Below are 57,671 nucleotides of genomic sequence, written 5' to 3' on the forward strand. Positions count from 1 at the left end.
TAGTTTTTCCGAATGAGGAGTCAAACTTATGATTTATGCTATTCCTAATGATGGTGAGCGGGTGGCAAACCACTTTGTAAAAGCACCATACATCGCTATTTATTCTGATACTGACGGTATGCTAAAAAACTTAGCGAACATTGCTTCTATGCCACAAGCGGGTTGTAATGCGAAGTCTCAGTTGATTCAGTCTCTACAAGGGTACAATGTGGATGCTGTTCTTGTGCGAAATATTGGTGAACGTGTATTGGCAAAGCTACTTAGCAGTGGCACGCCAGTATTTAGGCTGTCTACTCGTAGTTCATTGGAAGATGTGCTTGCGGTTCCAAGAGAGCCTTTGATTGAGCCCTCTCAAGGACGCCCATCAAACAATCATAAGAAAAGTGTTCACAAACAAAAAGGCGGCTGCGGCTCCTGTGGTTGTGGTGGCCAAAAATCAAAAACCTCCTTGTTGGCAAGACCTAAAGCGCTACTCAAAGCAACATCTAGCCCTGCTATACTTAAGCTAGAGTCGATGGCTAATAAGGCAGGTTAATATGGTTTGGTTATTTACCTTTCTTGGTTTTCTCGCAATCATTTTGTTGATGTCACTTGGCGTCATTTTTCATAACAAGCGTATTCAAGGAAGTTGCGGCGGTTTAAACAACGTCGGTGTTGATAAAGTATGCAACTGCGAAACCTCATGCGCAGAACCTGAAAGGCGTTTACATCAAATCTCAGAGCCTAACTCATCACCTGAGCACTAAGGCTTTTGGCCCATTGCGGCAAGGTTTGCCGAAACCAGTCCAAATATTTGCTGGTCTGCGGATTCTCTCTGGAGACCAGTATGTTGACTAACTCGACAACGATCCACGCTTTTGCTAGTCCGATATCGCGCGCCAATTCTGTTGTTTCACCTTTCTCTGCGCACGTTATATACTTGCCTGCTACGTTCAAGTAATCATCAAATGTGCCCATGCCCTCGATGAGCGGCGCTAAATCTATCGCGACATGCCCTGTAGAAAAGCGCTCCCAGTCGAACAGCACCAGCTCGCCATTTCTACGCTGTCCCCAGTTTCCTGCATTCGTGTCTCCGGAGATCAAGTTCTGCCCATCGAAAAGGTGCGCCGATCGTTGTTGTAGCTGGTGGAAGAACTGTTCTGTCTCTGAGCCCAGTTTAAGTGTAGTGAGTGCTTGTTGAGTCGCTTGTGGTGTCCACTGGTGGCGGTGATAAATACCATCTGATATTGGTGGAAGTTGGTGCAGTTTGACGAGTTGTTCAATGACTCGATCATCTTCAAGTAAGAATGCTTGCTCGACTGCGTGGGGAACGTATTCAATGTACAGAACGTTTTTCTGGTCGTCGAGTTGAATCAAGCGCGGTACGTGTATTCCAAGCGCGTTAAACTGCTCGGCATAGCGTTGATAAAACGCCACTTCTATTTGAGTAGGGTTACGTTTTTCTATTACTTGGACGCCATCTTTTTCGATGAGAAAAACTTTGGCACTGCCCATTTGGTTGAGTTCTTGTTGCGACACCGGACTTCCTGTCTTCATGTAGAGAGAGCTCACCTTAATCGCTGCACTCACGTTTGCCAATAGCCACGACAAAGTGCCTCAAAAATATTAAATGCAACTGTTTAAATATGATTTTGCTGTGAGTGTCTAAATTTTACACAGTCTCGCCTGTACTCCGATAAATTCGTTCTACGCTTACTATTCGTCTTAATAAAGGAGAACCAAAATGGCTGTAATGAAGCAGGATATTCCAAATCGTGTAACGGTTTACCATGACAATATCGATCAAGAACAAGAGCTGAAAAATGCGATGCTGCCAGAGAAACCGCGCTACTTTAACGGTGCTCCGACTTACAAAGCGAACAGCATCGAAGAGTTTGAAAGCAAAATCAGTCAGATAGGTTTGTCTCTCGATAAATAATTTTTCTTTTACATAAAAGCGCCCTCAAAATGAGGGCGCTTTTTTGTTTATGTGATTGATTTGAATCTTAGGGAATTAACCTTGTTGTGTACAGCCTTGGCAGACCTGTTTTTGCACTGCTGGTGGCGCAGGCTCGTAATGGCTTAAGGTCATACTAAAGCTGCCTTCACCACCAGTGATAGAGCGTAATCGACGAGCGTAATCTTGCAGCTCGTTTACAGGTGACTTGGCTCTGAGTAAGGTGAAGCTGCTGTCGATTGGCTCGGAGCCTTCGATTAAGCCTCGGTTGCCAGATAAATCACCAGAAACATCGCCAACATTCGCGGTTGGGATGTGCAGTTCCATCTGGACAATGGGTTCTAGCACAATAGGATCGGCGTTGTTAATCGCATCTAAAAAGGCTTTCTTACCTGCGATGACAAACGCAATTTCTTTCGAATCGACGGAGTGATATTTACCGTCATAAACGGTGACTTCCACATCCTTAATTGGGTTGCCAGAAATCGCGCCTTCCTCTAACGCTTGCAAAATACCTTTTTCAACAGCAGGAATGAGCGCGGTTGGGATGGCGCCACCCACCACTTTGTTGATGAACTTAAATCCGGCGCCACGTTCGAGTGGACGAACCTTCAATTGCACTTCACCAAACTGACCTGCACCGCCACTTTGTTTTTTGTGTCGATAATGCCCTTCGGCAGGTTTGGTGATGGTTTCAAAGTATTCGACGCTTGGTTGGCAGGTTTCGACGTCCAGTTTGTACACGTTCGCCATCTTTTCTAATGCGACTTTGAGGTGAAACTCCCCTTGGCCGCTGATGATGGTTTCGTTGGTGCGAGCGCGATGTTCGACGCGCAGCGAAGGATCTTCACTGGCAATTTTATTCAGCACATCTCCTAATTTTTGCTCATCTCCACGCTTAAGAGGCTTCAAGCACAAAGAATACATGGAGTCAGGAAGGTCCAACGTTTTGAGTTGAACTCCATCTTCTTCGTGAGAGTCATGAACGATTGAATCGAATTCGAGATCATCCACTTTGGCTAAAACGCAGAAGTCGCCCGCAAGCGCGCGAGGGATCTCGGTTCTATCTTTGCCCTGCAGTTGATATAAGTGCCCAACTTTAAATGCCTTGTTGCTTTCGCCAATATAAAGCTGGCTGCCCGCATTGATTTCCCCCTGATACACACGTAAGTAGGCAAGTTTTCCCATATATGGGTCGACGCTGACTTTGTACACGTGTGCGACGGTGTGCTCTAAGGTTTCGCAATTTACTTTGATTTTTTTGCCGTTCTTTTCCAGTTGAGGAGGGTTACCCTCGTTTGGCATGGGCATGATCTCCGCCAAGGTGCGCAGCAGCAACTCGACGCCCGTGCCGGTTTGTGCTGAGACAAAACAGACCGGAATCACATGTCCAGTTCTTAGTGCTTCTTCAAACGGATCATGCAGTTGCTCTGCGGTGAGTTCGGAGCCTTGTTCCAGATACAGTTCCATCAGTTCTTCATCGACTTCGATAACTTGGTCAATTAGGGTCTCATGAGCTTCATCTACCGTTGCAAGTAAGGTTTCTCGTCCCAATTCTGGTTCGAAATAGCAGTCAACTACAGATTCCCCATCAGCCGAAGGTAAGTTGATCGGCAAGCAGTGGTCCCCAAAATGCTCAACGATGTTCTCCATCAATCTCTCTAACTGATTACCGTGGTTATCGAGCTTATTGATGATGATCATCTGACATTTTTGCTGCTCTTTTGCAAAGGTGAATAAGCGATCGGAAGTTTGGTTAAGCGGTGTTTGAGGGTCGATGACAAGGGCGGATGTTTCAACGGCAGGAAAAACGCTGATAGTACGGCCAAGTAACTCGTTTTGTCCCGGAGTGTCGATGACATTGAGCCGGTGTTTATTCCAGCGCAGTGCGACTGGCGTTGCTTCAATACTGTGTTGATATTGGATGGATTGAGGATCGAAGTCGGTAACGGTATCGCCTTTTTCTACGCTGCCTAAATGGTGCGTGGCATCACAGGTAAAGAGCAGTTTTTCTATCAGCGTGGTTTTACCGGTCCCGGTTTGGCCGACAAAAGCGATATTGCGTATTTTATTGATAGGCATAGAGCCTCCTTGCAAGATGGCGTGAAAAACCTACGAATTGCTAGGAAGTGGGTTGCTATAGAAACCCACGCACTGCATTGGAGTAGGGCGGGATTACCGCCTATTCGTCTTCCATGTCATTTTTCGGATGACTCGATGCATAAGACCACCTTCTTGGACCACTGTAATCTTAGCATGCCGTAATAACCGTATAATTTATGTGACTTATTTCATGATGGGGCTGATTGTTTTTTAATCGAGATCATAAACTCAGAGGTTCTGACTTTTGGAGCAAAACCTCTGGATTGTTTAGGCTATTTGGAAAGAACGATTTCGCCGTCGCGATAAACCAAGCTTGGCGTTACATCTTGTCCGAGCAGCACCGGGCCATCAAGATCGACAACGCTTGCCTGAGCAGCAATGGGTAAGGCAGCACGCATCGCAAGCGACGTCCCCAACATACAACCGGACATGAGGCTAAAACCGAGTTTTTGGGCGTCGTCGGCTAATAATAGTGCTTCAGTGAGCCCGCCAGTTTTATCTAGCTTAATATTCACCATTTCATATTTGCCAACCAACTGATGCAATTGCTCTCTGGTGTGACAACTTTCATCGGCGCAAAGTGGAATGGGGTGCGGAATGCTGGCGAGTACGTCATCGCAGTCTTGTGGCAACGGTTGTTCGATCATGGTGATGTCTAGCGGTTCGAGTTGAGCAAATACCGTCGCGAGGTCGAGGTTTTGCCACGCTTCATTCGCATCTAAGACAATTTGTGCGTGCGGCGCGGCATCGCGTACTGCTGCAACGCGCTCAATCACGTTTTCACCATCCAGTTTTACCTTAAGCAGTTTTGCGCCTTGGCTAAGGTAAGTTTGTGCCTGTTTTGCCATCGCTTGCGGCTTGTCGATAGAAACCGTCATCGCCGTCACAATCGCCTCGGGTAACGTAAAGAGGTCGTGAACCTGCTGCTTTTGGCTCAAAAGCGCGTGAAGATGCCAAAGGGCGCAATCCAATGCATTTCTTGCCGCCCCCGCGGGCAATAACGATTGAAGCTGGCTTTTGAGAACCATGACATCAGCTTCGCCTTTGGCATACAAACTTTGCAGTTCATGTGCGGCGTGAGAAATCGCCTTAATCACCGATTCAACCGATTCACCATAACGAGGGTATGGCGTGCATTCACCTTGGGCTGTCATGCCTCGATGTTCAATTGTCACTCGGACTACGTGGCACTCTGTCCGACTGCCGCGAGAGATGCGAAATGGTGTCGCCATGGCAAGCGTGACAGGTTCTACATGAATTTTCATCTCACTAGTTTTCCCTAAACCGCAGTTATTTTCTAAACCGTAAATGTTTCTTAAATCGTAAGGAGCCTATCTGCAACCGCATCAACGCCAAAACGTACAGGGTCGGTGACGGGCACTTGGTATTTGTCGCTCCAATCCTGGCATAACTGGGCTGCATCTTCTTCGCTGACCGCCGAAGTGTTCAAGCAAATACCCACTAATTGAGCGTTTGGATTTGTTAGGCGAGCAGCGGCCAGATTCGCTTCTATCGTTTGTTCAATGGTTGGCAAGCTCGCATGTGGTAAGTTGCGGATGTGCGGGCGACCAATCTCATGGCACAGTATCAGAGCGTCAGCTTGTGCGCCGTGAAGTAAGCCCAAACTTACGCCAGCAAACGAAGGGTTAAACAATGAACCTTGCCCTTCGATGATGTCCCAATCGTGATCGGTGAACTCAGGGCTGATCGCTTCTACTGCGCCGGAGATAAAATCGGCAACTACGGCATCAATCGAAATGCCACTGCCTGCGATGAGAATTCCGGTTTGACCCGTTGCTTTGAACTCTGCACGACAGTTTTTACGCTTCAATGCATGCTCAATGGCAAGGGCAGAGTACATTTTGCCAACGGAGCAATCTGTCCCTACAGTAAGTACTCGCTTGCCTGCGCGAGCTTTGCCATTGCCGACCTTGAGCGGGGCATCATAATGACGAACATCATACAGTTTGGTTAATCCGCGTTGTTCTAGATCGGCAAGAGGAGCAAATTCCGCCAAACGTTGGTGCATGCCCGATGCAATTTCAAATCCCATCTCTGCCGCTTCAAGTAAGGTTGCTTGCCAAGCTTCGGGAATGACGCCTCCTGGATTTGCCGTGCCGAGCACCAGCGTTTTTGCTCCTTGCTGCTGCGCTTGTTGTATTGTCATGTCGGTTAAACCAAGCGATACGGTTTCTGGCGTCAGGCGGATTTGGCCAAGGCAAATCTCAGGTCGCCATTGGTAAATGCCACGCGCGGTTTTTGCTGCAAGTGGATCGGTTACATCGCCAAGAAAAAGTAGGTAAGGTTGAGCAATTTGCATGATGGTTCCCTTCGTCATCGTTATTGCTCATTAATTTAGCCAGACTGATTTAGGAAACCGAATGCTTATTTGTTAGGCAGGTATAACTTCAGGTTATACCTTTAAACCATCTGTTGTTTTAGGGCGGTGATAAATTGCTTTGTCGCAATGGATTGAGGTGTGTGCTCTGCGAATAAAATAGAAACAGAGAAGGACATATTTGGCTCCAAAGCATGCACGGAAACGGCATTATCTTGGCGATATTGTTTTGCAGTCCAAGGGTCTACAATCGCGAATCCTGCTTCGTTTTTCACCAGTTCAGCCGCCGCGGAGTAGCTGCGGACGGTAATGGCATGTTGATAATGCTCGTCACGCGCCGATAAGGTTTGATGCAGCAATAAGCCCAGAGGATCTCGGCTATCTAAACCGATAATGGGTAAATCGTGACTGATGAGTTCTTCTAAAGTGACGGTTTTTTCTGTGGGTATCGCTGCGCTTTTAGGGGCAATTAGCGCCAAGTTTTCTTTTAATAACATGTGTCCCATGATCGCTGGTGGCGTTTCTTCACCGAACGCAATGGCGACATCCAACTCATGTTTCAGTAAACCTGAGCACAGCTCATCGCGATTGGCCGTTAAGAGCTCAAAGGAGATGCTGTGCTCTTTCGACAACAACGCGACAGTCGGCGTTAACAAGTGTGCGGCCAAAACAGGCGGAGCACCAACTCGTAAATGTTGAGTTCCCTGTTTGACTTTGTTGGTCAGAGAGCGAAATTGTCCGAGTTGTTGATAGACTTTTTCAGCCTCTGGCAATAAGGCTTTGGCTTCTTGAGTTGGAACGAGACGGCCCTTTACACGCTCAAATAAAGCGAAGCTCAGTTGTTGTTCTGTATGGGCGAGAACTCGAGTGACATTAGGTTGGGAAACGTGCAGTAAGCGAGCCGCGCCTGACACCGTTCCTGCTTGCATAATGGCGTAAAAGACTTCTAATTGCCTTAAGTTCACTGCGATTTCTCTCTGCTTATGTTGGTCACCTCAGAATACCCAACCTTGCTGATAAGCGATAGAGGCAAAAGTGCTGGCGTAAAAAATAGGAAGACGATGTTGGTTGCCTTCCTATCTCGCTTTTTCAATTTCTCAACTTCTCAATTTCTATGCTTCACTTTGCTGCTGCATGAAGGGGCAGGTCGTTAAACGGCTCGACGTCTCGGCTGAGTAATCCCATCAAAATCACTGCTAATACCATGACAGCGGCTGCGATTGCAAAACCGTATTGTGTTAGTTCGTAATGACTCAATATTGCAATCAGGACGTAACTGAGAGATTGAATGGTGGTGGCAAACATGCTGATGCCGCCATCGACGCGACCTCGTTGATGAACCGCTACGGTGTGATGCATCCAGTTGACTCTCGCAATGCGATTTAGCGCGTTAAATACGCCAAACAGCGCCGTAAACAATAAGATGGTCAGCGGGCTCATCGCAAAACTCATCCCGATAAGCGCAAAAGAGACCATAACCATCGAAGCGAACATAATGTGGCTATGGGAGGCACGGCTTAGCACTTTGGTGACAATAAAGCCGGTTAGCAACGAGCCGAGGCCAAAACTGATGTTGAACCCTGCAAACCAATCGCCAGAGATGCCTTGTTCAGAAAACCAAATCGGCACCAGTTTGCTCAAATACGTCAATGCAGGATAAGAGAGGCAAGAGAGCAGAATAAAGCCATAAAATCGGGGTTCGAGACGGAATATTTGTTTGCTCTCTTTGAGTTGCGCGATGAAAGCAACGGATTTTGACGCCCTTAATTGTCGGGTATAAGGCGTCAGAATATAGAACATCGCTGCTAACGCAGAGGCGCTGGCCGCAAACAAAGCAAACTCTTTCATACCCCACATTTCAAGCAAAACAATACCCAACGCGCCAGCTCCGAGGGTTGTGGATTGCATTACAATTTCTTGCTGACCCGAAATTTTCGCATACTCATGGTGCTGATAATTTTCTTGGGTGAAGGCGTTGTTGGTCGTCCATGCAAAATTACTCGAAACCCAATACACCAATTGCGCAAAAGCCAGTAACCAGTGTGACTCAAACCCTAACCAATAAGCAATGAACACCACCAAAGCCATACCCGATTGAATCCATTGATTGAGCACGAGTAGTACTTTGCGTGAATGTCGGTCAATTAAAGTGGAAAAGAAAGGAGTTGCTAGAAAAGAAATCGCGGTGCAGCTCAGAGAAACTAAAGCGACGAATGTACCCATGTTAGGTTCGGAAAGCATGACCCATGGCAGTGCCATCATGAATAAGCCAGAGGAAATGCTGTCGAAGAAGCGGCCAGCTAAGTACGGCTGAGTTTTATTTTTCATTATGTTTGCCTCTAACTCCCGATGGATTTCAAAAGGTTGATGTCCAACTGTCTTGTGTTTAACAACCAAGTCGTTCGCGCTGAACACATTATCTTGAGATCGCCGGGGTTTAGCGTTAATTAAGATGGTGCAACTTTAAAACCTCAAGTAAACTTGAGGTAAAGCATTTTTTTAACAAAATTGATACACAGGGAGTCAAGGATGGAAATCAGCGTAGGAGAAGTGGCAAAACGTTCTGGAGTGAAAGTATCTGCCCTACATTTTTACGAGCAAAAAGGACTGATTTCGAGTTGGAGAAATCAAGGTAATCAGCGTCGCTACCATCGCAGTGTGTTGCGCCGTGTTGCGGTGATCAAAGCAGCGCAGCAAGTTGGGTTGTCGTTAGAAGAAATTAAACATGCGTTAGATGAACTGCCGAAACACCAAGCCCCTAACAAAGCGCAATGGGAAGAAATGGCAAGCCATTGGCATGAACAGTTAGAACAAAAGATTCAAAAACTTAAAGCGTTGCAAAACGATTTAGGCGGATGCATTGGCTGCGGGTGCTTGTCGTTAGAAACCTGCGCACTGCGAAACCCAGAAGATGTATTAGGGAAAGACCACTCGGGGTCGAACTTAACGTTAGAAGAAGAGTAGCGATTATCTCTATTCTTTGTCGAAACTGTCGACTACGATCGCGCCCATCGAAGCAGGCATTGTGATGACGATAACGCGCTTTATCGCAACCAAAGGCTCATTCATGAGTGGCAGCTTATCAAGACAGAAAAGAACTAACGCTACCACAACGGCCGCAATGAGGTACGCGATAACCACACGAAAAATAAAGATGGATACGCGATTCTTGATGTGGCTTTGAAACACGCTTTGATACGCGAAAAAACTGAGGAAAATGACAGAAAGACTTAACAGCATGAGCAAGTTTGCCATTGGTAGGCTCTCACCCAATCGCCACGCCTCCTCCGAAAATGAGATCGGGACTGCTAGGGCAAAAGCACCAACCAATACTTGGCTAGCGTCTTCTAGATTAAAGTGGCTGCTCATGCTGTTTATTCCATTATTCGCTTGCTAGATGTAAGAGCTTTTCAAAACGCTCATTACCGTGCAGCAATTCGAGGTCTCGTTCTTCGGCAAGTAAATCACGAATGGATGGGCTGTATTCAATTGCGCGTTCCAAGTCTTCAATAGCTTGCTCTTCGATACCAAGGCGAGAGTATGCACACGCGCGTTGATACAGTGCAGGGCCGTTGGTGTAATCGACTTCAAGTACGCGGTTACAAATGCTAAGTGCCCAATGGTATTCGTTGATTTCCATCGCTGCGTCGGCTTTGTAAGTCAACGCTTCTAAATCACCTGGACGAATTAATAAGATTTCATCATAGATTTCAATACGTTGTTCTGGAGTTTGAGAGCTTTGTGCACGTAGCCATAAGTTATGGATCTCGTTGATTTTCTCAATCTCTTTGTTGTTTTCACTGATAATGCGAGTTTTGCGTTTTAAATCTCGCTCAAGGGCGACAAACTTTTTCTCGTATTCTTGGGCGATCTTCTCCAATCGTTTATCAGCCATCTCTTTGGTGTTGTGTTTAAACTCGCGCAGAGATTGCCATCCGACAAAGGCAATCAGCGATGCGACACCAGCAATGATGTAGAAGAAGTATGTAACGGTCACGTTGGCATAGTTCAACGATTTATCTGCGACCGTTAGCTCGCGATCGGTGATCTCTGTGATCATTCGCTTTTCTAGGCTTTGATAGTCCTGACGTAGCGCTTTTAGTTCATCTAAAATATAGCGTTCCATTAATGGTCTATCTAACAGATCCGATTCTGAATACTTTTCCTCCGATGCCATTGTTGGCAAGGCAAGTATCAGCGAGAAAAAAATACCAATAAATAAGCGCATATAACGTCCTTTCACGAGAAGAGTACAGATAGACCATGCAACAATAGCAAATAGCACAAACGTTTAGCAAAGTTATTACAAAAGAAATAACAGTCGTCTACGTAGAAGTCATATTCTTGTTGTTTTTCAGTTTGTTCCTGGTGGTTATTTGTTGTGATATCTTTTATCCTCCTTGCGAATTTATGATTAATGGAGTGAGCATGGACGCGCGAGCTAAGGATTACTTAGAACAATTCCTAGAATTATTATCACCAGAACAAAGGGAAGCTGTACCATCAGTCAGTGCTGACTATTATTGTGCCGACGAATACAACGCGAATGTATGCGCAGATTTGGTTCGTATTGGACAGAAAACTGCATCGTGCAGTTTGGAGCTTTGGTATCGAGAACATGGTGAAACCATGCCCCAAGTCGGTCATTTACAAGTAGTGACGAATTGGGATGGGGACCCGGTTTGCGTGATACGAATTACTGACGTAAGTACATGCAAATATGAGGATGTAACCGCAGAGTTTGCCTTCGCAGAAGGCGAAGGTGATAGAACCTTAAACTGGTGGCGTGATGCTCATACTGCATTTTTTAAAGCTGAATGCGATGAGTTGAACATCGATTGGCATGAGAAACGTACGCTGGTTTTAGAGCGTTTTGAAGTGGTGTATCCCGTCAATTAATCTCTGATAGCAGCACTGATTTGAAGTGCTGCTTTCTTTATCGAGAGACCATTTTTAGCGCTTTCGAGCGGTCACACTAAACATGTGCCAATGTTTTTGGCTTCCGACTACAGTGGTCCCGTCTTCATCTCTTTCATGCAATGAAATGAGGTCGTAACCTTCGAATAAGCTTTCCACTTCCTTTTTCGTTAATGCGGTAATGTTTGGATGCATTTCGGAGGTCACCCAGGAGTCTTTCACTCCCAAGAAATCGCCGCAGAAGATACCGCTCGGTTGTAATGCGCTGTCTATTTTTGTCCAGACTTGTTTGAAGCCTTTGTCAGGGCAAAAGAACAAACTGGCATTTGCGATAACCAAGCTGCACTGAGGATAATTAAACTCAGTAAAACAGCACTGCGAAACCGAAAATCGTTTATTACCTTCAAAGCGTGTTAAACAAGTTTTTACTGCATCTTCATTGCTATCACATGCGTGAACCTTAAATCCCTGTTCGAGTAGAAAGTGGCTGTCTCGACCTATTCCGCAGCCAATATCAAGAGCGACTTTGCCTTCTATCTTAAGTCGGTTTACGGCATTTTCCACGTTTGGGCGGTGAGGTTGGCTTAAAATTTTCTGATAGTATTCATTCCATTGCGCTGGCATTGAACTTCCTTATGTTGGTTGTGTCCCCTGCCCAAAACTAGCGTCCATTTTGTTTTGCTTGACTGGGGAGGTTTGCAGTATTGGCAGCTGTTATAGCTGATCTTCAATCGGTAATATTCCGGAGAACCAAGCGCCCATTTTTCGCCATACTCCTGCTTCTGGTTCGGAGTCGTATTCTTCGCCTGTTTTTACGTCGGTCCAGACAATGTCCCCGTCGCGCAGAGTTAAGGCGTAGGCGTTACTCGACAGTTGATTTGGCAGTTGTTCTAGAAACATTTGCACATATTCTGGCTGTTCGATAACAACGGCCATTTCGGTATTCAAAGCGGCCGAACGTGGGTCCCAGTTCATCGAACCAACGAAAAGTGTTTTGTTATCAATTGTCATTGCTTTAGCGTGTAAACTTGCTCTGCTACTCCCCGTGAGGCTCCACTTACTTTTGAGTTTCGCGCTCGCTTTTACTTCCCAAAGCTTGATTCCAGCTTCGAGTAGATCTTTTCGATATTTTGCGTACCAACCATGCACGGCAAACACATCGTTAGACGCGAGGCTATTGGTCACAATCGTGATATCAACGCCTCGCTTGGCCGCGTTACTTAATGCTTGAGTACCTGCTTCAGTTGGAACGAAATAGGGAGAAATGAGCACAAATGAATCCTCAACACTTTTAACCAATTCCGACAAATTATCAATAAGTTGGCTCTCTCGGGTCGCGACTTTATCGGGCAGATCAAACCATACTTTCGCTTCTCCCCAGTAGAGCTTGAGTTTGCCTTGTTTTAGATCTTGGTACATATCCAGTTGAGTGAAGTCATAGCGGCCGGTTGAAAACTTTTCCTCTAACCGGAGTTTATTGACCTGCTTTTGAATCGCTTGGTCGGTAATTTGCTGTGAATTCGGTGTAATCCATTCCATTGGTATCGAATAGGCGCTATTCCAGTAGAGGTCGAACTGATCGGCAGTTTGTTGTACCGCCTCACCATAGAGCAGAAGATCAAAATCACCAAACTCAACTTGCGATTCAAAAGAGAAGTATTCATTGCCGATATTTCTACCTCCGACAATGGCGGAAACACTGTCTGCAATCAGAGACTTATTGTGCATACGACGATTAAGACGTTCAAAATCGCTAGCAAGAGCGAACCAACGGGAGTCGCGATACTGATGTGGGTTAAATAAGCGGATTTCTATATTAGGATGTGCATTGAGGGCTGCCATCACATCGTCGTTTCGCTTTTGCATATCGTCAAGCAACAGCCTTACTCGAACACCACGCTTTGCCGCTTCATACAAGCGCCACGTTATTAGCTGACTCGTTTCGTCACCACGGTAAATATAGTATTGAAGATCAAGGCTTTTCTGGGCGGACTCGATCAAAGAGGTTCGAGCAAGAAGGGCATCGTGTCCCTGATTTAACGGTGCAAAGCCAGTTATGGACTTGGGGTCTCTCCCGTAAGCTTCAAAGTACTGCGCAAGAACAGAATCCTTTTGATAACCGAGCTGAAAGCTGGTGGACTTTTCACTGGCGTCATTCAACGATACGGATGAGCATGCCGATAAAATAGTGAGCAGCGGGGGGAAGAGCAACTTGGCGAGCGTTTGTAACAAAGCACATTTCCTTGTCTTACAGAGTGTTACCTACTCCAAATTATAGACTTAAGCTGACGCCACATGCACCCAGAACCGTTTGATAACGAGCGATTAATCAATGAATTGCCATAGAGCCTGCACTAAGTTCAACTTTTAGAGCGCAGATAATCATTTATTTTAATTATCATTATGGCCGTATTGGTCATAATCACTAATATCTGGTGATTATGACCAATAGCACACTGGATAAAATAATGATTTTTATATAACCATATGATTTTTAATAAATAAATGCTTGGCATGTCATTTGCTGTTTAGAATAAAAGTTAAGTCAGAGCAACTTGCGCAGTTGGTTAATTTTTTGTTAATTTTATTAACTTTGAATTGGCAATAACTATCTAGTTCGCTGCTTAAAAGACTAGGCAAGCGCCGCTTTGATGTTTATTCAAATTCAATTCTCTCACCACCATGCTTACCGGGAGCAATGGACTGAATAAAAGTGTGGTGTTGAAAACAACAATAAAAAAGGATTTTCGATGTTAGCAAAACCCATATTACGTTGGCTTTTACCCTTCGCCGTCGTTGGAGGCTCTTATGCAGGATATGCTGCAATTGCCGCAACTGCGCCGGAAAAAGAGTCAACCAAAGATGCAATTACAGAACCTACTGTTCAGGCTTCTTCTCTTTTTCCTACTGATCACAAAGTGGTGATTACCAGTCACGGTGAATTAGTCCCTTTTGAAAAAACACACCTTTCCGCGCAAGTTAGTGGTGAAGTTACGAGTTGGCACCCGAATTTTGTGACGGGTGGCATCGTAAAACGAGGAGAGGTTCTTTTCACAATTGAAAGTGACAACTATGAAGCGTCGGTTTTACAAGCTGAAGCCGATTTAGCTAGTGCACGCGCAAACTTGATTGAGGAACAAGCGAAAGCCGAAGTGGCAAAACGTCAGGCAAAGAGACTGAGCGATAAGCAAGTGACGGATCTGTATTTACGCAAGCCTCACGTTTTGAGCGCACAAGCGCAAGTAAAGTCGGCTCAAGCGGCACTCAAACGAGCAAAAAGAGAGTTAGAAAATTGCAAAGTCGTTGCACCTTACGATGCGCTGGTTGTTGAGCGTGATATTGGTGTTGGTCAATTTGTTACATCTGGTTCTCGAGTTGCCACGTTAAACAACATCGAAGTGGCAGAGGTGCACGTACCCATTGCCGGTTTTGATAGTGCATTTTTACCCGAATCCATTGGTGAACTCACTGCGACAGTGACGCAGCAAGGTGTGTTTTCTACCACTAGAGAAGGTCGAGTAGTTCGTGATTTAGGCATGATTGATAGCGCTACCCGAATGATTAACATGGTCATTCAAATCGCGGACCCATACGGTGTCGATAACCAGCAGCCTCCAATTAAATTCGGCTCCTACGTTGAAGTGAGCTTCACTGGTAAGGAACTTAAGCATATCTACCGCTTACCACAGGAATTAGTAAAAAATCGTACCGTGTGGGTAGTGAATGGCGATAATCAACTTCAACCCAGAACTGTCACGGTTTTGAGAGCAGAAGGTGAGTTTTTGCTGGTGGGCGAAGGTTTAGAGCAAAGTGATAAGTTGGTACTGACCTTGCCCGAGTACCCTCAAAAAGGCATGGCGGTACAAATCGCAAAAAAGAGTGACGACTCCGAAACCGTCGTACAGTAAGTAGGAGTTTGTCATGGAAGATATTAAACAAAAGGGCTTGATTGCCTATTTTGCGAATAACCCCGTCGCTGCCAACCTTTTGATGGTGTTCATCATTATCATGGGTGTGGTGAGTTTTCTCTTTATTCAAAGGCAGATGTTTCCGAATATTGAGGTGAACTACATTGATGTTCGTGCGACTTATCCTGGCGCTTCTCCTCAAGAGATAGAAGAGAGTATTCTCGTTAAGGTCGAGGAATCGATTAAAGACGTCACCGGGATTAAAAAAGCAGTCTCAACGGCCTCTAGAGGTAGCGCGTATGTTTCCATCGAGGTAGACGTTAATGCCGATATCAAGCGTGTCTTAGATGATGTAAACCAACGTATTGATACCTTGTCTAACTTACCAGCGGGTATGGAACCAATCAATGTCTACCAAGTTGAATGGCGCCAAGATGTAATCGAAATGGGGTTAGTTGGGGACCGACCGCTCGAGGAGCTTAAACCGCTTGCTAAGCAAATCGAAGATGAATTACTTCAGTTAGAAAACGTCATGCTGGTGTATCTGAGTGCGCCAGAAGAAGAAATAGCGATTGAAGTAGACCCACTTGTTCTTCGTAAATACGACCTGACGTTGAGCGATATCAGCAGCGCGATCAGCCGTTACTCAGCCAACTTTTCTGCGGGCGAAGTAAAAACAAACTCAGGGATGATTGCAGTAAGGATTGAAAACCAATACTACCGTGGTGATGAGTTTAGAAATATTCCTGTAAAGCTTGGCGCAAATGGTGCGAAGGTTTTACTGCAAGATATCGCCACGATCAAAGATGGCTTTACGGAAGAAGAGCGCTATTTTGAATACTCAGGGCAAAATGCGATCTACATGTCTGTTGAAGCAACTCGTGATCAGAACATTATCCCTGTTGCACAGTCCGTTCGTAATTATATTGAAGCAAAAAACAAGACATTGCCGCAGGATGTTAAGCTCAAAGTCTTAGTTGATACGACTTATTATTTAAATGGGCGTCTCGACATGATGTTGAAAAACTTGCTGCAAGGTGCTGCATTAGTCGCGATTATGCTGACCATTTTTCTACGTTTCCGCTTGGCTATGTGGGTAATGATTGGGCTACCTGTCTGTTTTCTCGGTGCCGTAATGATGATGCCTGCATTAGGGATCACGGTAAACATCGTGTCTCTTTTTGCCTTCATTATGGTGCTCGGTATTGTAGTTGATGACGCCATCGTGATGGGAGAAAGTGCGTACAGTGAAATCGAAGAAAAGGGCGGTGGCGTCGAAAACGTGGTTCGTGGTGTAAAACGTGTTGCCACACCAGCCACTTTCGGTGTGTTAACCACAATTGCTGTGTTTGCCCCTTTCTTGTTGTCTAGCGGTATTGATAGTGCCTTCTTTTATGGTATCGCGGGGGTCGTGATTCTTTGTTTGATCTTCAGTTTGATTGAATCGAAGCTGATCCTTCCTGCACACCTTGCGCATACTCATTTTAAGCCAGTTAAACCAGGTGGTTGGCGTGACCGATTTAACCAACGTTTTTTTGGTTTTGTAAATGGTCCATATCGGAACTTTGTAACAACATGCACCCATTGGCGCTGGACAGTGTTTGCGGTGTTCTGTGGTTTACTGCTGATCAGCGCGGCTTTGATCAACGCGAATTATGTTCGGGTGATCCCTAACCCTAAAGTGCCGACTGACTATCCTGCGATCACTATTGAAATGAATGATACCGTTTCAAGTGAGCAGACAATCAGTGCACTCAAGACTATTGAACGTGTCATGCAAAAGATCGAATCTGAGACCATTGCAGAACATGGTCAAGGAATGATTCGTGATGTGCTGTCGTACAACAGAAGCCGCACCGAAGGTCGTGTATTAGTACCTTTGGTTGATGAAGAGTTACGCCCGTTCAATACATTTGAGCTGGCTCGACGTTGGCGTGAAGCTATGCCTGTTATTCCAGGTATGAAGAGCATCAAAATCCGCGAGCAGAGTGCGGGTGGTGGTGACAGAGATGAGTTTGGTTACTTGTTGTTTGGTTCTAACATCAATGAGCTCAACGAGGCTGGGCGTTACTTGATAGAGCGTTTACAGCAGGAAGAAGGGTTATATGATATTTCATCTTCTATTGATTCTGGAAGCAAAGAAGTACTCCTGTCTCTTGCGCCTGTAGCGTACGATCTCGGTCTGGATCTCACCATGATCGCAGAGCAAGTTGGTGGCAGCTTTTATGGTGGCGAAGCACAGCGCATTATTCGTGATGGTGAAGAAATTAAAGTTATGGTGCGTTACCCGCAACTGACGCGTGAAGCATTCTCATCATTGCGTTACGCTGTGATTACCACACCAGCAGGTAAGAAGGTCATGTTGGGTGATGTGGTGAAGATCAATGAGCAGCCGGGCGTGAGTAGCATTCGACGTGAAGGCGGGTATCAAACCGTTTATGTTTATGGTTCCATAGACGAAGAATTGGTTGAGCCTCAAGAAATCGTTAAGGTCATTGACGACAATATCTTACCGGACATGAAGCAAGCCTTCCCAACTGTGAAAACAGAATTGGGCGGTGATATTGAAGAGCAGGCTGCGCAGCGTAATGAACAGATTTTGTTCTTTATTGCAGGCATGATCATCGTCTACATCTTGTTAGCTGTACCGTTAAAAAGTTATACCCAACCTTTGATTGTAATGTCCGTCATTCCGTTTAGTCTGACGGGGGCGATTTGGGGCCATTTCTGGCTAGGTTTAGACATCAGTATGATGTCGACATTTGGTTTGATCGCCGCTGCTGGCGTGGTTATCAACGACTCTCTGGTTATGACAGATTACGTAAACCAAGTGAGAGAAAAGGGTATGAACATCAAACAAGCGGTTGTTGAGGCGGGTTGTGCTCGTTTTCGAGCTATCACGCTCACCTCAATAACGACGTTTGCGGGTGTATTGCCGATAATGTTTGAAACGAGTTTGCAGGCGCGTTTTGTCATACCGATGGCTGTCGCTTTGGGCTTTGCGGTGTTGTACGCAACGGTTCTGACTTTAGTGTTGGTGCCTTGTTTGTATTTAATGCTTGAAGATATTAAAAATATTTTCAGATCGATTAAGAGGTTTATCCATCGTTTGATTAATCGTTTCAGAAAGTCGCCAGTGACGTCGAGCGTTGAAGCAAGCTTATCGACTTAACAAGCTTGATGTTAACGATTAGGAGCAGCCTTCGGGCTGCTTTTTTGTTTCCGCATTTTGATTCAAAGTGATTTTTTAACGGGCAGTTACGTAATTATCTGATGAGAAAACTGCCTGACGGAGTATTTCCCATATCAATGCTTTTGATGTTTTAAATTTGCATGGTTAATTTGACACTTGGTTAGCGAAATTTACCAGATGAAGATAACGTCTAATATGGTTCATGGTTTAAGTTATTGAAAAATAACAAAATAAAAGTTGGCATCGTATGTGCAATATATAAGTTGTAATTAAAATTAACTGCTAATCCTCAAGGAGCTTATTATGAAAAGCGTATTTCTATCTACTCTAAGTCTTATTGCTGTAATGTCATCACCGATCGCTGCTGCTAACACTTTAGACAAAGAGGAGTGGAGCTCAGATTTACGTCAGGACTTTTCTGAGATGAAACATGAAGCTATAGCAGATATTCAGCAAATGAACATGGATGCCATTCACGCACGTGATGAGCGTATCGTGAAAAACATTAAAGATGAGCAAGAACAGTTAGTAAAGGTAACGTGCCACAAAGAGAAAGCAAGCAAGTCATAAACGCCGATAAAAGAGACTAACAGACGAAAATGAATCCAATACGAGTTCGGTGTTAGTTAGCAGTAAGCACTGACCTTGTTGCTCTACTTGCCAGCCTTTTAAGGCTGGCTTTTTTGTTTCTCATTTCATGGGTAGGGATCAGATCCTCAAGCTCATTATCAATAGTTGGCGTGTTTGATGAGCTATTGCTGGATGGAGCGGATGTAACTTTTAAAAGTGTAGATTTCAGTAAAGTGGAGGTGATGTTAGATATTTAAAATTTTGAAAAGATCCGATCTCCTTTTTGACCTTCATAATACCTTAGTATGTGGTTCACTTTTATTTGAAGAGGGATTAGTAATGACTTGGGAATTTATTGAAAGGAAAGAGGCTTTTGATTACATTGGGCTAAATAATAAGTCGGTTAATGAGGTTGAACAATTCTTACATGGAAGAGTGAGGCTTTCTGCTGCACTCTTTAGCAATAAAAAACTATACTTATCAAGACAATCCCTCATCATGCTTGCGTCTCTGAATGAATATGATCAGAAGCAAGTTGTCAAAGAAATGTATTTTCTTTCATCTAATCCAAGCACACCCTCTGTAGTTAGACACAAACGCAATCCATTGCTTCGAATATTTCGAACTAGGTATCCCTTCAAAAATTATCATTACTTATTAACTTGTATCCTTAGAGACGGGAAAGTTGTAATTCATGATATTGCTTTTGATCGACAGTTGCATGGTAAGTCTATTTTTAAGCATTCACATCAAAGAACCCAAATGTATCATGTGAAGAAAGAAACAGGTAAAAATGGTGAGTATAATGGAGTGCAGAACAATGATGAAGCAAAGTTATTGTTGGCTGAGTGGGACCACACTAAAGCTCAAATAACTCATCAAGTCAATACGCTTCATGCAACGGTAAATGGAATGTTGAATGATTATGAGAAAGCGGCGACACTGATGGGGGTACATACGCAGGTGGCGTACAAAGAAGATAAGCCAACAGAGTATACGTTGTTTCACAACCCTTCTGATAATGCGAAGCTGGACCTTATTGAATGTGTTTATGACAAAACTCGTTTTACTTCGCACAATGCTCAACACCTAGCAGCAGTAATGAAACAATGTGCAGAGCAGGGTAAGGAAGTAAAATGGACAGTACATAGCCAAGGTGCCATTATTTTTAACTCTGCTCTTGAGTATGTTAGAAAAAATAATCCGAGCTTAAGACTATTGAATCAACAAATCGTTGTGCATGCAGGGGGAACAAATACAACGAAGATAGGGAAAAATGCACAGCAGCTTGGTTTGAAAGTTAATTACACAAAAACCCGAACGAATCCCTTTGATATTGTCCCAAATATTGCTGCGAGACAAACTCCATTATCTGCAAGTAGTCTCGTTCGTTGTTGTAAATTCTTGGGATTAGTGATGAATGGAGAGGTCACAGAGAGCCCACATACATTACCCTATTTCGGTGTGGAATCTTATCGACGACAACTGATGATGTCTGGTAATAATATGGCTAGTAAACGTTTAAAAGATATTGATGAATATTTAAAGAACAAGGGTTAGATATATGGGCCTTATTAAAATGTATAAAGATGGCTTTCGAGGAAAGCCAGATTTTGCAAACTTGTTACATAATGTATTCCAGATAGATGACTTAGTGCTGTCATTTGAGTGTCCGAACAACATATATGAAGGACATGTATACCAAGATTTTATTGAATTACAACGGTTCAATATTGATTCAAAAGTAGAGCGGCATGAAAAGTTTATAAAATTGGCCACGATTTATTTCTCTTTTCAAAATAAAATAATAAATCCACTATTACCAATCAATAAACAAGGTGGTTTATATATTCGGTTAAGGATTAAATCTTCAGATAAATATATTACTAGTGTTAATGAACTATCTTCATTTATAGAGAAAGAGTACGTGGATTTTTATCATGCTGTAGAGTCACCTGACGGCTCTCGAAAAGGTGATCATACAGAGTTGATGAATGATGCCATTGCGTACGCAAATCATCGTTGGGGAATGGACCCGATAAACGAAGAAAAAAAGAGAGCGAAAGAAGAGTTCCTTATAGGAGAGTTTCTTCGTGGTTACCCTCCAATCAAATGCCAAGATATCAAGATTGGTGAAAATACATTTTCAAAATATGTAGAAGGAAATTTGGAGTATAAAAAAGACTATCGAAGAGTGTACAATTTGCCTATCAAAAATGAGTTTTACTTTAGTATTGAATTTTTATATGAAATCGAGCCTATGTTTGCTCAAAAAAAGTTTTTAGATTGGGTAAGACACGCGGATGAAATCTTTGAAAAAAATGTTTTAGAGTTGCTAGCACTGTCTCCGCTTATTGATTCGCATACTACCTCCAAATCCGAAAGGTTGACAAAAAAAAGTTGATCCAGAGCGTTCATACTTAACTTAAAGAAAAAAGCCCGCGAAGAATGCTTTCACGGGCGAAAAAAGGGCACCAAATTGGGTGTCTATTCATTTTGGAGGTGGTCGAACGTCCATATAAAACTGACAATAGGCTTGGTGAGAGGCTTACCACCAGCGCGACCAACGAGGCTAAAGTTAACATTGTTGTAATGATTGTTAAAATGTTAATTCTTCAATCAATGTTTTCATTATCGTGAGTTTAAATTGTGAATGTGTTGCCTGCGTGTATTTTTACTCTGTGAAATGCCGTTTTTGACAATAAAACATATTATAAATCTTGTGTTGGTTATTTGATTTGGTTATATAAAACTCAACATACTTAATCCTTAACTGTTCATATTTACACTTAATGAGACACAATAACCTTCTGTTTGTTAAGTGATTGTGTGTTTTTTAACGCATTGGTATTGAACAAAAAGCGACCTAAGCCGCTCTTGTTCATTTTGATAAGTGTACTTATCAGTTGTTTTAGATTTCTTCGTGCTTATGGACTAGGCCGAAGTCAGCTAAAATGGCATACGCAGCAGGGATCATAAACAACACCAGCAGAGTGGATGCGAAAATACCAAACACGATGGAGATAACCAGTGGTTGGATAACCTGTGCTTGCAAACTGGTTTCAGTCAGTAACGGAAGCAAACCTGCTGCAGTGGTCATTGATGTTAGGAATACTGCTCTAAAGCGTTCCCGACTGGCTTTGACTACCGAGTCATGCACATTATCCCCTTCATCCACATGATGGCGTATGTACTGAACTAACAGAATCGAGTCATTCACCACAATCCCTGCTAATGAGACGAAGCCCATCATACTTGGCATACTTAATGAGTGACCGAGTAGGATGTGTCCCCATACCACGCCAATAAAGGCGAGGGGAATCGCAAGCATTACGACGAATGGTTCCAAATAACTGCGGAATTGGTAACTCAGAATCGCAAACACGCCAAACAAACCAAGCAAGAAGCCTTTACCCATTGATGCGCCAGTTTCAGCGGTATCTTTGGCTTCGCCTTCAAAATCAAAGCGAAGACCAGGATACTTTTGCATAAGCTTTGGCGCTTCATCTTGTTGGAACTGACGAATAATGGCGGTTGAGTTGGCTTTCGTATTGTCGATATCGCCGAATACACTCACTGTGCGCAAGCCATCAATGCGCTGGATTCTTACGTAATTACGTTGGAAATCCAAAGTCGCAATGGTCGCGAGTGGGATTTGACTGCCATCGGACAAGATAATTGGGAAGTTTGCCAATTGCTGTAAGTCACCAGCTTGTGCTTTATCGAGGCGAACTTCGATGGAAATGTTTTCTACCCCAACTTGGATTTCGTCTGCGGTTTGGCCAAAGAAAGCCGCACGTAACTGATTGGCGATGAGTTGGCCGTTAACCCCATAAGCTTCTGCCCCCGGACGCAGTTTAACCAAAACTTCTTCTTTACCCATACGCATGTCATCCAACACGCCATGGACACCGTCAAACTCATTCAAGTATTGCTGAATGTCGATAGAGGCCGCTTTGAGCGCATCCAGATCATCATGCTTCGCTCGAATTTCAATCGCTCGTCCACCCGGCCCCATGGTCGGTTGTTTAAATACCAGCGAGATAGGATCGGCAAGTTCACCGATGTCTTCGCGCCATGCATCGATAAATTCATCGATGAGTGTGTTACGACTCTCTGCACCCAGCAAATCCAGACGCACCGTGGCAATATGAGGGCCAGATTCATTCGCATCGGCGTTAGCGTTGAATTGACTGGTGATGTGTAGAACCAATGGATTGCCGTCTTCCACTTTCTCTGTCCATTCTTTATCTAGCTTTTGAGCGGAAGCGACGATCTTATCGACGACGGCTTCCGTTTGAGACAGAGAAGAACCCGGAGGAAGAATAATGCGCGCTTCTGCAATGTCGCCATCCAGTTCAGGGAAGGGTTGAAACTTGAGTAAACCACCTACTAACGTGGCTGCGGAGATAAGAAGCAAGGCAACCACACCACCCATAAAGGCATAGCGATACTCGACCACTTTATCCACTGCGTTGACCAAGGTGGTGTTGCGAAAGTTTTCAAAAGAAGCGAGCAGCTTTTGTTTGAACTTCGGTGTTTTTCGCTCTTGCTTTTGTTTGTGTAGTGAGTGAGAAAGGTGGTTAGGTAGAATCAAGAAGGCTTCCACCAAACTTAAACTCAGTACGAGGATCAGAACTTGAGGAACCGCTTTAAGTACCGCACCCATTTCACCTTGCAAAAATAACAAGCTACCGAAAATACACACCGTAGTTAAAAAGGAAGAGATCACCCCCGGCAGTACCTTTTTCACTCCTTTAGTTACGGCATCATCGATCTCTTCTCCTCGGTCTAGGTGAGCGGCAATCGATTCGGCAATAACGATGGCGTCATCCATCATGATACCGATGGCCATGAGTAACCCGACCAAAGACATGATGTTGATGGACAGGCCAAGTTGCGCCATCAAAAATAACCCACCTAAGAAGGCAACAGGTAAACCAGCTGCGACCCAAAAAGAGTAGCGAAAACTAAAGAACAACCACATGGTGGCGAAGACCAGAATGATACCTTGCCAACCGTTTTTGACCATCATGGTCAGGCGATCCCAAAGCACGGATGAAAGGTCATTGGTCATTTGTAGCATCACACCGTCTGGCGCGATGGCTTGTTGTTCTTCGACAAATTGAGCAACACGTTCTTTAATGCGCAGTGCATCGTCTTCTTTGTTTTTGCTGACTTTTAGTAGGGCAGAAGGGTGACCATCAAAGAGGACTTTCTGTTCGTCCAATTCAAATCGGTCGGTAATCGTCGCAATGTCTCTTAGACGGATGATTGACCCATTTGGACCAGAGGCCACGACGATAGTCTCAAGCTCTTCTGGCGTCACGCGTCGTTCGTCAAAGCGGATCAGAAAGTTCTTATCTGGCGTTTCGACATTACCACTTGGCAACTTGACGTTCTGACGACCAATCTGCTCAGCAATATCGCCAACACTTAAGCCAAGCTGTCGAATGGCTTGAGTGTCTAACTCTACTCGGTATTGGTGGTCAGAGAAGCCTGCAACTTCAACCAAAGACACATCATAATCGAGCTTTAATGTGCGTTTAAGTTGTTCTGCATAGGCTTTTAGCTCTGGCCATGTGGTGTCTGCAGTGATCGCGATATCCACAACTGGCTCATTCCAATCTAGCTCTTGGACCACAGGAGACTCAATTTCTTGTGGGAAGTCATTAATCGAGTTGATCTGGGTTTGAACATCAACCAGCATGCGGCCGATGTCGGCTTCTTCATTCAGTTTTAAGATAAGACGCGCAGAGCCTTCAATCGCTTCACATTGCGTTTCTTCAATGTTAGCAAGGCCATCAACAGCATCTTCCATTCGGACACAGATACTCTCTTCGACTTCTTGCGGGGAAGCTCCTGGGTAGACTACACCAGCTAGGATGTAGGGCGGATCAAACTCAGGAAAGGTTTCCCGCTTAATCGTGGAAAGTGAAGAGATACCCAATATAAGCAGCGTTAGCATCAGCAAGTTAGCTGCCGTTGGGTGCTTGGCGAAGAATCGGATCATGAATCAGACTCCTCAATAGCCGTTTCTGACTGTTCAGGTGACTCTTTCAATAGCATGCCGTTAATCGCAGGCAGCAAATCGTTGATGATCAGCTTCTGACCTTGCTCTAGTTCACCATCGATCACCACTTGGTTATTGCGACGATATAACACTTCAACCGTGACGACTTGCAGACGGTTGTCATCTCCCATCAGGTAAATCTTATCGCCATGAAGCGCACGCTCTGGGATGACCCAACTCGGGTTCTCTTGTCCCTCAATCAAGGCACGCACAAACATGCCGTTCACCAATGGAGGCGCAGACGTTGGGTTTAATGCACGGTAGTCTTGTTCAATTTCCAGAATCACACCGGCAGTCGCTTGGCTTGGATCAACCGTTTCACTGATGCGTGCAACTTTCGCAGGCCAGCTTGCAGAGAGGTTACCGCTGCTGAGCTCAATGTTGGCATGAATCGCATTCATATCAGGTTGTGGAATACCAGATTCATCGCGGACAAACTCACCGATGCTCGCCGCCAAAGTTTGCATGTCATGAATGGATAGTTGAGCTTCCACTTCCATGACATCAATACCATGTCCTGTCACCATGGTTTGTTGGAGGTTAACCACTTGCTTTTTCTCAATTTCTACGTCAGCAATACGCAAATCGTAAGGAAGCGTGATGATGGTTTTATCAAGCGAGCGTTCGGCCTCATCCACTTTTGATGCATTAACTTTAACTAGGGCTTCCGCGACTCGTTTCTCATCCGGCATCAAACCAATTTGATTTTCAATATCCAGTACTAACTTACGTTGAGAGAGCGCGCTTTGCTCTTGCTGATCTACATCCGATTGCGAGGTTAAGCCTTTCTTACGTAGGTTTTGTTTACGGTCTAACTCTTTGTTGGCGATAACCAGACGGTTGGCTTCTATCTTGAGTGTGCTTTTGAGATTCGCTTCTTCTTGGTTCAGCTTAGCCAGAGAGGTTTGAGCAGATTTGAGATCGGCTTGAGCTTGAACCAGTTTCAGTTCGTAATCGAGTGGGTCGATTCGCAAGATTTCTGTCCCTGCTTGCAACACTTGTCCTTTTTCCAGCTGCGGATGGCGGTAGACCACTTTCCCCGTCACTTCGGCTATCGCTTTCCATTCCACTTTTGGGGCGATCTTGCCAAACCCTATGGCTACTGGAGCAATGGCTTTGAGCTCAAGTGGAATCGTCTCGACCAACCGTGCACGATCTCCAGCGGGTTTTACGGGCAAATCTGGTTTGAGGCTAATCGCCAAAAACAGAATGACGACCCCCACCGCAAGAGCAGGAAAGAACAGCAGCTTTTTATTTATCTTCATATTGGTCGCCCGAGTCTAAAAATCCATGTTTCATCAGTTGTATGTTGTGTTCGAATAATCGGTTCAAGAAGGCTTCTGAAAGTTCAATGCCATGAATGGCGAGCAGTGCTGGTGGTGCCATAAAAGGAAATACCATCAAGCTGATGTAAGAGACGCGACAAAGTTGAGGGTCGGCGTCTTTTCGTAAAACGCCACTGTCGATCAACTTATCAAAGATCACGCCTTGCATTGGCTTACTGATATCTGCGAAGACTTTTTCGAGCAGTTTGCGTTGGGTTTCCGATGGGGGCATATTCATAACTTGGGCAACTAAGCGTGGGAACTGTGGTACCTTGATCATTTCGCGGTAGTAGGTGCGCATTAGATCGAGAAAGTTTTGCTCGTTACTGTTGGATACCAACGTCTGCATCTGCTTTTGCATCGGTGACAGTGTTTCGCGCAACATGGTCTCGAACAAGCCTTCTTTGTTGCCAAAGTAGTAACGAATCATCGCCACGTTCACGCCTGCTTTCTGCGCGACTAGGCGAGTAGAGACCTTGTCATAAGCCATAATGGTGAAGAGTTCGCGCGCGTGGAAAATCAGTTTTTCCCTTGCGTCGATATTATCTGTGGGTCTTCCCGCCCTTCGATGCGCTTCCGTCACAATCTTCTCTCAAAATATTAAACATTTGATTAATTATAAGACGCTGATTTCTCATGCGACATGTGAAAAATTAATCAGTATTTAATCAAGTGATTAATTTGTGATGAAGAGAAGTAAAAAAGAGCAGAAAGAACTGCTCTTTGAACAAATAGAAAAGTATTTACTTAGGAAGAACGGTCTTGTGAGGCTATATCACCCCCAACTTAACACACTCCAATTCGGTCTGTTGGCGTGTTCTTTGAGTTGTGGGCATGGATTTACCAGATAAGCGTAGTTCGCGTATTCACAAAGCGGTAAATCGTTGATTGAATCGGTATAGAAATGGATTTCGGAATAAGGCTCAGGCTGATTTTCTAGCCACTGTTTTAATCGCGTGACTTTGCCTTCACGATAACTCGGGATACCGTCGATTTCAGCAGTATAACGGTTGTTTTTCTCGATTAAATCAATTCCGAGTGCGGTTGGAATATTAAGACGGCGACCAACGGCTTCCACCAAAAAAGTGACGCTGGCAGAGATGATAACCATATCTATACCATCACGAGACAGTTGCTCAATCAGGGTTTTGGCTTGAGGGAACTGTTTAGGCAAAATATGGCTTTCAACACATTCTTCAACCAAGGCGTTTACTTCTTCAATCGGCATGTTTTCTAGTGGCTTCATGGAGAACGCTAGGTAATCTTCCATGTCCATTTTGCCTTCAGAGTACAAGGCCATTAGACGCTGATCTTCCATAATAAATAAAGGATCAGTCGCGATGCCTTTCTCAACCATAAACTCGTTCCAAATCATTGCGCAGTCAGCGTTTATTAGGGTTTCATCCATATCAAAAACATACAAAGGTTTGGACATGTTTAGGCTCTCACTGGTTGAATTTCGTTTAGGTTAAAGAGTAGTTCTAGTTGGCTGCCATTCGCTAGTAAGCGTTCTGAAGAGCGGTTAAGTAAGTCAACAGTGAGCTCACACTCTTCAACGTTCACTTGATAGCGAATAACATTACCTAGAAGCTGGTGGTTGGTGATCGTACCTACTTGTGGCGCTGAGATGTGGCTATCATATTGACGACCTTGCTCTTTTACATATATAGACTCTGGGCGAATCGCTACTTTCCATTCGGTATCAATGTTGAAGAGTTGCTTGGCTTTATTGGCCTCTACAAGGTTGTAGTGCCCCATGAAACCGGCCACAAACTCGTTAGCAGGATGAGTATAAATTTCTTCAGGTGTTCCTGCTTGAACAATTTCCCCTTTACTCATTAGGAAGATACGATCAGACATAATCATCGCCTCTTCTTGGTCATGAGTTACGAAGATAGTGGTGAGATTCATCTCTTTCTGAATGTCTCGGATTTGCTGACGAAGGTGTTTGCGGATTTTGGCATCAAGCGCAGAAAGTGGCTCATCAAGCAATAATATGCGAGGTTTCACCACCAACGCTCGAGCGAGTGCGACACGCTGGCGCTGACCACCAGAAAGTTGATGCGGATAGTGTTTTTCTTTACCTGCCAGATCCACCAGTTTGATGACTTTAGCCACTTCACGTCGAATATCATCATTCGCAAGCTTTTTCATTTTTAAGCCAAATGCAATGTTGCCTTCGACGGTCATATTGGGAAACAGCGCATACGATTGAAAGACCATCCCAATACCACGCTCTTGCGGGACTTGATGCGTGATATCTTCTCCGTTTACCCAAATCTCGCCTCCATCGACAGGGTTAAGCCCAGCAAGGCTGCGAAGTAGTGTCGATTTACCACAACCGCTAGGGCCCAAAAGCGTAATGAATTCACCTTGCTCGATGTTAAAGTGAATGTCCTCAAATACGGTGTTATCACCAAAACGTTTAGTCAGATTTTTCGCTGTTACGTAGATCATTGTTTGACTCCTCGGCTGAAACGACTTGCCAACCAAGTCAGTAAAAAAATAAATAGGAAGTAGGTCATCACTAAGGCAGACGTAAAGTGGCCGCTCGTCTGACGCATGTTATACAAGTAGATTTGCAGGGTTTCATAACGTGTGCCGACTAAAATATTGGCGAACACAAACTCTCCCAATAGAAATGAAAATGAAAGGAAAAGCGATGCCATCAGTCCTTTTTTGAGGTTAGGTAAAATGACCATCAAAAACGCTTTGGTTGTGCTTGCCCCTAGCAAGTGTGCAGCGTCCATTAAATCGTTAAGGTTAATTGCTTCGAAGCTATTAGAAATCGCACGATACATGAACGGTAACGCGATGGTGAAGTAAGTACCTACTAGAATCCAAGGAGTACCGATAAGGGAGATTTCACTGTCAGCATAAAGTTGAAGCAAGCCGACGGAGGACACCACTGGTGGTACAGCGAATGGTAGCAAAATCAATACGTTCATGAGCTTATCGAGCTTCGGAAAGTAGTAAAACACCACGAATATCGCTGGCAGAACCAGAAGCACACTGAGGGTTAGCGAAGCAATACAAATAAACAGCGAACGCCCAAACGCTTGCAAAAAGCGTGGGTCGGTCAGCAATTTAACGTACCAATCAAAAGTGAAACCATCTGGAAGCACCGTGGCACCCCAGCGTGATGAAAGCGAATAGACAAAGGTCGCTAAAATCGGGATGAGCATGATCCCAACAATGGAATAAACCACTGTTTTATGGAATCGAGTATTAACGTTGTGCATGACTACTTCCTACCTGCATAGCTTTTCGAAATGAGCCATTGGTTAATCAATGTGATAAAGGCAAGTAACACCATTAGAACCACCGAAATTGCAGCGGCGAGATTAGGTTCAAGGAACAGGTCTCCCGATACCAGACTCGCAATTCGAATTGTGATGACGTTATAGTTACCGGAGGTCAACGCATAAACACTCGCATATGCGCCGATTGCGTTGGCTATTAAGATAATAAAGGTACCGAATAAGGCTGGTGAGAGCACTGGCAGCGCGATTTTCGCCCAATACTGTGATGTTTTGGCTCCCAGTAGCGCAGCAGCTGCTTGCCAATCATCACTCAACGCATCGAACGCAGGGTAGAGCAACAACACCGCCAGCGGGATTTGGAAGTAGATGTAAATGGCCAGCAGACCCCATTTACCATAAAGGTCGAAATCACCGAGTAAGCCATACTGCTTGAGCAAAAGGGTAATCGCCCCATTGGTGCCCAAAATAATGATAAAAGCGAATGACAGAGGTACGCCTGCAAAGTTGCTGCTCATGTTCGTAAACGCAATCACACCGTCGCGGACTTTAGAATCGACTCTGCGTAGAGAAGAGACCAACAGAGTCGCAATGGCTAAGCCAAAAATGCTCGACCACACAGCTAACCACAAACTGTTGCCAAACGCCTGCATCATAAAGGCGGAGTCGAGCACTTCAATGTAGTTATCGAAGGCAAACTCGCCATCGTAGATAAAGCTGTTTAACAGCACCCAAATCATCGGTGCGAGTTGAAATAGATAGAAAAACAGTGCGAAAGGTGCCAACCAAATGGCTGGCTTAAAGCGCTTTAACCAAGTACTTGCCAAATTTGAACGTGATTCGCTAGAGCTTGGGGAGAGGACTGAACTGCTCATAGTGCTAACAATTCCTGAGTGTATGGCTTCGTGTGGTCAAGGTTTAGCAATTGACAAACGGTGCCACAAATATCAGTTTGCTTAATATGACAATCTTGATGGGTAAACTTATCACCAATGACAAACAGGGGAACTTCTCGTTCTTCAGGTAAAATCCCACCGTGAGAAAGATCGTTGTTCATGCCATGATCGCTGGTCACAATGATTTGATACCCATCAGCAAGCCATTGATCGATGTAGTTGGAAAGAATAATGTCTGCACCTCGCGCACAATTGCGGTATTGGCGAGAGTCTAGGCCAAACTTATGTCCTGTATCGTCGATATTCATCGGATGGATCAATAAGAAATCAGGTTGATAGTTGCGGCGTAAATACTCTGCGTCCAGGAACAAGGCTTCATCAGGATAATGATCCCAATGGTAAAAGCAGCCGTGCTGGATATTCAGGGTTTCATCATGCGTGAAACGATCGCGAACAGGTTCAAATGGCGCGCGATTATAAAGCTCACTTACCCAGTGGTAGGCAGCCGCAGCGGTCACTTTTCCTTGGGCTTTTGCCAAACTGAAAATGGAATCGTGTTTGGATAGACGAACGATATTGTTGTTTACGATGCCGCTTTCTACAGGGCGAACGCCCGTTAAAATGCACTCATAAAGTGGGCGAGACATAGAGGGCAGCTCACACTGCACAGGATAAAGCGTTGCGCGAGTTTCTTGTTGGGAACGACTTTGTTCTAGAAGACCATTGAGGTAGCCCATGCAATCACGGGCTACCTGATAGTTCAGTCCATCTAGAACAACAAGGATGACCTTATTGCTCATAACGACTTACTCTTATTGCTGGTGGATTAAGACACTTTCTTGCCATTGACGTGGCAGCTTACGTGCGGACTTTTCCCAAGCTGAGAAGTCAGTCACTGGGTGTACATTGCTGTATTGGTCATTAGCAATTAGCTTGTCTTGCACTGCTTGAGGCAGTGTGATGTTGGTGCGAATTGGACGCGCATAACCTTCTGCTAAGTTGATTTGCCCTTGATCGCTGAAGATGTATTCACGAGCAAGCTTTGCTGCATTAGGGTTCTTCGCGTATTTATTGATTATGGTTGTATAACCAGAAATCACAGAGCCATCTTGAGGAATGCTCACTGTAAAGCGGTCGCGGTCAATTTTGTCGCGGTAGTTCAATGCATTGAAGTCCCACATGATCGCCACTTCCACTTCGCCTTTTTCTAGGTTGGCGATGTTCGGATCGGTAAATGAAAGACGACCTTGCTTCGCGAGTTCAGAAAAGAATTTGAGCGCAGGCTTGAGGTTGGATTCGTCCCCACCGTTGGCGAACGCTGCGGCGAGAACCGCGTTGTTTGCCTGTGCTGCTACGCCTACGTCACCTACGGTCACTTTGTAGTCGCCTTTTAATAGGTCATCCCACGTTTTTGGCGCGTCTTTTACGAGGTTATTGTTGGAGATAAAAGAAATAGTGCCAGTGTAAGCAAGTGCCCAATGACCATCTTCGTCTTTTGCCCAATCTGGGATGTCATTCCAAGTTGTTGGTTTATATGGCTGAGTGACGCCTTTTTTAACCGCTACACGTGCGAAGGCAAAGCCTACGTCACCAATGTCTGCGGTCGCGTTTTTCTTCTCAGCTTCGAATTTTGCGATTTCTTGAGCCGAGCTCATATCCGTGTCTTGGTGCTTAAGGTTGTAATTTGACTTTAAATCAGCCCAAGTGTCTTTCCAGTTTGCCCAACTGTCAGGCATACCCACACTGTAAACCGCCCCTTCTTTTTGTGCTGCTGCTACCAAAGATTCAATATCGGCTTCTTTCGCTACTGTTGGCGTAGCGAGCGTTACCGCAATGATTGCCGCTGGTGCGGTAATTGAACGACTTAGCAAAGTTTTCATTGTCTCCATCCTTCTGGACTAGGTCAGTAAGTTCGCTTTGTATGCTATGGATGGAATGTGACGATTTAGCGCAAGTAATTTGACAGTTTTGCTGATTTTATATGGCACTTATATTTCATACGTTCAGTATGTGTTCTGTTGATTAATGTCATATTTTTGTTACGTAAACGCCTTATGTTATTCGTCAAATTATCGTTGGACTAGATCAGAATGAGAGCGACAGGCACCGGACAATTTGGTACCCAATTAGGAAAAATTAGAAGCAGCTTAAAACAGCAGATTCTTTCCGGCATCATGTCGGAAGGACAAAAACTGCCGTCAGAGAGAGAGCTCAGTGAGCTGTTTTCTACGACTCGAATCACAATCAAAGATGCGTTGGTGTCTTTGGAAACGGAAGGTCTTATTTATCGAGAAGAGCGCCGGGGTTGGTATGTATCTCCTGAGCGTATCTGTTACAACCCGTTGTCTCGTTCTCACTTCCATCAGATGATTCGAGAGCAGCATCGTATTGCAGAAACTAAGCTACTCAACGTGCGAAGTGAAATGGCTGCAGGTGAGTATGCCAAATCGTTAGAGGTGGAGCGAATTACCCCAATTTATGTAATTGAACGGTTACGTTTTATTGATGGGCGAGCGGTATTGTTTGTTGAGAACGTGCTCAAAGCGGCACTGTTTGAGGGTATATTGTCTGAGAACCTCACCATGTCCCTGACAGGCATTTATCGTGAGAAGTATGGTTACGAGACAAAGCGCTCTCGTTTTGATGTGATTCCCACGTCAGCTCCTGCTCATGTCGCTAAGGCGTTGAACTTGGCTGAAGGACAACCCGTTCTGAAAATTCGGCGGGTAAACTACAAACAAGATGGGCATTTAATGGACTGCGAATTCGAGTATTGGCGTCCAGACGCAGTGATGATTCGCATTGATAGCGTAGGATAAAGCGCAGAATTAAAAAGAGCCCAATGAAGGGCTCTTTTTCGCATATTGGTTAGAGAGGCGGTTTAAACGAGGCCTTGCTCTTTCGCCATTCTGCTTGCAATGCCGGGTGCTTTCCAAATGCTTGGCAGCAAAATGAAAGACACAGGTACGGCAGTAATTACAATGAAAGACTGCAATGCAGAAATACCACCAGAGCCCATTGAGATGAGCGCAATAGCGACAATACCCATAATCAGCCCCCAGAACGAGCGAATCACTGCGTTTGGTTCTGTTGAGCCCGTCATCACTACACTGATTGTGTAAGTCATCGAGTCACCCGTCGTCACGATAAATGTTGTCGTTAAGATCAGGAACAGAACCGAAATGATCATTGGGTAAGGTAATTCACCAGTAATCGCTAGCAGTGCTGCAGGCAAGTTAAAGCCTTCAAACGCAGATGAAATCAAACCAGGGTTATCAAGTTCAAACGCAAGGCCACTGCCACCAACGATACTAAACCAGAAGCAAGTAATCAGCGGTGCCGCGATGCTAATAGACATGATTAATTGGCGAATTGTACGACCACGAGAGATACGAGCAATAAAGATCGCCATCATTGGGCCATAACCGATAAACCAACCCCAGAAGAATACTGTCCACCAACTTAGCCAGCCTGTATCACCACGGTAAAGTGCCATAGGGAAGAAGTTATCCACCATACGACCAACGCCTTGCACGTAGCCATCAACGATAAAGCTTGTCGGCCCGAAGAACAGGATGTAACCAATTAATAGTACAGACAAAATGATGTTGTAACGACTGACGATTTGAATACCCTTGCTCAAACCGCTCAGTGCGGAAAGGGTATACATCAGGATCGCCGCCATGATAACCATGCTTTGCGTTACGAACGTATCTGGCAGGCCAAACAATGAGTTTAGAGCGTAGCTAATTTGTAAACCTAAGAAGCCGATAGGACCGATGGTTCCTGCTGCTACTGCAATGATGCTACATGCGTCAGCAACATCACCAATCCAGCCTTTAATGGCTTTATCACCAAAAACAGGGTAAAGCAGAGTACGCGGCTTAAGAGGCAGGCCTTTATCGTAATGCAAGTGCATTAAGACAATGGAAGATAGACCACCAAGGATCGCCCAAGCTAAGAAGCCCCAGTGCATAAAAGACTGAGATAGGGCATTGATTGCGGCAGTTTTCGGTGAGGCTTCCCCGTATAGAGGCGGAGCAGTCACAAAGTGCGCGATAGGCTCAGCTGCGGCCCAGAACACACCACCACCTGCAAGTAGAGTACAGAGTACGATTGACAACCACTTAAAGTTATCAATATCAGGTTTCGCTAGACCACCTAGGCGCACATAACCAGTGCGACCAAACGCAAGAGCCAAACCAATTAGGAAATTCAGAAGAAGCAGTACTTGCCAGTAAGCTCCGAAATATTTAGTAGCAAAGCCGAAGCCGGTGTTAACCATTGCGGTTAGAGAGTCGGTATTCGTTAGAGCAAGTAAAACGAATAGAGTGAGGAAGCTACCACTTAACCAAAAGACAGGATTGGTGAGTTCGAGGCGCTTGAGTAAAGATGGGGGATGAATAGCAGAATAGTCAGCATCCTGAATAGGCGCTGTGTGGGAGGCGGCATTCGTCATATTTGACATAATTACTTCGCTTTTTAGGGCTATGAAGCCGTGCATTTCCCCTCACATCGTTTCAACGAAAAGTGTGAGGATGTTCAAAAAGCCGATGATGTTAACATGTCGAAGTTGCAAATATAACCTTAGATTTCGATTAATTTTTAACAGGTTAGCCAAGTTGCTGATTTTTGGGTAGAGATCAAAAGAAAGAGTTTTTACGTGAAATGCACCGCATTTCGTATGTAATTAACATTTCCCTTGTTTTTGCATGGGATTATCAGGATTACATTGAGAAAATATGTTTTTCCCAAGCTAAGGTTTAACTCGATGACTCACTTCGAACTTAACGGGCAGTGGATGCTTACCTCGCCACAGCGTCCCAATCTTGAAATTCCAATGTTTATTCCGGGCGATAATGTGTCGGCGCTTTTACAAGCAGAGCAGATTCCAGATCCTTATTTTGCCGATAATGAAAACAAAGTTCGATGGATTGAAGAGTGTGAGTGGCATATCTCACGTGAGTTTGAAGTCGACGCGTTTACGTTGTCTGCCAAGCAAATTTGGATGACGCTAACTCGTGTAGATACCTTGGCAACCTTCTATGTTAATGGTGAGTTAGCACTAACTTGCAGCAACATGTTTACCCAGCAACGTGTGGATATTAAACCGCATTTAAAGCAAGGTACTAACACGATTCGGGTTGAGTTTGCTCGGGTGGATTTAGAAGGTATCGCAAGAGCAAAAAAACTGCCATTTCCTATTCCATCGGCAATGGGCAACAACCAAATTCCACACATGAACTTGATCCGCAAAACACAATGCCATTCCGGATGGGACTGGGGCATTTGCTTGATGGTATCGGGTATTTACGACCCCATTCAAATCGACATTGTGAATGAGCTTTGGCTCAAAGGCTTCTCGACAGAGCAGCAATGGCAAGCCGATGGGAGTGTGTTTCTTGATGTAGTAGTTGAAGTGGAAACGGACAGTCAACGCCATGAAATGATGGTTGAATTTAATGGTGAGCGTCAATGTATTCAAACAAAAGGAAGTGGTCACTATCATTGCCAGTTCCACATTTTGGAGCCTCAACGCTGGGGGCCATCGGGTTATGGCGAAGCGTATCTCTATCCCATTACCATTTATTGCAGAGAGCAAAAGTTAACGCACAACATTGGTTTGCGTCAGTTAACTCTAAATAATCAAGCTGATGAGCACGGCTCTGCAATGGAATTTATCGTCAATAGCGTACCGATTAATGCTAAAGGTGCCAACTGGATCCCTATTGACGCAATGCCGGGGCGAGAGTGCGAAACACGTTATCGCAACCTTTTGCAAAGTGCGGTTGATGCCAACATGAACATGATTCGCGTATGGGGCGGTGGTCAGTACGAGAGTGAAACCTTTTATAACCTTTGTGATGAACTTGGCTTGTTGGTGTGGCAAGACATGATGTTCGCCTGCTCGTTGTACCCATCAAACGACGAGTTTTTAAAAGAGGTAGAAGAAGAACTTAGATTCCAAATCCCGAGGCTCAAGGAGCACCCATCAATCGCACTTTGGTGTGGTGACAATGAAGTGATTGGAGCTATTGGTTGGTATGACGAATCTAAGCGCAGCAAAGTCAAATACACGGTAAACTACGATCGCCTCAACCGCATGATTGAGAAGGAGATTACCGAGCGAGATAGCACTCGCCGTTTCTGGCCAAGTTCCCCATGTAATGGTGAACTGGATTTCGGTGATGCGTGGCATGATGATAGTAAAGGCGATATGCACTTTTGGGACGTTTGGCATTCAGGAAAATCATTCAGTGCCTACGTTGACGTGAATCCTCGTTTTTGCTCTGAGTTTGGTTTTCAATCTTGGCCATCTTTTGCTGAAGTTAAGCGGTTTGTCCCTGAGCAAGACTGGAATATTACATCCCCAACTTTCGAACAACATCAGAAGAACCCTCGAGGTCATAGTATTATCACAGAGATGTTCACGCGCTATTTTCGTTTTCCCTCTGGATTTGAGAGTATGCTGTATTTAAGTCAAGTTCAGCAGGCAATCGCGATCAAAACTGCATGCGATCATTGGCGTGCCATTTCTCCAGTTTGTCGCGGCATGCTGTACTGGCAACTCAACGACAATTGGCCTGTCAGTTCTTGGTCTAGTTTGGAATACAGTGGTCGATGGAAGCAGTTGCACTACCATGCAAAACGCTTTTTTGCGCCGCAGTATTTGGTATTTTCCGAGCATACAGGCATGTTGAGCCTACATTTGCTCAATGATGCCAAAGAGTCCGCAAGCGTCAACGCACTGCTTAAGTGGGTAGATTGGCAAGGGGAAGAAAAGCAATGTTGGAGCTTAGAACAAACAGTCATAGCAGACAGCAATACGATTTTGTGGCAGTTGGATGAATTGATCGAGAAGGATGAACTTACGTCAGGCTTCTTCTATGTTGAAGCGCAAATCGGTGAAGACAGAATAAGCAACACATGGTTTAGTACTCACGAGCTAAAAACCTTGCCGATAGCGAAAGCCAATATAGATGTCTCTATTGAAGGGAGGCGAATTACATTGATTGCGGATAAGCCTGCGTTTTTTGTTCATTTGGAGAGTGATGCTGATGGAAGATTCAGTGACTCCAGTTTTACTCTGTTGGTCAACGTTCCAATGACGGTTGAGTATTTAGGTGATGATGTTTCAGGTATGCAGCAGTCGTTGAGGGTATGCCACCTTAATGATTAAAGCGGGCATAGAACATCTATATGCTGATAACTAAAAAGGGAGCGTTTGCTCCCTTTTTAGTTACCAAGTATCCGTTATTAAGCTCAGGTTGAGACAGAAGACTATTTAAGTTTCTGATGGACCCGATAGCTAACGACAAAGCCAATGTAGAATAGTGCAGCAAGAGTAATCACTGCCGTCGCGTACGCCAGCAGGCTGTTTAACCCTAAACCAAAAGCCAAAGTGAAGGCGATACCATGAATGGCTTCCGCAGGGATTCGGTACCAAGCAGCGTGGACGGAAGATCCGAAGAGGATAAAGGTACTAAGTAAGACAATCGTGCCGCCTATAAAGCCGACCCATCTGCTGTTGTTCATGTTGCAGTCTCAGGGGTTACCGAGGTAACGTAACAAAATATTTCAGGATCGTATTATACAACCGATCATCGCGAAAAGCGCTAGAGAAATTTCGCGGATAAAACAGAGTGTTTTAATTCGAACAAAAGAATACGACCATAGCCAACTTAATACAGGAATAACAAAACATGTTGAGATTTATACAACGTCGTCGCATTAAGAAAGTGATTAAACTAATGAGTACTAGATTGGTGGTGGGATACGGCAGTCGTGAGTATTTTTCGGTTGATCAGGTAAAGACGAGCACCAGTGAGTTAAGCGCGTGCCAACAAAAAATTGCGTTGGCATTATATGCGGATCCGCAAGATCTTGATTTGGAAAATCAACCAGAGTTGCAAGCAATACGCTCAGACGTGGCGCATGATTTCTTTTCTGGTGCCGACTATACCGCTCAAGATGTGCTTAATTTACTCGGCTCTGGTGGCTGGAAAGGCGGCCGAATGGAAGATGGAATGTCTCATCATTTTGGTATGCACAGTCGCTATTAAAAACATGCGTTAATTTTATAAATTCGATAAATATTTTTGCTGTTAAAGATTAATTAAATTTTCTTTCAATTGGGTAACAATTACCTAATTATGCACCCGAATCCCAGCGCGTCGCTGGACTGGTTGGATTGCATACCATGAAATTAATCATCAAAGGATTGGGGCTGAGTGCTCTTGTGCTCAGCATGTTTGCTCATGCAGATAGCAAAACGTTGAACGTTTATGCATGGGGTGGCTATTTGCCGGAAGCATCGTTAAAAGCGTTTGAAAAACAAGAAGGCGTTACGATTAATTATTCGACCTTTGAGAATAATGAATCAATGTACACCAAGCTAAAATTGCTAAAAGGTTCTGGCTACGATGTGGTTTTTGCTTCTGCGTACTTCATTGAAAAAATGGGGCGAGAAGGGCTGCTTTCGAAAATAGATCACGCTCAAGTGCCAAACATGCAAGACACAATGGACGGTTTACTTGGCCAAGCGCACGATCCTAAAAATGATTACTCGCTGCCTTATATTTGGGGCATTACCGGGATCAGCTACAACGAATCCATGGTTGAGCACCCAGTGACCAAATGGGCAGACTTATGGGAGTCTCAATACGAACAACAAGTCATGCTGATTGATGACGTTCGCGATGTGTTCGGTATGGCGTTGAAGAAAAATGGTCATAGCGTGAATACAAAAGACGAAGCTGAAATCGAGCAGGCTTTTGATTCTCTAGTAGCGCTGAAAAACAACGTATTACTGTATAACTCAGATGCGCCGCAAGTCCCTTACGTGTCCGGTGAAACATCGGTCGGCATGCAATGGAACGGCAACGCATTCCAAGGACAGGTTGAAATGCCTGAGCTGAAGTTCGTGATGCCGGAAGAGGGCGCGGTATTGTGGATGGACAACTTCACTATTCCGTCTGGCAGTAAAAACAAAGCATTGGCGCATAAATTTATTAACTTCATGTACCAATCAGAGAACCAAGCGGAAATCGTGACCAGTTTGGGTTATGCGTCGGCAACGAACGCTGGGCGTGACAAATTGCCAGAAGAGTTGAAAAATAACCGTACTATTTTCCCTTCATCAGAAGACATGAAAAAAGGCGAGTTTATTAATGATGTTGGCGCAGAAACGTTAGCGATTTACGAAAAGTACTGGCAACGTTTAAGAACGCAATAAGCAACGCCTTTGCCTATTGTTAGGCTTAAAATCGTTCAAATTTGAATTCCCCTCATCACGAAAGCGGTGAGGGGAATTTTTTATGGGCTTTGTACTGCGAGTGTTACTACGCGGCACGCTTCACGAGGCAGAAGTGCTTTTTACCGCGTTGCAGTAACCAATATTGATCAAACAGTGGGAAGCTCAAACTTGGGTTATCAGCCGACACTTTTTCACCGTTTACACTGATGGCGTTGTTGCTGATGTGTTCGCGTGCAACACGCTTCGAACTTGCTAAGCCCGACTCAATCAACAGCTCAACCAAATCTTGCTGTGCGCTCTCAATGCTTGGTAAACCATCCAACTCCAATTGTTTTAATTCACCCAAACTCAGCTGTTGCACATTACCGCTGAATAAAGCTTGAGTGATGCGCTCGGCACTGGCGAGGCCGTCTTCGCCATGAACAAATCGCGTCATTTCTTCAGCGAGAATACGTTGTGCTTGTGGCTTGCTTTGGCTTGCTTGGTCTTGCGCTTCAATGCTGGCAATTTCTTCGCAGCTCAAGAATGTGTAGTAACGCAAGAAGTGGTAAACGTCGGCGTCTTCTGCGCCAAGCCAGAACTGGTAGAACGCGTAAGGAGAGGTCTTGCTAGGATCTAGCCACACTGCGCCGCCTTCGGTTTTGCCAAATTTGGTGCCATCGGATTTGGTGATCAGCGGCAGAGTTAAGCCAAATACTTGCTCACCATTTTGACGGCGAGTTAAATCGATCCCGCTGACGATGTTTCCCCATTGGTCATTGCCACCGATTTGCAAACGGCAACCGTATCGACGGTTTAGCTCGGCAAAATCGTACGATTGCAGTAGGGCGTAGCTAAATTCGGTGAAGGAGATACCTTGGTCAGGTCGTTGCAGGCGTTGTTTCACCGATTCTCGGTTGACCATAGTATTGATCGAGAAGTGCTTACCCACATCGCGAAAGAAGTCGATCACATTGATCGCTTTCATCCAGTCAGCATTGTTCACCATGATCATCGGCTTGGTCAGTTGGTGGTTCATCAACTGCTGAATTTGATTAGAAAGATCGTTAACCCAGCCTGAGACGATTTCTTCTGAGTTCAGACTGCGCTCAGTCGCTTTAAAGCTTGGGTCGCCAATCATGCCCGTTGCACCGCCAATCAAGGCAACAGCTTGGTGTCCGGCATCTTGAAAGCGCTTAAGCATAATCAAAGGCACGAGGTGGCCGATATGTAAGCTGCCAGCTGTAGGATCGAAGCCGCAGTAAACGGTTTGCGGCTGTGAGAGAAGTGTCTGAATTTCTTCCAAATCGCTGGCTTGTGCAATCAAGCCACGATCTTGTAAATCTTGCAGTAATGGTGTCGTCATTCTTTTTGTCTGTCTTAGTGGTTGTTACATTTAGACTAAAACGCGACACCTTTTCTCGATATATCCCTTAAGGGACAGTTTTTATCTTGAATGGAGAATGAGGTGATTGAGGAAAAGCTGGAATAACTCACTCAATGAAGACACATTTAATTGCGAGTAAATTCGCTTTCGATGATTTTTGACCGTGCCTTGAACTAAGTGTAACCGCGCGGCAATTTCTTTGGTGTCAAACCCTTGAGCGAGAAGCGAAGCCACCTCTTGTTCGCGACGGGTGAGTGATTCTACGCCAAACGTTGCTAAAGCTTGCTCAATGGCTAATCGCATACTGCCAGAATAAGCACTCTGTGCAAAAACAGGCTCAGAAAAGGTAAATTCCGTTTGTTTCCAATGCTGCTGACAAAGCGACTGAATTATCGGGAAATAGGGCTTTAGCTTATTGATTTGTTGCTGAGAAAAGTATTTTCCATCAGTCATATATCCGAAGTACAGCATGACCCAACGGCCAGATTCAACTTCGACTAGCATGCTAAGCTCGTCTTTCCACCCTGTTTGATGATAGAACTGCTCGCAGTATGAGGTGAAGTCAACGCCTTTACGCGCCACGTCTTTGAGCGTAAATACGCCTTGTTGCTTTGTCTCGTTTAGTTTGAGAAAAAAAGGGTCATTTTGAAATGAGTCAGTAAGGTAGCGTTGAAAAAGTAACTCTCGCTCGTTCTCAATTGAGTCGTAGAGATAAATAGGATGTTTACCTTCTCGGTAACCTAAAATAACTGCGCAATCAAAATGAAAAAGAGTGCGAATGACACGCATAAGTTTAGGAGTAAAGTTAGGCGTGTTAAGAGCAGAAATTGCTTCTGCTAGCAGATTATTAAAGTTATTGTCAGGCATGGGATACCGAATTGCAGGTGGTTTTGCGCAAGCATAACCAAAAGCAATCCAACGAGAAAGGGAAGTCGCCATCTTCTGGTGACTTCCATAGAGAAAGTTGCGTAAGTGCTCAGTTTTGAGGAATCATATCCCCGTTAACTTATTGATAAGGGTGCATAACAACGGTTTTATTTAAGCGATTAGTTGCTATGCATTACTGCGAGTTAGTGAGCTCTTCGTTAACCCAATATTTAGAACCAGACACGTTAGCATCGATGAGCAAACCTTTAGCGTTCAACTGATAGACGGCGACGCCGCTGTTAAATTGTTTTGAAAGTTGCTCTGAATCTTCGCCCGCAACAGCAGAGGCTTCACTTGTGGCCTCCCATCCTTCGTTGACGAACGTATCAAAGTCTTCTTTGCTCTCAAACAGAACCACTTGTTGGTAAAATTTGCCGCCAGCCCCAAGTGCAACGCCCAAACCAAACATATTCATATAAGTGCGTTCTTCTGTTTCCTTATTCACTGCGACTCCTGACCCTGAGTTGGTGTGAAACAGCAAAGATAATTTACGAGAATCAAAGACCGCGTAGCCGTACGCGTTGTCGTAAATAGCTTTTGCCTCCGGCTTTTCATTAAATAACTTGAGCAAAGCGCTATCTGCCATTAAGTCCACGGCTTGGCGAGCTTCTTCTGGCGTATCGCCTTCCATCAGCTCATCAATTTTTTTGTCGGCAGCATCTATCCATTCTTTGCTTTTCTCGATGCTGGCTTCTGTCCATTCGCCTGCGGTATTGATCGCTTCCTCGGACCAGTTCGTGAAATCTTGCCACGCTTGTTTTGAAAACGCTTTGGTGTCGTCCCAAGCATCTTGTGCAGTATCAGAAACTGCGTCGCCAAGCTCAGACATTTTATTGGAAATTTCATCCCAATCGGCATAAGCAGGGGATGCCAGGAGCATCAATGTAGTAAGGAGTGCGATAGGCTTTTTCATCAAATTCTCTCTGGAGTTATCGATATACCATTCATTTTAGGTCATCAGACTTTGATAATGAAATTGACTAAATGACGAACTTGAGAGAGGAATCACGAACTGATTGTGAAATGACGTGTGAATAACAAAGCCCTCACAAGTGGAGTGTGAGGGCTAGAGTTTATCGTGTGTTACTTGCTGCTAACTTTACCGAGTTTTAACCAAGTATCGATAACCGTATCTGGGTTTAGTGATACAGAGCTAATACCTTGATCCATTAGCCATTCCGCTAAGTCGTCGTGGTCTGATGGGCCTTGACCACAAATACCAACGTATTTGCCTGCTTTTGTTGCCGCATCAATCGCCATCTGAAGCATCACCTTAACCGCTGGGTTGCGCTCATCAAATAGATGTGCAACATCGCCAGAGTCACGATCAAGTCCAAGCGTTAGCTGAGTCATGTCGTTTGAGCCAATCGAGAAGCCATCAAAGTACTTCAAGAACTCATCGGCAAGGACCGCGTTGGATGGCAGTTCGCACATCATGATGACTTTAAGACCCTGATCGCCACGGCGCAGATCAAACTTCGCTAGCAAATCAATCACTGATGCTGCTTCGCTTGGTGTACGCACAAATGGGATCATGATTTCAACGTTTTTCAGACCCATTTCGTTACGAACGCGTTTAATTGCTTGAGTTTCTAGCTCGAAGCAGTCTTCAAACACTGGAGAAATGTAACGAGACGCGCCACGGAAGCCAAGCATTGGGTTTTCTTCATGCGGTTCGTAGGCTTTACCGCCAACCAAGTTGCTGTATTCGTTAGACTTAAAGTCAGACATACGAACAATAACGCGTTTCGGCCAAAATGCCGCAGCAATGGTTGCGATACCTTCTGTCAGCTTGCCTACGTAGAAATCGATAGGATCTTTGTAACCACGAATACGCTGAGTGATTTCTGCTTTTAGCTCATCGCTTTGTGCATCAAAGTTAAGTAATGCTTTCGGGTGGATACCAATCATCTTATTGATGATGAATTCAAGACGAGCAAGACCAACACCTTCATTTGGAATTTGTGCGAAGTCAAACGCGCGATCAGGGTTACCCACGTTCATCATCACTTTTGTTGGTAGCAGTGGCAGTTCATCAACAGAAGAGCGTTTTACGTCAAACTCAAGTTCACCTTGGTAAACGTAGCCCGTTTCACCTTCTGAACAAGATACGGTCACGGTTGCGCCATCGGTTAACTTGCTTGTCGCATCGCCACAGCCAACGATTGCAGGAATACCAAGCTCACGAGCGATGATGGCAGCGTGGCAAGTACGGCCACCACGGTTGGTTACGATTGCAGATGCTTTTTTCATCACTGGTTCCCAATCTGGGTCAGTCATGTCTGTAACTAGCACGTCACCTTCTTGGACTAAAGACATTTGGTCCAGAGAGTCAACCAAGCGAACCACGCCTTTACCGATGCGCTGACCGATTGCACGACCTTCAACCAAAACATCTGCTTTGTTTTGTAGCTCGTAGCGCTCAATCACGTTTTGTTCCGTTTGTGAACATACGGTTTCAGGACGCGCTTGAACAATGTACAGCTTGCCATCAATACCATCTTTTGCCCATTCAATGTCCATTGGACGCTGATAGTGCTTTTCGATGATCATTGCTTGTTTTGCGAGCTCTTTGATCTCGTCGTCGTTCAATGAGAACGTGTTGCGCTCTTCATCAGAAGTATCAACGATATCAACTTGTTTGCCGATTTCTTGGTTATCTGAGTAGATCATTTTGATCAACTTAGAACCAAATGTTTTCTTAACGATTGGGTGTTCGCCTGCTTCAAGCATTGGCTTGTGAACGTAGAACTCGTCAGGGTTTACTGCACCTTGAACGACCATCTCACCTAGACCCCATGAAGAGGTGATGAAGACAACTTGGTCGAAACCCGATTCAGTGTCTAGTGTAAACATAACACCCGACGAGGCTTTATCTGAACGCACCATACGTTGGATACCCGCAGATAGCGAGATACCACGGTGGTCGAACCCTTGGTGAACGCGGTAAGAAATCGCGCGGTCGTTAAATAGAGAAGCGTAAACGTGCTTAGTTGCTTCTAGTACTGCGTCGATGCCTTTCACGTTCAAAAACGTTTCTTGCTGACCAGCAAAAGAAGCATCAGGTAGGTCTTCTGCCGTAGCAGATGAACGAACTGCGACTGAAAGCTCAGGATTGCCTTCGATCAGTTCTTGGTAGTTTTCACGAATTTCTTGTTCAAGGTCGGCAGGGAAAGGGGCCTCTAATACCCATTGACGAATGTTTGCACCTGTCTTACGCAGAGCTTCTACATCTTCAACGTCTAGTTCATCGAGTAATTGGTGAATACGCTCATCCAAACCTTCGTGGTCAAGGAATTGGTTAAACGCGTATGAGGTTGTCGCAAAACCATTTGGTACAGAAACGCCTGCGTTTGCTAGGTTAGAAACCATTTCGCCAAGTGAAGCATTCTTACCGCCGACTTTGTCGACATCATCCATGGATAGGCCATTGAACCAGAGGGTGTTCTTTTGCATGTCTTTCTCCAGAAACATTGCAGCTTAGTAGGGGGACTTAAATCGATCTAAACAAACGCATGTTGGCTGTTATTACACGTTGACCATACATTGCTTCATTTAGATTGATATCAAAGGCAAACGATTACGTTCTGGCTGAAAAAAATTCAAAAGAATTTTTAAAGCTGTGGTGAACCTAACTGAAAGCCAAACTGATTTATTAATATTATGTGTACCATCCTACTCAAAAGATTTTGAAAAATTAAACAGAAATGCAAATAAATAACCAAAGTCGTGATGTGTTCTATGTTTCTGACGGTACGGCGATAACATGTGAGACATTAGGGCATGTTGTTCTCGGTCAATTTCCGTTCATTCCTAACGAAAAAACCTTTCCGTTTGTAGAAAGCCAGGACAAAGCTACTGACGTAGTCAAAGAAATTGAAACTTCCTACCAGCGCAATGGCGTCAAACCTCTGGTCTTTTTCTCAATTGTCGTTCCAGAAGTACGTGAAATGCTGCTTGAAGCGCCGGCATACAGTTACGATGTATTGGAGAGTATTGTGCAGAAAGTGCAAGACGACATTCAGATGGCACCAAAGCCTAAGTTGCAGCGTTCTCGCAGCGTGGGGAAAGATTCCGACACCTATTTTGACCGTATTGCGGCCATTGAATACACATTGGCGCATGATGATGGCATTACGCTAAAAGGGTTGGAGCAAGCTGATATTATCTTACTTGGCGTGTCGCGCAGTGGGAAAACGCCGACTAGCTTGTATATGGCGATGCAATTTGGTTTACGTGTTGTGAACTATCCGTTCATTGCGGAAGATGTGAAGATGATGCGTTTGTTGCCTGAATTTGAGATCCATCGTCATAAGTTGTTTGGGCTGACGATCGATCCCGAGCGCTTGACTGAAATCCGTGAGAATCGTTTGTCTGGAAGTGATTACGCTAGCACAGAGCAGTGCAAGCTGGAGCTAGACACTGTTGAGGCTTTGTTTAGAAGAGAGGCGATCCCATATATCAATACGTCCTCTCTGTCTGTTGAGGAAATTACTACGCGTATTCTGGAAAAAGCAGGAATGAAGCGTCGCTTGTTTGGCTAACAAGAGACGCTCATGTCGCCATGTGTAAGAGGAGGTAAGGTGTGTACCTCCTCTATCGAATGAACCTTAGACAGAATTAATAGTATTGGAACATCTTTTGGATGTCTTGATAGTTTTTGGTCTGAGTTAGTGACAGCATCAGTAAGATACGTGCTTTTTGTGGGTTCAATGTACCAGCGGCAACAAAGCCGTATTTTTCGTCATCAATTTCAGCATCCAAAGTGGTTGAGCCGCTAGGCGTTCGGGAGCTTCTTACAACAACAACGCCATCTTTACTCGCTTTCTCTAGCTCATCAAACACAGTGTGGTACAAGTTACCATTACCGACACCAGCACTTACGATGCCGTCAAACTTCGCATCCACAAAGGCTTTCACTGGCAAATTGGAGGCATTTGCATAGTTATAAACAATACCGACCTTAGGCAACTTAGTAAGCTTTGATACATCGAATGGGGTTTCTGTCGTATGTTTACGCTCTGGGCTTCGTTGATATTTGGCATCGCTATTATGAATGTAGCCGATAGCACCAAAGTTGGGTGACTGGAAAGTGCTGACGGAGGTTGTATTGGTTTTTGTCACATCTCGCGCATCGAAAATCGTGTCATTCATTGCGACTAGCACGCCACGTCCTTCTGAATCTTCATCGGTGGCTGTTACGACTGCATTGTATAAGTTGACTGGTCCATCAGCACTCATTGCGGTGGAAGGACGCATTGCACCAACGATCACGACAGGCTTTTTGCTCTTGACGGTCAGATCAAGGAAGTAAGCGGTTTCCTCTAACGTATCCGTACCATGAGTAATGACGATGCCGTCAACATCATCTTGATCGAGTAGCTCATTAACTCTTTTCGATAATTTTAGCCACACTTCATCATTCATATCTTGTGAACCGATACTGACCACTTGCTCTCCAGAAATATCGGCAATGTTGGTCATACTCGGCACCGCAGAAATCAATGATTCAACGCCGACTTTACCTGCTGTGTAGTTTGACTCGGTTGCAGATTGACCTGCGCCTGCTATGGTGCCGCCAGTGGCAAGAATTTTAATGTTCGGAAGATCGGATTGCGCGAAAGACAAAGAACTAAGGCACAAACCAAGGGTTATCGTACTGAGGCGGAAAAGATTTTTCGTCATGGGAATCACCTGCTGTTAGGTTGGATGTTGGGGAACTCATCTATCCTAAAAACAGCGGGTTAGATTTTTTGAGTACTAGTTCAACAAATTGCAGATGAAGATCGTGATCAACTAATCACTTAAAGAATATCAAATCAACCAGTTAACCTAATTGACGTGCTTCTTTAACAAGTGAGATGTGCTAGTAACGTGCACAACGTGTTAAGCCCTATAATTTATTGATTTATAAATAAAGGCGGTAGGAGTCTCGTGATGAGGTTACTAAATATGAATTTAGCCGTGTAATTTTCCAAAGTTTACAGTGTAAAAAAAAGCGGCTTTACCCCGGAACAGATAAAAGCCGCTTGCCAATGATGTGTTAATTCACATCTTATCGCATAATCATTTGTTCACGACTAGGACCCACAGACACCATTTTTACTGGTACGCCCATGAGTTCCTCAATGCGTAGAACGTATTTCTGTGCTGCTACTGGAAGCTCTTCAAACTTACGACAACCTGTGATGTCCTCGCTCCAGCTTTCCATCTTTTCGTAGATTGGCGCAAGAGAGGCAGTTTGAGGCCAGATTGGGTTTTCGCTATGGTCGCCTTCGTAGCCAACACAGATTTTTAGATCTTTAAGACCTGTCAGACAGTCTACTTTGGTCAGTGCGATTTCAGTTGCGGCTTGCAGTTCAACGCCATTCTTCGTAGCGACTGCGTCGAAGTAGCCCATGTCGCGTGGACGACCCGTAGTTGCACCGAACTCGCCAGCAAGTTCGCGGAAAGCGTCTTGCTCTTCCATTGCAGTGATCAACGTACCAGTACCCACTGATGAGCTGAAGGCTTTTGCAACCGCAATAACGCGTTCAGGACGAAGTGCCGGAAGGCCACTACCGATACCCGCGTACATTGATACAACGTTAGAAGATGTTGTCCAAGGGTACTCACCGTAAACAAGGTCACGACCCGCGCCAAGCTGCGCTTCGAACAATAGAGTTTTGTCTTTCGCTTGTAGTTCTTTTAGAGGAAGCGTTACGTTGCAAATTGAATCGCGCCAAGGTGCAGAGACTTCTAGCAGCCAGTTCGCCAGTTCTTCAGCGGTTTGTTCAAACTCGAACGTCGGGTAAAGTGCACGTAGTTGCGGCAGTTTCCAATCCATCATGAATTGAAGGCGTTCAACCAATACTTCTGGTTGCTTCAACCAACCAACTAGGATGCCTTTCTTCATTACGCGGTCACCGTAAGCAGGTGCAATACCTTGACGAGTTGAACCGTATGCTTTGTCGCCTAAACGTTGTTCTTCTAGCGTATCTTCTAGTGCGTGTAGAGGTAGACACAGTGTTGCGCGATCAGAGATGCACATATTCACTTTTACGCCCGCTTCTTCAACTTCCGCAATCTCCTGAGACAGCAACGCAGGGCTGATAACCATACCCGGACCTAACACTGCCAAACAGTCTGGGTTGAATACGCCACTTGGTAGCTGGTGCAGCTTAAACGTACCTAGATCGTTAACCACGGTGTGACCCGCGTTGTTACCACCTTGGAAACGAATGCTCGCAGAAGCTTGCTCTGCCAAAAAGTCAACGATGCGGCCTTTGCCTTCATCACCCCAGTTTGCACCCACAACAACGATAGACGACATAATTTAATCTCCAAAAACAGATGCAAAAATCTTAAGGTGTTCGCCATAATAAGAGAAATTAATTATACTCATTAACTTGATAAGAATCTCATATCGGAATTGGCAATGTTAGATTTGAACTGGCTGCGAACCTTCGTCACTCTTGCAGAGGTAAAACACTTTGGTAAAACAGCGACGGAACTGCACATGACGCAGCCGAACGTAAGTTTGCATATCAAGCAGTTGGAGCAAGCCACGCGCACGAAATTGATTGAGCGAAATCCCGTGCAGTTGACGCAAGCGGGGAAGCGTTTGTTAGCTACGGCGCAGCGGATGCTCAATGAGCTGCAAATTTGTCAGTCAGATCTCAATGCCATCAACGATCTTACGCAGGGGACGCTTTCTATTGCGGCGAGCGATATTGTTTCACGTTTACTGCTTATCAAACCATTTCAGCAATTCAAAAGTGAATATCCGGGGATCGACTTGGCATTGTTCAACACCACATCTTCTCAAGCGGTGGATTTGGTGAAAAGTGCGCGTGCCGATATCGGCTTTGTTATCGCACAAAAAGAGAGTCAACCGCTGCATTTTACGCCTCTCACGCAGATTCACTGGTGTGCGTTTGGCGATAACTTTTTTGAGTGGCAAGACAATGGAAAAGAGAGCCAGACGCTGATCCTGCTAGGGCATGATACTCGAACCCGAGAGCTGATTGATGCGTCTTTACCTGAGCTAAATCTGCCTAAGCATCGCGTGATGGAAGTGGGCAGTGTGGAAGCACAAATCGACTGGGCGGAAGCAGGGTTTGGGACTGCTATTGTGCCGGATTTCTCGCTCGATCCGAGATTAAAGCTTTCCCGAGAAGTTACGCCTTTGCCAAGTTTTCCAAACACTGATTTCGGCTACATCGTGCGTCAAAATCAGGTGTTATCCAAAGCGGCAAAACAGTTGTTGGCTTGGGTTGGCGAGAATGTGTCGGTGGTTGAGGGCTAAGACGATGAAAGAAAAGGCCATGAAAGAGACGAAGATTACGATTTCGCTCCCATCCTTGATTCACCGTATTGGGGGCGACCATGCCAAGCGAGCGAAAACACTCGCAGCAGAAAAACAGTGCGATCTTAAGCGAATTAGACGATCTCGTCACTGGCAAATCTCGGGCGAGGCTTTGGATGTAAAAGCGTTTTTAGAGCATCTCAAAAACGAAGAAGCAGAGACGATGCGATTTGCGATCAACAAAATCGAACAAGCTCTACTTGCTCACCAAGACAAATTGGAACCTTTGGACGTGAAGTTGATACGTTTGGTGAGACAAAACCCAAACATCACCTTAGCGGAGCTGATGGCTGAAACGAACTGCACGTTAGTTCAAGCTCGCACGGCACGATTTGATGCTGAGTTGCTTTAAGATCGGTTTGTGGTTTACTCACTTTATTAACAGATGTTAGGGTACCGATCAAAATCACTCACTAAGACCATTTTATTATGGATATTTGGCAGCTTCTCCTTTTTATTCCAGCTTGCTTCGCTCTAAATATGGCTCCAGGCCCAAACAATTTATTGGCAATGAATAATGCGCGTTGTTACGGCTTTAGGGCCGCGTTTACGGCCAGTTTAGGCAGAATTGCTGCTTTTTCAGCGATGATTGCGTTGTCTGCATCAGGTCTGGCTGTGATTTTGTATACGTCAGAAATGCTATTTTTGGCAATAAAGTTGGTAGGGGCGCTGTATCTACTGTGGATTGCGTTCAACCTTTGGCGCTCAGAGTCCAGCCCGATCTCTGACTTGGACAATTCGCGCAACTACGCAGGACTGGCGAAACAAGAATTTACGCTCGCTGCTGGCAACCCGAAAGCGATTCTTATTTTTACTGCATTCTTGCCGCAATTTGTTGATGCCAATGCCAACGTTCAAGAGCAGTTTTTTGCCCTTGGCTCCACGTTTTTGATATTAGAAATGGTCGCCATTTCAATCTATGCCATCTTTGGTTTGTACTTGAGGCACTGGTTTTCAAATCCAAAAATGGCGAAACGTTTCAATCGCGGATGTTCGTTGTTTTTAGCAGCATCAGGTGCGAATTTGCTACTAAGTAAGCAATAACAACACATCATCTCTGTAGATTATTTTTCTATAAAAAGAGCCGCTGATGTTACATCAGCGGCTCTTTTCGTTGATGCATCGATTATTTATTGTTACCACATCAAATCGTCAGGCACGACGAAATCTGCGTATGGATCGTCTTCTGCTGGAATGTCAGATTCTGCTTCTTTCTGTTCGATGATGACGGACTCATCACGTTGAGCAATTTTATTCGCTACTCCACGTGGAATGACAACATAGCTTTCACCAACAATTGCGATTGCCAAAATACCTTTGATCAACTGCTCGCGGATAAGTGAATCTACATAAAGTGATTTCACTAGCGTACCGTGAGTGAAGTTGTATTTGATGTCGCCATCTTTTAAGTCGATCTTGTTCATCTCAATCAATTGATTGATCTGCGCTTTGATCTCTTTATTTAATCGTTCAGCATTTTGTTGCTCGCTCAATTGTTTATCACGCTCTAACTGTTGGCGTTTATTCTCTTCAACCGCCGCTTTTACTTCGCGTGCTTGAACGCGTGATTTTTTTGAGCCTTTCTTCGCTTTCTTTAGTTTCTTTTCATTAACTAAGCCAGCTTTCAGCATTTGTTCTTGAAGGGTAAGTTTTGCCATGTTTCATCCAGTTAGTGCGCAATTTTGGGCATTTTACCCACTATTGCCACTTGTAGTAAATAATAGTGCTTTCTATGGGTCTAAAATGTTTGGTTGGCTTGTTGTCTCTTTAATGGAAAGTGCAAAGCGGGCCTTCTCCAAAGCCCGCGAGCATTACTGAAATCTAGGTGGGTTATGGCTGCCACGGTTTAGATGTGACGAGGTTATCCATCACTTTGTTTACCGCTTGATGCGCTTTGTCGACAATGGTGTCTATATCGTTACGATTCGCGATAAGCGGTGGAGCAAAACCGAGGATGTCACCATGTGGCATAGCGCGAGCGATTAAGCCTTGCTCTAAACAGGCCGCCGCGATTTGCGGGCCTACTTTCAAGTTTGGATCAAAGTGTGCTCGGCGAAGCTTGTCTGAAGAAAACTCCAACGCATGCAACAAGCCAACGCCACGAGTATCACCGACTAATGGATGATCGTTAAACGTCTCTGCCATACGTTGCTGCAAGTAAGCGCCGACTTCGGCCGCGTTTTGCACTAAGCCTTCACGTTCAATGATATCGAGGTTGCAGTTCGCGGCTGCCGCCCCCATTGGGTGACCAGAGTAGGTATAACCGTGTCCGATAGCGCCCCATTGGTCGGTGCCGTTTTCTAGCACACTCCAAACTCGTTCACCGACGATCACGCCAGACAGCGGTTGATACGCTGAGGTTAACCCTTTCGCTACCGTGATGAGATCTGGTTTCATGTCGTAGTGGAGTGAGCCAAAATCGGAGCCGAGGCGACCAAAGCCACACACCACTTCATCCGCAATCAAGAGCACATCGTATTTGTCGAGTACTTTGCGAATCGCCTGCCAGTACCCTGCTGGTGGTGGCACAATACCGCCAGTACCGAGCACTGGTTCCGCAATCATTGCTGCTACCGTTTCTGGGCCTTCTTCCAAGATCATCGCTTCGAGTTGATCTGCGCAATATTGAGAGAATTCAAGCTCAGACATACTCTCGTCTTCACGGCGATAATAATATGGCGCGATGGTGTGTTTGATACGCTCAAGTGGTAAATCAAAATGGGCGTGGAACAACGGTAAACCTGTCAGTGAACCGGACGCGATACTTGAACCATGGTAGCCGCGGTCACGCGAAATGATTTTTTTCTTCTCTGGTAGACCACGAGCATTGTTGTAATACCACACCAACTTAAGTTGAGTTTCGTTCGCGTCGCTGCCTGACATGCCGTAGTAAACTTTGCTCATGCCTTCAGGCGCCATTTTGATGATGCGATCTGACAGTGTCACGAGCGCTTCGTTCGTATGGCCGACGTAAGTGTGGTAGTACGCCAGTTCTTTGGCTTGTTCATAAATCGCATCGGCCATTTCAGTCCTGCCATAGCCAATGTTCACACAATACAACCCGGCAAAGCCGTCTATCAGCTCGATGCCTTCTGAATCGGTGATGCGTATTCCGCTTCCGCTCGAGATAATTCTTCCCGGAAGCTCCCCGGCCGCATACTGCTTCAGGTGGGTTGAGGCATGAAATACTCTCTGACGATCGATCTCTAAAAGTTGTTGGGTTTTGTTACTCATGATCCTTCTCCTCGAATAATTGGATATCCATATTTCGTGTCTCAACTGCCACTGACGGTTGGTAAAGCGCCTAAGCAGCAGTATTTGATTTCGCTGTATTCTTCAAATCCGTGACGGCTTCCTTCTCGTCCAAGACCAGACTGTTTCACGCCGCCGAATGGGATAGGGTGCCCTGTCATTTTGACGGAGTTCACGCTCACCATGCCAAACTCCAAACCGCGCATGCAGTGCCAAATTTGGTGAATATCGTGACCATAAACATAGGCAGCTAAGCCGTACTCAGTGTCGTTGCTCATTTCAATCACGGTATCTAAGTCTTGGTAAGGCAATACGCCTGCCACAGGACAAAAATTCTCTTCGCGATACACCGCCATTTCAGGGGTTACATCGGCTAGCAATGTCGGCGCGAAGAAGTTTTCGCCTGGTACGGGCTGGTGGTATCCCGCTACCAATCGCGCGCCTTTGTCGAGCGCGTCACGCACCAAATCATGCGCTTTATCCACCGCAGTGCGATTAATAAGCGGTCCCATGGTGGTTTTTTCGTCTAAGCCATTGCCCAAAACGATGTGGCTCATTTCTTTGGCAAACGCTTCCAAAAACGCTTCGTACTTATCGTCAGGGACGAAAATACGGTTTGCGGCCAAGCAGTCTTGTCCTGCGGTTTGAAACTTCGCATCCACGGCGGCTTTGGCTGCTTGCTCGACATCCATATCTGGCAGCACGATGAAAGGGGCGTTACCACCGAGCTCCATACTGCACTTCTTCACGGTTTGTGCCGCGTCGCGTAGCAATAGTTTGCCTACTCGAGTTGAGCCTGTGAACGAGAGCGCTTTGACTTTATCGGAGTGACACAAGGCTTGTGACACCATCACCGCATCGCCAGTGATCACGTTAAAGACACCAGGTGGAAAGCCAGCTCGGTCTGCTAACTCTGCCAACGCTAATGCAGAAAAAGGCGTTTCACTGGCGGGCTTAATGAGCACCGGACAGCCTATTGCTAGTGCGGCAGCGGCTTTGCGTGTGATCATGGCATTAGGAAAGTTCCATGGCGTAATCAGTGCTGCGACACCAATTGGCTCGCGCACCGTTGATAGCTGCGCATTCGGAATATGACTTGGGATGGTTTCGCCATAACAGCGGCGTGCTTCTTCGGCAAACCAACGAACAAAGGATGCGCCGTAGTCAATCTCACCTACAGCATCACCTAGTGTTTTTCCTTGCTCCATCACCATCAAATGAGCAAGGTCTTGCTTTGATTCTAGAATCAGGTCGTGCCAACGCATGAGAATTTCAGCGCGCTCTTCTGCTTGCATTTTTCGCCATTGACGAAAGGCTTGGTCGGCTTCATCAATCGCTTGATAGAGTTGTTGCTGAGATAGCTTAGTGATGTAACCGATGACCGTGCCATCTGCTGGATTATCCACCGGATGAAATTGATCACCACTTACCCATTTGCCATTCACGTACGCTAAACCTCTCACCAAACGTACGTCTTTCATTATCGCCATCATGTCGTGTGAGGCTTTTAATTCTTCAGTGTGTAAGCTGTGCAGTGCTGCCATGAGTCCTTCTCCCAGCATCGTTGTCCATAATGAAACTGTAATGGAGAAGTGACCGAAATAATTTCTGATACCGAGGTTTAAAACGTCAGAACTTTCTTTTTAGTGCAGTTAAATATGGTGTTTTTTCTGTTCACGCCTGATACGCATTTTCCCTTTTATAACAAAGCGTTTTGGTTTACTTCGAATGTGCCCGCATCACGTTTGATTGTTTTTGTCACAATGTAAGTAAAGTAGCGCTCAATGCCCACATCTGAGTCTAACCAGTTGTCGATAAGCCGCTGATATTGGTCGATATCTTCTGACTGAATTTTAAGGATGTAATCGATACCACCGCCCGTGGCATAGCAATCAGTGACTTCTGGTGAATGTTGAACCAGTTGCTCGAAGCGTTTGAACGCTTGGGCGTTGTGTTCTTTGAGCGTAACTTCAACCATAACCGACGTTCGTTTGAACAAAATATCGGTATTTACTTTTGCTCCGTAACCTTCAATGATGCCTGCTTCTTCCAGTTTTTTGACGCGCTCCCAGCAAGGGCTCACGGATAGGTTGATGGCCTCGGCAAGGTGAGATTTGGTGATACGACCATTATCATGAAGTATTTGTAGAATTTTTACGTCGTAGCGATCGAGGCGCATTATGAGTCTCCCTGTTGAATACTAATCATTTCATAAAGGCTGATGACTGGTCGCTGTTATAAGGTGCTTTCCAGTTTGCTTCTGGTATGCCATTTGTTTTGATTTCTTTAGTTGGCTTTTCAATCAGCCTATCTCGCCGCAGTCTTCGGCTATAACTGCGATAGTGTCACCGATATTCACCATAGCAGGAAAACGACGTGCCGCGAAAATACCATTGCGCTGTGACTTGTACTCAACGGGGGCGGTACCTGTGCGCTCGGTCGAGAAGATTCTCACTAATACATCTCCCTTTTTGACGGTATCGCCAAGATCAAATAAGTATTCTGTGATGCCGTGGTGCTGGCTTTGCACATAACAACTTGCATCAGGCATATCTAATAACTTAGTTGGTTGGGTTGGTTGTTCGTAGTCACCGGGCAAGTTGCCTGAGAAGCGCAAGAAGTTGCGAATGCCACGGTCGGAACAAGCGATGGTTTCTGGAGTGCTGGTTCCGCCTCCTCTTAGTTCGGTGGTAACAAAGATTTTTCCCTGAGACTCCACGGCAGTGTCATACAGGCTGGTGGCGTCCATTTCGAGCAAGATCATGGTGTAAGGTGCGCCAAACAGTTTTGCACCTAATATGCAGGCTTCTTCTTGATCGAGATTGTCGAGACGATGGGCAGCGGCGAACGGCACGATATCTAACGTTTTACCACCTGAGTGAATGTCTAACGCAAAATCGCACTTAGGAACTAGGTAACGAGTAAAATAATCCGCAATTTTCTCGGTCACTGTGCCTATGGGGTTGCCGGGAAAGCTGCGATTTAAATTCCCTTTATCGATAAACGACGTACGTGAGGCATTTTGTACCGCAGGTAAGTTCATCATGGGTACAATAATGACACGACCTTGGATTTGATCTGCCTGAAGCGAGTTCGTCAATTTTAGCAGGCTGGTGATGCCTTCGTATTCGTCTCCGTGATTACCGCCAGTAAGCAGTGCGGTTGGTCCGTGACCATTTTTGATCACGGTGATAGGTATCATAATACTGCCCCAAGCGGAGTCGTCATGTGAATAGGGCAGCGTTAAAAAGCCGTGCTGTACACCTTCTCGGTCAAAGTCTATGGTGGCTGTGATCGAGCTTTTTTGCATATCAAGTCCTTTTAGTTCTCAGATCTAGCTCAACAGAGCTTGAGGTTTGAAAAATTAGTGTTTAACAAATAAGTGGCGTGGAAAGTCACACAGCGTTTTTGCTCCATCATGGGTAATGACGATACTTTCCGTTGTTTCTAACCCCCAATCTTTGAACCACAGTCCCGGCATAAAATGGAATGTCATGCCTTCTCTCAAGATGGTTTTATCGGTGTCTCGCAAACTCATGGTTCGTTCCCCCCAATCTGGCGGGTAGCTCAAACCTATTGGATAGCCACAACGGGCGCCTTCGCGTGAGAATCCCGCTTTATCGAGAACCTGGTTTAGTGCATTGGCGATGTCGGCGCAGGTATTTCCGGGCTTTGCCACTTTTAGGCCTGCTTCAAGTCCTAAAGTTAGGGCTTCGTCGGCTCGTTTGAACTTGTCGTCAGGCTCGCCAAGAAAAATAGTGCGTGAGAGTGGGCAATGGTAACGGCGGTGCGCCCCTGCGATTTCAAAAAACGTCCCTTCGCCTTTCTTGAAGGGTCTGTCATCCCAAGTCAGGTGAGGTGCGGAAGCATCAGAACCTGATGGCAAAAGCGGCACAATCGCGGTGTAATCGCCAAAGTGGTCTTCATGCCCGAGCACGGCTTGGCGGTTAATCTCGGCAACAAGGTGGTGTTTCGGTAATCCTGGTTCAATCATGTCGAACGCG

At 45.1% G+C, this 57,671-nt stretch carries 52 protein-coding genes (2 of these 52 running past the window's edge); 19 read left to right on the plus strand and 33 right to left on the minus strand.

Annotation, left to right across the window (positions count from 1 at the left end; all coding sequences use genetic code 11):
* The 3 genes in view from R7Q11_RS00820 to nqrM are tightly spaced (at most 1 nt apart) and all read left to right on the plus strand, a layout consistent with a single transcriptional unit that may run on beyond the window.
* Positions 1–32, plus strand: partial view of a DUF134 domain-containing protein gene (locus tag R7Q11_RS00820; RefSeq protein ID WP_005373924.1) — the final stretch only. 259 nt of this gene lie to the left of the window's left edge; only the last 32 of its 291 coding nucleotides appear in the window; the start codon falls outside the window, past its left edge; it ends in the stop codon at positions 30–32.
* Positions 29–535, plus strand: coding sequence for a NifB/NifX family molybdenum-iron cluster-binding protein (locus R7Q11_RS00825; protein WP_005373923.1), 507 nt, complete (start codon positions 29–31; stop codon positions 533–535). Before R7Q11_RS00820 ends, R7Q11_RS00825 begins: the two co-directional genes overlap by 4 nt.
* Before the next feature lies 1 nt (position 536).
* Positions 537–746 carry a (Na+)-NQR maturation NqrM gene (nqrM, locus tag R7Q11_RS00830; RefSeq protein WP_025768002.1) on the plus strand — a complete coding sequence of 70 codons (210 nt, stop codon included), beginning with the start codon at positions 537–539 and terminating at the stop codon, positions 744–746.
* Here nqrM and R7Q11_RS00835 read toward each other — a convergent pair.
* A complete protein-coding gene (locus tag R7Q11_RS00835) occupies positions 724–1,536 on the minus strand; it encodes an aminoglycoside phosphotransferase family protein (RefSeq protein ID WP_225466098.1) in 813 nt (270 codons plus the stop codon). The two genes, nqrM and R7Q11_RS00835, sit on opposite strands and share 23 nt — an antisense overlap.
* Positions 1,537–1,723: 187 nt before the next feature.
* Between R7Q11_RS00835 and R7Q11_RS00840 the strand changes: the two genes are divergently transcribed.
* Positions 1,724–1,918: a hypothetical protein gene (locus R7Q11_RS00840; RefSeq protein ID WP_005373920.1), complete on the plus strand. Its 195-nt coding sequence runs from the start codon at positions 1,724–1,726 to the stop codon at positions 1,916–1,918.
* A gap of 75 nt (positions 1,919–1,993) precedes the next feature.
* Here R7Q11_RS00840 and fusA read toward each other — a convergent pair whose 3' ends face one another.
* From fusA to R7Q11_RS00865, 5 genes are all read right to left on the minus strand, one after another.
* Positions 1,994–4,018, minus strand: a complete 2,025-nt coding sequence (fusA, locus tag R7Q11_RS00845; protein WP_225466099.1) for an elongation factor G — start codon at positions 4,016–4,018, stop codon at positions 1,994–1,996.
* 293 nt (positions 4,019–4,311) lie between these two features.
* Positions 4,312–5,304, minus strand: coding sequence for an N-acetyl-D-Glu racemase DgcA (gene dgcA / locus R7Q11_RS00850; protein WP_225466100.1), 993 nt, complete (start codon positions 5,302–5,304; stop codon positions 4,312–4,314).
* Between the two features lie 50 nt (positions 5,305–5,354).
* On the minus strand, positions 5,355–6,359 hold the full coding sequence (gene dgcN, locus R7Q11_RS00855; protein WP_053349330.1) for an N-acetyltransferase DgcN: 1,005 nt from the start codon (positions 6,357–6,359) through the stop codon (positions 5,355–5,357).
* A 101-nt stretch (positions 6,360–6,460) separates the two neighbouring features.
* A complete protein-coding gene (locus tag R7Q11_RS00860; protein ID WP_042523297.1) occupies positions 6,461–7,342 on the minus strand; it encodes a LysR family transcriptional regulator in 882 nt (293 codons plus the stop codon).
* A gap of 154 nt (positions 7,343–7,496) precedes the next feature.
* Positions 7,497–8,705 (minus strand): MFS transporter, encoded by a 1,209-nt coding sequence (locus tag R7Q11_RS00865; RefSeq protein ID WP_225466101.1) that lies wholly within the window; start codon positions 8,703–8,705, stop codon positions 7,497–7,499.
* 201 nt (positions 8,706–8,906) lie between these two features.
* On the opposite strand from R7Q11_RS00865, the gene soxR reads away from it, so the two are divergent.
* The gene (gene soxR, locus R7Q11_RS00870) at positions 8,907–9,341 is read left to right on the plus strand and encodes a redox-sensitive transcriptional activator SoxR (protein WP_005373898.1); all 435 of its coding nucleotides are present in this window, start codon (positions 8,907–8,909) and stop codon (positions 9,339–9,341) included.
* Positions 9,342–9,350: 9 nt separating this feature from the next.
* Here soxR and R7Q11_RS00875 read toward each other — a convergent pair whose 3' ends face one another.
* Positions 9,351–9,746: a DUF2391 family protein gene (locus R7Q11_RS00875; RefSeq protein ID WP_005373896.1), complete on the minus strand. Its 396-nt coding sequence runs from the start codon at positions 9,744–9,746 to the stop codon at positions 9,351–9,353.
* 13 nt (positions 9,747–9,759) lie between these two features.
* On the minus strand, positions 9,760–10,605 hold the full coding sequence (locus tag R7Q11_RS00880) for a tetratricopeptide repeat protein (protein WP_005373890.1): 846 nt from the start codon (positions 10,603–10,605) through the stop codon (positions 9,760–9,762).
* A gap of 200 nt (positions 10,606–10,805) precedes the next feature.
* Between R7Q11_RS00880 and R7Q11_RS00885 the strand changes: the two genes are divergently transcribed.
* Positions 10,806–11,276: an ASCH domain-containing protein gene (locus tag R7Q11_RS00885; protein WP_005373887.1), complete on the plus strand. Its 471-nt coding sequence runs from the start codon at positions 10,806–10,808 to the stop codon at positions 11,274–11,276.
* Positions 11,277–11,330: 54 nt separating this feature from the next.
* Here R7Q11_RS00885 and R7Q11_RS00890 read toward each other — a convergent pair whose 3' ends face one another.
* Together R7Q11_RS00890 and R7Q11_RS00895 are read right to left on the minus strand one after the other, a co-directional pair.
* Positions 11,331–11,918 carry a class I SAM-dependent methyltransferase gene (locus tag R7Q11_RS00890; protein WP_213961018.1) on the minus strand — a complete coding sequence of 196 codons (588 nt, stop codon included), beginning with the start codon at positions 11,916–11,918 and terminating at the stop codon, positions 11,331–11,333.
* A 90-nt stretch (positions 11,919–12,008) separates the two neighbouring features.
* Complete coding sequence (locus R7Q11_RS00895) at positions 12,009–13,526, minus strand: phospholipase D family protein (protein ID WP_225466102.1); 1,518 nt, start codon at positions 13,524–13,526, stop codon at positions 12,009–12,011.
* Positions 13,527–14,044: 518 nt separating this feature from the next.
* Between R7Q11_RS00895 and R7Q11_RS00900 the strand changes: the two genes are divergently transcribed.
* The 5 genes from R7Q11_RS00900 to R7Q11_RS00920 all read left to right on the plus strand — a co-directional run bounded on the left by R7Q11_RS00900 (position 14,045) and on the right by R7Q11_RS00920 (position 21,369).
* The gene (locus tag R7Q11_RS00900; RefSeq protein WP_005373881.1) at positions 14,045–15,202 is read left to right on the plus strand and encodes an efflux RND transporter periplasmic adaptor subunit; all 1,158 of its coding nucleotides are present in this window, start codon (positions 14,045–14,047) and stop codon (positions 15,200–15,202) included.
* Between the two features lie 13 nt (positions 15,203–15,215).
* Positions 15,216–18,374, plus strand: a complete 3,159-nt coding sequence (locus tag R7Q11_RS00905; protein WP_225466103.1) for an efflux RND transporter permease subunit — start codon at positions 15,216–15,218, stop codon at positions 18,372–18,374.
* A gap of 324 nt (positions 18,375–18,698) precedes the next feature.
* Positions 18,699–18,965 (plus strand): hypothetical protein, encoded by a 267-nt coding sequence (locus R7Q11_RS00910; protein ID WP_005373876.1) that lies wholly within the window; start codon positions 18,699–18,701, stop codon positions 18,963–18,965.
* A 339-nt stretch (positions 18,966–19,304) separates the two neighbouring features.
* Positions 19,305–20,525 carry a hypothetical protein gene (locus tag R7Q11_RS00915; protein WP_225466104.1) on the plus strand — a complete coding sequence of 407 codons (1,221 nt, stop codon included), beginning with the start codon at positions 19,305–19,307 and terminating at the stop codon, positions 20,523–20,525.
* A 4-nt stretch (positions 20,526–20,529) separates the two neighbouring features.
* The gene (locus R7Q11_RS00920; RefSeq protein WP_225466105.1) at positions 20,530–21,369 is read left to right on the plus strand and encodes a DNAase; all 840 of its coding nucleotides are present in this window, start codon (positions 20,530–20,532) and stop codon (positions 21,367–21,369) included.
* 507 nt (positions 21,370–21,876) lie between these two features.
* On the opposite strand, the gene R7Q11_RS00925 is transcribed toward R7Q11_RS00920, so the two are convergent.
* From R7Q11_RS00925 to R7Q11_RS00965, 9 genes are all read right to left on the minus strand, one after another.
* Positions 21,877–24,978 carry an efflux RND transporter permease subunit gene (locus R7Q11_RS00925; protein WP_225466106.1) on the minus strand — a complete coding sequence of 1,034 codons (3,102 nt, stop codon included), beginning with the start codon at positions 24,976–24,978 and terminating at the stop codon, positions 21,877–21,879.
* Complete coding sequence (locus tag R7Q11_RS00930) at positions 24,975–26,303, minus strand: efflux RND transporter periplasmic adaptor subunit (RefSeq protein ID WP_042523281.1); 1,329 nt, start codon at positions 26,301–26,303, stop codon at positions 24,975–24,977. The genes R7Q11_RS00925 and R7Q11_RS00930 overlap by 4 nt, the downstream gene beginning before the upstream one ends.
* Complete coding sequence (locus R7Q11_RS00935) at positions 26,290–26,946, minus strand: TetR/AcrR family transcriptional regulator (RefSeq protein WP_021707693.1); 657 nt, start codon at positions 26,944–26,946, stop codon at positions 26,290–26,292. The genes R7Q11_RS00930 and R7Q11_RS00935 overlap by 14 nt, the downstream gene beginning before the upstream one ends.
* 192 nt (positions 26,947–27,138) lie before the next feature.
* Positions 27,139–27,798, minus strand: a complete 660-nt coding sequence (locus tag R7Q11_RS00940) for an HAD family hydrolase (RefSeq protein WP_017633566.1) — start codon at positions 27,796–27,798, stop codon at positions 27,139–27,141.
* A gap of 2 nt (positions 27,799–27,800) precedes the next feature.
* Positions 27,801–28,820: an ABC transporter ATP-binding protein gene (locus R7Q11_RS00945; RefSeq protein ID WP_225466107.1), complete on the minus strand. Its 1,020-nt coding sequence runs from the start codon at positions 28,818–28,820 to the stop codon at positions 27,801–27,803.
* Positions 28,817–29,605, minus strand: coding sequence for an ABC transporter permease (locus R7Q11_RS00950; RefSeq protein ID WP_065969830.1), 789 nt, complete (start codon positions 29,603–29,605; stop codon positions 28,817–28,819). The genes R7Q11_RS00945 and R7Q11_RS00950 overlap by 4 nt, the downstream gene beginning before the upstream one ends.
* A gap of 2 nt (positions 29,606–29,607) precedes the next feature.
* Positions 29,608–30,498, minus strand: a complete 891-nt coding sequence (locus R7Q11_RS00955; RefSeq protein ID WP_158159465.1) for an ABC transporter permease — start codon at positions 30,496–30,498, stop codon at positions 29,608–29,610.
* The gene (locus R7Q11_RS00960) at positions 30,495–31,319 is read right to left on the minus strand and encodes an alkaline phosphatase family protein (RefSeq protein ID WP_005373854.1); all 825 of its coding nucleotides are present in this window, start codon (positions 31,317–31,319) and stop codon (positions 30,495–30,497) included. The genes R7Q11_RS00955 and R7Q11_RS00960 overlap by 4 nt, the downstream gene beginning before the upstream one ends.
* A 12-nt stretch (positions 31,320–31,331) precedes the next feature.
* Positions 31,332–32,399, minus strand: coding sequence for an ABC transporter substrate-binding protein (locus tag R7Q11_RS00965; RefSeq protein ID WP_005373851.1), 1,068 nt, complete (start codon positions 32,397–32,399; stop codon positions 31,332–31,334).
* A gap of 210 nt (positions 32,400–32,609) precedes the next feature.
* Here R7Q11_RS00965 and R7Q11_RS00970 point away from each other — a divergent pair, with 210 nt between their 5' ends.
* Entirely contained in the window at positions 32,610–33,338 is a 729-nt protein-coding gene (locus R7Q11_RS00970) for a UTRA domain-containing protein (protein ID WP_005387087.1), read from the plus strand.
* 62 nt (positions 33,339–33,400) lie between these two features.
* Here R7Q11_RS00970 and R7Q11_RS00975 read toward each other — a convergent pair whose 3' ends face one another.
* The gene (locus R7Q11_RS00975) at positions 33,401–34,987 is read right to left on the minus strand and encodes a BCCT family transporter (protein WP_005373846.1); all 1,587 of its coding nucleotides are present in this window, start codon (positions 34,985–34,987) and stop codon (positions 33,401–33,403) included.
* Between the two features lie 303 nt (positions 34,988–35,290).
* On the opposite strand from R7Q11_RS00975, the gene R7Q11_RS00980 reads away from it, so the two are divergent.
* Positions 35,291–37,699 (plus strand): beta-mannosidase, encoded by a 2,409-nt coding sequence (locus tag R7Q11_RS00980; RefSeq protein ID WP_225466108.1) that lies wholly within the window; start codon positions 35,291–35,293, stop codon positions 37,697–37,699.
* Between the two features lie 101 nt (positions 37,700–37,800).
* Here the strand turns inward: R7Q11_RS00980 and R7Q11_RS00985 are convergent, their stop codons facing one another.
* On the minus strand, positions 37,801–38,055 hold the full coding sequence (locus R7Q11_RS00985) for a hypothetical protein (RefSeq protein ID WP_005387084.1): 255 nt from the start codon (positions 38,053–38,055) through the stop codon (positions 37,801–37,803).
* Positions 38,056–38,222: 167 nt separating this feature from the next.
* On the opposite strand from R7Q11_RS00985, the gene R7Q11_RS00990 reads away from it, so the two are divergent.
* On the plus strand, positions 38,223–38,582 hold the full coding sequence (locus tag R7Q11_RS00990) for a DUF6559 family protein (RefSeq protein WP_017633570.1): 360 nt from the start codon (positions 38,223–38,225) through the stop codon (positions 38,580–38,582).
* Between the two features lie 137 nt (positions 38,583–38,719).
* Entirely contained in the window at positions 38,720–39,754 is a 1,035-nt protein-coding gene (locus tag R7Q11_RS00995) for a PotD/PotF family extracellular solute-binding protein (RefSeq protein ID WP_017819808.1), read from the plus strand.
* Between the two features lie 106 nt (positions 39,755–39,860).
* Here R7Q11_RS00995 and tyrS read toward each other — a convergent pair whose 3' ends face one another.
* The 4 genes from tyrS to ppsA all read right to left on the minus strand — a co-directional run bounded on the left by tyrS (position 39,861) and on the right by ppsA (position 45,524).
* Positions 39,861–41,120 carry a tyrosine--tRNA ligase gene (gene tyrS / locus R7Q11_RS01000; RefSeq protein ID WP_017819809.1) on the minus strand — a complete coding sequence of 420 codons (1,260 nt, stop codon included), beginning with the start codon at positions 41,118–41,120 and terminating at the stop codon, positions 39,861–39,863.
* Positions 41,121–41,201: 81 nt separating this feature from the next.
* Positions 41,202–42,008: a response regulator transcription factor gene (locus R7Q11_RS01005; protein ID WP_021707696.1), complete on the minus strand. Its 807-nt coding sequence runs from the start codon at positions 42,006–42,008 to the stop codon at positions 41,202–41,204.
* Positions 42,009–42,201: 193 nt separating this feature from the next.
* Positions 42,202–42,981 (minus strand): hypothetical protein, encoded by a 780-nt coding sequence (locus R7Q11_RS01010; RefSeq protein ID WP_005373824.1) that lies wholly within the window; start codon positions 42,979–42,981, stop codon positions 42,202–42,204.
* Positions 42,982–43,151: 170 nt separating this feature from the next.
* Positions 43,152–45,524 (minus strand): phosphoenolpyruvate synthase, encoded by a 2,373-nt coding sequence (gene ppsA / locus R7Q11_RS01015; protein ID WP_222716436.1) that lies wholly within the window; start codon positions 45,522–45,524, stop codon positions 43,152–43,154.
* A gap of 251 nt (positions 45,525–45,775) precedes the next feature.
* Between ppsA and R7Q11_RS01020 the strand changes: the two genes are divergently transcribed.
* Positions 45,776–46,612, plus strand: coding sequence for a pyruvate, water dikinase regulatory protein (locus tag R7Q11_RS01020; RefSeq protein ID WP_005373820.1), 837 nt, complete (start codon positions 45,776–45,778; stop codon positions 46,610–46,612).
* Between the two features lie 76 nt (positions 46,613–46,688).
* On the opposite strand, the gene ansB is transcribed toward R7Q11_RS01020, so the two are convergent.
* A complete protein-coding gene (gene ansB, locus R7Q11_RS01025) occupies positions 46,689–47,753 on the minus strand; it encodes an L-asparaginase 2 (protein ID WP_042523261.1) in 1,065 nt (354 codons plus the stop codon).
* Positions 47,754–48,123: 370 nt separating this feature from the next.
* Positions 48,124–49,380 (minus strand): adenylosuccinate synthase, encoded by a 1,257-nt coding sequence (locus R7Q11_RS01030; RefSeq protein ID WP_171344232.1) that lies wholly within the window; start codon positions 49,378–49,380, stop codon positions 48,124–48,126.
* 105 nt (positions 49,381–49,485) lie between these two features.
* On the opposite strand from R7Q11_RS01030, the gene R7Q11_RS01035 reads away from it, so the two are divergent.
* From R7Q11_RS01035 to R7Q11_RS01045, 3 genes are all read left to right on the plus strand, one after another.
* The gene (locus tag R7Q11_RS01035) at positions 49,486–50,355 is read left to right on the plus strand and encodes a LysR family transcriptional regulator (RefSeq protein ID WP_062731066.1); all 870 of its coding nucleotides are present in this window, start codon (positions 49,486–49,488) and stop codon (positions 50,353–50,355) included.
* Positions 50,356–50,374: 19 nt separating this feature from the next.
* Entirely contained in the window at positions 50,375–50,767 is a 393-nt protein-coding gene (locus R7Q11_RS01040; protein WP_017819813.1) for a ribosome recycling factor family protein, read from the plus strand.
* Positions 50,768–50,844: 77 nt separating this feature from the next.
* Positions 50,845–51,459, plus strand: coding sequence for a LysE family translocator (locus R7Q11_RS01045; RefSeq protein WP_017633575.1), 615 nt, complete (start codon positions 50,845–50,847; stop codon positions 51,457–51,459).
* Between the two features lie 92 nt (positions 51,460–51,551).
* Here R7Q11_RS01045 and R7Q11_RS01050 read toward each other — a convergent pair whose 3' ends face one another.
* From R7Q11_RS01050 to doeA, 6 genes are all read right to left on the minus strand, one after another.
* Positions 51,552–52,073 (minus strand): DUF2058 domain-containing protein, encoded by a 522-nt coding sequence (locus R7Q11_RS01050; protein ID WP_053307193.1) that lies wholly within the window; start codon positions 52,071–52,073, stop codon positions 51,552–51,554.
* A gap of 172 nt (positions 52,074–52,245) precedes the next feature.
* Positions 52,246–53,649, minus strand: a complete 1,404-nt coding sequence (locus R7Q11_RS01055; protein WP_225466109.1) for an aspartate aminotransferase family protein — start codon at positions 53,647–53,649, stop codon at positions 52,246–52,248.
* Positions 53,650–53,690: 41 nt separating this feature from the next.
* A complete protein-coding gene (locus tag R7Q11_RS01060) occupies positions 53,691–55,211 on the minus strand; it encodes an NAD-dependent succinate-semialdehyde dehydrogenase (protein ID WP_054702559.1) in 1,521 nt (506 codons plus the stop codon).
* Between the two features lie 155 nt (positions 55,212–55,366).
* The gene (locus R7Q11_RS01065) at positions 55,367–55,846 is read right to left on the minus strand and encodes an Lrp/AsnC family transcriptional regulator (protein ID WP_005387046.1); all 480 of its coding nucleotides are present in this window, start codon (positions 55,844–55,846) and stop codon (positions 55,367–55,369) included.
* 123 nt (positions 55,847–55,969) lie between these two features.
* Positions 55,970–56,977 (minus strand): N(2)-acetyl-L-2,4-diaminobutanoate deacetylase DoeB, encoded by a 1,008-nt coding sequence (doeB, locus tag R7Q11_RS01070; protein ID WP_017819818.1) that lies wholly within the window; start codon positions 56,975–56,977, stop codon positions 55,970–55,972.
* 54 nt (positions 56,978–57,031) lie between these two features.
* Positions 57,032–57,671 carry the 3' portion of an ectoine hydrolase DoeA gene (gene doeA / locus R7Q11_RS01075; protein ID WP_005373780.1) on the minus strand. It continues 548 nt past the right edge of the window, so the window shows 640 of its 1,188 coding nt (coding positions 549–1,188); its start codon lies beyond the right edge, outside the window; the stop codon is at positions 57,032–57,034.

This window comes from Vibrio sp. 970 (assembly GCF_033339075.1).

Bases quoted from the DNA above. Each gene is read 5' to 3' on its own strand.
- R7Q11_RS00825 (WP_005373923.1), top strand. From the start codon at position 29: ATGATTTATGCTATTCCTAATGATGGTGAGCGGGTGGCAAACCACTTT.
- nqrM (WP_025768002.1), top strand. From the start codon at position 537: ATGGTTTGGTTATTTACCTTTCTTGGTTTTCTCGCAATCATTTTGTTG.
- R7Q11_RS00835 (WP_225466098.1), bottom strand. From the start codon at position 1,536: ATGAAGACAGGAAGTCCGGTGTCGCAACAAGAACTCAACCAAATGGGC.
- R7Q11_RS00840 (WP_005373920.1), top strand. From the start codon at position 1,724: ATGGCTGTAATGAAGCAGGATATTCCAAATCGTGTAACGGTTTACCAT.
- fusA (WP_225466099.1), bottom strand. From the start codon at position 4,018: ATGCCTATCAATAAAATACGCAATATCGCTTTTGTCGGCCAAACCGGG.
- dgcA (WP_225466100.1), bottom strand. From the start codon at position 5,304: ATGAAAATTCATGTAGAACCTGTCACGCTTGCCATGGCGACACCATTT.
- dgcN (WP_053349330.1), bottom strand. From the start codon at position 6,359: ATGCAAATTGCTCAACCTTACCTACTTTTTCTTGGCGATGTAACCGAT.
- R7Q11_RS00865 (WP_225466101.1), bottom strand. From the start codon at position 8,705: ATGAAAAATAAAACTCAGCCGTACTTAGCTGGCCGCTTCTTCGACAGC.
- soxR (WP_005373898.1), top strand. From the start codon at position 8,907: ATGGAAATCAGCGTAGGAGAAGTGGCAAAACGTTCTGGAGTGAAAGTA.
- R7Q11_RS00875 (WP_005373896.1), bottom strand. From the start codon at position 9,746: ATGAGCAGCCACTTTAATCTAGAAGACGCTAGCCAAGTATTGGTTGGT.
- R7Q11_RS00880 (WP_005373890.1), bottom strand. From the start codon at position 10,605: ATGCGCTTATTTATTGGTATTTTTTTCTCGCTGATACTTGCCTTGCCA.
- R7Q11_RS00885 (WP_005373887.1), top strand. From the start codon at position 10,806: ATGGACGCGCGAGCTAAGGATTACTTAGAACAATTCCTAGAATTATTA.
- R7Q11_RS00890 (WP_213961018.1), bottom strand. From the start codon at position 11,918: ATGCCAGCGCAATGGAATGAATACTATCAGAAAATTTTAAGCCAACCT.
- R7Q11_RS00900 (WP_005373881.1), top strand. From the start codon at position 14,045: ATGTTAGCAAAACCCATATTACGTTGGCTTTTACCCTTCGCCGTCGTT.
- R7Q11_RS00905 (WP_225466103.1), top strand. From the start codon at position 15,216: ATGGAAGATATTAAACAAAAGGGCTTGATTGCCTATTTTGCGAATAAC.
- R7Q11_RS00910 (WP_005373876.1), top strand. From the start codon at position 18,699: ATGAAAAGCGTATTTCTATCTACTCTAAGTCTTATTGCTGTAATGTCA.
- R7Q11_RS00915 (WP_225466104.1), top strand. From the start codon at position 19,305: ATGACTTGGGAATTTATTGAAAGGAAAGAGGCTTTTGATTACATTGGG.
- R7Q11_RS00920 (WP_225466105.1), top strand. From the start codon at position 20,530: ATGGGCCTTATTAAAATGTATAAAGATGGCTTTCGAGGAAAGCCAGAT.
- R7Q11_RS00925 (WP_225466106.1), bottom strand. From the start codon at position 24,978: ATGATCCGATTCTTCGCCAAGCACCCAACGGCAGCTAACTTGCTGATG.
- R7Q11_RS00930 (WP_042523281.1), bottom strand. From the start codon at position 26,303: ATGAAGATAAATAAAAAGCTGCTGTTCTTTCCTGCTCTTGCGGTGGGG.
- R7Q11_RS00940 (WP_017633566.1), bottom strand. From the start codon at position 27,798: ATGTCCAAACCTTTGTATGTTTTTGATATGGATGAAACCCTAATAAAC.
- R7Q11_RS00945 (WP_225466107.1), bottom strand. From the start codon at position 28,820: ATGATCTACGTAACAGCGAAAAATCTGACTAAACGTTTTGGTGATAAC.
- R7Q11_RS00950 (WP_065969830.1), bottom strand. From the start codon at position 29,605: ATGCACAACGTTAATACTCGATTCCATAAAACAGTGGTTTATTCCATT.
- R7Q11_RS00955 (WP_158159465.1), bottom strand. From the start codon at position 30,498: ATGAGCAGTTCAGTCCTCTCCCCAAGCTCTAGCGAATCACGTTCAAAT.
- R7Q11_RS00960 (WP_005373854.1), bottom strand. From the start codon at position 31,319: ATGAGCAATAAGGTCATCCTTGTTGTTCTAGATGGACTGAACTATCAG.
- R7Q11_RS00965 (WP_005373851.1), bottom strand. From the start codon at position 32,399: ATGAAAACTTTGCTAAGTCGTTCAATTACCGCACCAGCGGCAATCATT.
- R7Q11_RS00970 (WP_005387087.1), top strand. From the start codon at position 32,610: ATGAGAGCGACAGGCACCGGACAATTTGGTACCCAATTAGGAAAAATT.
- R7Q11_RS00975 (WP_005373846.1), bottom strand. From the start codon at position 34,987: ATGTCAAATATGACGAATGCCGCCTCCCACACAGCGCCTATTCAGGAT.
- R7Q11_RS00980 (WP_225466108.1), top strand. From the start codon at position 35,291: ATGACTCACTTCGAACTTAACGGGCAGTGGATGCTTACCTCGCCACAG.
- R7Q11_RS00985 (WP_005387084.1), bottom strand. From the start codon at position 38,055: ATGAACAACAGCAGATGGGTCGGCTTTATAGGCGGCACGATTGTCTTA.
- R7Q11_RS00990 (WP_017633570.1), top strand. From the start codon at position 38,223: ATGTTGAGATTTATACAACGTCGTCGCATTAAGAAAGTGATTAAACTA.
- R7Q11_RS00995 (WP_017819808.1), top strand. From the start codon at position 38,720: ATGAAATTAATCATCAAAGGATTGGGGCTGAGTGCTCTTGTGCTCAGC.
- tyrS (WP_017819809.1), bottom strand. From the start codon at position 41,120: ATGACGACACCATTACTGCAAGATTTACAAGATCGTGGCTTGATTGCA.
- R7Q11_RS01005 (WP_021707696.1), bottom strand. From the start codon at position 42,008: ATGCCTGACAATAACTTTAATAATCTGCTAGCAGAAGCAATTTCTGCT.
- R7Q11_RS01010 (WP_005373824.1), bottom strand. From the start codon at position 42,981: ATGAAAAAGCCTATCGCACTCCTTACTACATTGATGCTCCTGGCATCC.
- ppsA (WP_222716436.1), bottom strand. From the start codon at position 45,524: ATGCAAAAGAACACCCTCTGGTTCAATGGCCTATCCATGGATGATGTC.
- R7Q11_RS01020 (WP_005373820.1), top strand. From the start codon at position 45,776: ATGCAAATAAATAACCAAAGTCGTGATGTGTTCTATGTTTCTGACGGT.
- ansB (WP_042523261.1), bottom strand. From the start codon at position 47,753: ATGACGAAAAATCTTTTCCGCCTCAGTACGATAACCCTTGGTTTGTGC.
- R7Q11_RS01030 (WP_171344232.1), bottom strand. From the start codon at position 49,380: ATGTCGTCTATCGTTGTTGTGGGTGCAAACTGGGGTGATGAAGGCAAA.
- R7Q11_RS01035 (WP_062731066.1), top strand. From the start codon at position 49,486: ATGTTAGATTTGAACTGGCTGCGAACCTTCGTCACTCTTGCAGAGGTA.
- R7Q11_RS01040 (WP_017819813.1), top strand. From the start codon at position 50,375: ATGAAAGAGACGAAGATTACGATTTCGCTCCCATCCTTGATTCACCGT.
- R7Q11_RS01045 (WP_017633575.1), top strand. From the start codon at position 50,845: ATGGATATTTGGCAGCTTCTCCTTTTTATTCCAGCTTGCTTCGCTCTA.
- R7Q11_RS01050 (WP_053307193.1), bottom strand. From the start codon at position 52,073: ATGGCAAAACTTACCCTTCAAGAACAAATGCTGAAAGCTGGCTTAGTT.
- R7Q11_RS01055 (WP_225466109.1), bottom strand. From the start codon at position 53,649: ATGAGTAACAAAACCCAACAACTTTTAGAGATCGATCGTCAGAGAGTA.
- R7Q11_RS01060 (WP_054702559.1), bottom strand. From the start codon at position 55,211: ATGGCAGCACTGCACAGCTTACACACTGAAGAATTAAAAGCCTCACAC.
- R7Q11_RS01065 (WP_005387046.1), bottom strand. From the start codon at position 55,846: ATGCGCCTCGATCGCTACGACGTAAAAATTCTACAAATACTTCATGAT.
- doeB (WP_017819818.1), bottom strand. From the start codon at position 56,977: ATGCAAAAAAGCTCGATCACAGCCACCATAGACTTTGACCGAGAAGGT.